The 57,671-nt window shown below is 38.8% G+C and carries 51 protein-coding genes and 1 riboswitch (2 of these 52 running past the window's edge); of the genes, 3 read left to right on the top strand and 48 right to left on the bottom strand.

Annotated features, from left to right (window positions below):
• On the bottom strand, positions 1–554 hold the 5' end (the start) of the coding sequence (locus B5X77_RS04180; protein ID WP_079505383.1) for a trans-sulfuration enzyme family protein. The gene continues 589 nt to the left of window position 1, outside the view; the window shows 554 of its 1,143 coding nt (coding positions 1–554); it begins with the start codon at positions 552–554; its stop codon lies off the left edge, out of view.
• A gap of 170 nt (positions 555–724) precedes the next feature.
• Positions 725–811, bottom strand: a riboswitch (SAM riboswitch).
• 96 nt (positions 812–907) lie between these two features.
• Positions 908–2,185, bottom strand: a complete 1,278-nt coding sequence (locus B5X77_RS23645) for a CBS domain-containing protein (protein ID WP_257391717.1) — start codon at positions 2,183–2,185, stop codon at positions 908–910.
• Positions 2,186–2,359: 174 nt separating this feature from the next.
• Between B5X77_RS23645 and B5X77_RS04170 the strand changes: the two genes are divergently transcribed.
• Together B5X77_RS04170 and B5X77_RS04165 are read left to right on the top strand one after the other, a co-directional pair.
• Complete coding sequence (locus tag B5X77_RS04170; protein WP_079505381.1) at positions 2,360–3,226, top strand: YitT family protein; 867 nt, start codon at positions 2,360–2,362, stop codon at positions 3,224–3,226.
• 342 nt (positions 3,227–3,568) lie between these two features.
• Positions 3,569–4,899 (top strand): IS3 family transposase gene (locus B5X77_RS04165; RefSeq protein WP_257391716.1). Its coding sequence is split into 2 segments (ribosomal slippage): positions 3,569–3,950 and positions 3,950–4,899, totalling 1,332 coding nucleotides; the frame shifts between segments, so codons are not numbered across the junction.
• Positions 4,900–4,963: 64 nt separating this feature from the next.
• On the opposite strand, the gene B5X77_RS23640 is transcribed toward B5X77_RS04165, so the two are convergent.
• From B5X77_RS23640 to B5X77_RS04145, 5 genes are all read right to left on the bottom strand, one after another.
• Complete coding sequence (locus B5X77_RS23640; protein ID WP_257391715.1) at positions 4,964–5,098, bottom strand: hypothetical protein; 135 nt, start codon at positions 5,096–5,098, stop codon at positions 4,964–4,966.
• Between the two features lie 24 nt (positions 5,099–5,122).
• Positions 5,123–6,610, bottom strand: coding sequence for an amidase family protein (locus tag B5X77_RS04160; protein WP_079505379.1), 1,488 nt, complete (start codon positions 6,608–6,610; stop codon positions 5,123–5,125).
• 112 nt (positions 6,611–6,722) lie between these two features.
• Complete coding sequence (locus tag B5X77_RS04155; RefSeq protein ID WP_079505377.1) at positions 6,723–7,865, bottom strand: DEAD/DEAH box helicase; 1,143 nt, start codon at positions 7,863–7,865, stop codon at positions 6,723–6,725.
• Positions 7,866–8,174: 309 nt separating this feature from the next.
• On the bottom strand, positions 8,175–10,562 hold the full coding sequence (locus B5X77_RS04150) for an immune inhibitor A domain-containing protein (protein ID WP_079505375.1): 2,388 nt from the start codon (positions 10,560–10,562) through the stop codon (positions 8,175–8,177).
• 342 nt (positions 10,563–10,904) lie between these two features.
• Entirely contained in the window at positions 10,905–14,384 is a 3,480-nt protein-coding gene (locus tag B5X77_RS04145; RefSeq protein ID WP_079505373.1) for a bifunctional 2',3'-cyclic-nucleotide 2'-phosphodiesterase/3'-nucleotidase, read from the bottom strand.
• A 282-nt stretch (positions 14,385–14,666) separates the two neighbouring features.
• Between B5X77_RS04145 and B5X77_RS04140 the strand changes: the two genes are divergently transcribed.
• Positions 14,667–15,719 (top strand): M20 family metallopeptidase, encoded by a 1,053-nt coding sequence (locus tag B5X77_RS04140; RefSeq protein WP_079505371.1) that lies wholly within the window; start codon positions 14,667–14,669, stop codon positions 15,717–15,719.
• A gap of 25 nt (positions 15,720–15,744) precedes the next feature.
• Here the strand turns inward: B5X77_RS04140 and B5X77_RS04135 are convergent, their stop codons facing one another.
• The 41 genes from B5X77_RS04135 to B5X77_RS03945 all read right to left on the bottom strand — a co-directional run.
• A complete protein-coding gene (locus B5X77_RS04135; protein WP_079505369.1) occupies positions 15,745–16,926 on the bottom strand; it encodes a zinc metalloprotease in 1,182 nt (393 codons plus the stop codon).
• Between the two features lie 128 nt (positions 16,927–17,054).
• Positions 17,055–18,257 carry an HD-GYP domain-containing protein gene (locus tag B5X77_RS04130; protein WP_079505367.1) on the bottom strand — a complete coding sequence of 401 codons (1,203 nt, stop codon included), beginning with the start codon at positions 18,255–18,257 and terminating at the stop codon, positions 17,055–17,057.
• Positions 18,258–18,482: 225 nt separating this feature from the next.
• Positions 18,483–19,709 carry an ATP-binding protein gene (locus tag B5X77_RS04125; RefSeq protein ID WP_079505365.1) on the bottom strand — a complete coding sequence of 409 codons (1,227 nt, stop codon included), beginning with the start codon at positions 19,707–19,709 and terminating at the stop codon, positions 18,483–18,485.
• Positions 19,710–19,883: 174 nt separating this feature from the next.
• Positions 19,884–20,240, bottom strand: coding sequence for an SCP2 sterol-binding domain-containing protein (locus tag B5X77_RS04120; protein WP_079505363.1), 357 nt, complete (start codon positions 20,238–20,240; stop codon positions 19,884–19,886).
• 110 nt (positions 20,241–20,350) lie between these two features.
• A complete protein-coding gene (locus tag B5X77_RS04115) occupies positions 20,351–21,142 on the bottom strand; it encodes an ABC transporter permease (RefSeq protein ID WP_079505361.1) in 792 nt (263 codons plus the stop codon).
• A gap of 11 nt (positions 21,143–21,153) precedes the next feature.
• Complete coding sequence (locus B5X77_RS04110; protein ID WP_079505359.1) at positions 21,154–21,942, bottom strand: ABC transporter permease; 789 nt, start codon at positions 21,940–21,942, stop codon at positions 21,154–21,156.
• The gene (locus B5X77_RS04105; protein WP_079505357.1) at positions 21,917–22,942 is read right to left on the bottom strand and encodes an ABC transporter ATP-binding protein; all 1,026 of its coding nucleotides are present in this window, start codon (positions 22,940–22,942) and stop codon (positions 21,917–21,919) included. Before B5X77_RS04105 ends, B5X77_RS04110 begins: the two co-directional genes overlap by 26 nt.
• A gap of 272 nt (positions 22,943–23,214) precedes the next feature.
• Positions 23,215–24,750 carry a SulP family inorganic anion transporter gene (locus B5X77_RS04100; RefSeq protein ID WP_079505355.1) on the bottom strand — a complete coding sequence of 512 codons (1,536 nt, stop codon included), beginning with the start codon at positions 24,748–24,750 and terminating at the stop codon, positions 23,215–23,217.
• Between the two features lie 121 nt (positions 24,751–24,871).
• Entirely contained in the window at positions 24,872–25,135 is a 264-nt protein-coding gene (locus tag B5X77_RS23970; RefSeq protein ID WP_373887798.1) for a DUF5658 family protein, read from the bottom strand.
• Between the two features lie 53 nt (positions 25,136–25,188).
• Positions 25,189–25,653 (bottom strand): VanZ family protein, encoded by a 465-nt coding sequence (locus B5X77_RS04090; RefSeq protein ID WP_079505351.1) that lies wholly within the window; start codon positions 25,651–25,653, stop codon positions 25,189–25,191.
• A 51-nt stretch (positions 25,654–25,704) separates the two neighbouring features.
• Positions 25,705–27,495, bottom strand: coding sequence for an ABC transporter ATP-binding protein (locus B5X77_RS04085; RefSeq protein WP_079505349.1), 1,791 nt, complete (start codon positions 27,493–27,495; stop codon positions 25,705–25,707).
• On the bottom strand, positions 27,495–28,673 hold the full coding sequence (locus B5X77_RS04080) for a nucleotidyltransferase domain-containing protein (RefSeq protein ID WP_079505347.1): 1,179 nt from the start codon (positions 28,671–28,673) through the stop codon (positions 27,495–27,497). The genes B5X77_RS04085 and B5X77_RS04080 overlap by 1 nt, the downstream gene beginning before the upstream one ends.
• Positions 28,666–29,145 carry a lasso peptide biosynthesis B2 protein gene (locus B5X77_RS04075; protein ID WP_079505345.1) on the bottom strand — a complete coding sequence of 160 codons (480 nt, stop codon included), beginning with the start codon at positions 29,143–29,145 and terminating at the stop codon, positions 28,666–28,668. Before B5X77_RS04075 ends, B5X77_RS04080 begins: the two co-directional genes overlap by 8 nt.
• Complete coding sequence (locus B5X77_RS04070) at positions 29,142–30,086, bottom strand: HPr kinase/phosphorylase (RefSeq protein ID WP_079505343.1); 945 nt, start codon at positions 30,084–30,086, stop codon at positions 29,142–29,144. The genes B5X77_RS04075 and B5X77_RS04070 overlap by 4 nt, the downstream gene beginning before the upstream one ends.
• Before the next feature lie 71 nt (positions 30,087–30,157).
• Positions 30,158–30,313 carry a paeninodin family lasso peptide gene (locus B5X77_RS22970; RefSeq protein WP_139378297.1) on the bottom strand — a complete coding sequence of 52 codons (156 nt, stop codon included), beginning with the start codon at positions 30,311–30,313 and terminating at the stop codon, positions 30,158–30,160.
• Positions 30,314–30,327: 14 nt separating this feature from the next.
• The gene (locus B5X77_RS04065) at positions 30,328–32,274 is read right to left on the bottom strand and encodes an asparagine synthase-related protein (protein WP_079505341.1); all 1,947 of its coding nucleotides are present in this window, start codon (positions 32,272–32,274) and stop codon (positions 30,328–30,330) included.
• Positions 32,275–32,564: 290 nt separating this feature from the next.
• Positions 32,565–33,281 carry a metallophosphoesterase family protein gene (locus B5X77_RS04060; protein WP_079505339.1) on the bottom strand — a complete coding sequence of 239 codons (717 nt, stop codon included), beginning with the start codon at positions 33,279–33,281 and terminating at the stop codon, positions 32,565–32,567.
• Between the two features lie 42 nt (positions 33,282–33,323).
• Positions 33,324–35,147: an LTA synthase family protein gene (locus tag B5X77_RS04055; RefSeq protein ID WP_079505337.1), complete on the bottom strand. Its 1,824-nt coding sequence runs from the start codon at positions 35,145–35,147 to the stop codon at positions 33,324–33,326.
• A gap of 350 nt (positions 35,148–35,497) precedes the next feature.
• On the bottom strand, positions 35,498–36,229 hold the full coding sequence (locus B5X77_RS04050) for a hypothetical protein (protein ID WP_079505335.1): 732 nt from the start codon (positions 36,227–36,229) through the stop codon (positions 35,498–35,500).
• Between the two features lie 18 nt (positions 36,230–36,247).
• Positions 36,248–37,432, bottom strand: coding sequence for a glycosyltransferase (locus B5X77_RS04045; RefSeq protein WP_079505333.1), 1,185 nt, complete (start codon positions 37,430–37,432; stop codon positions 36,248–36,250).
• A gap of 2 nt (positions 37,433–37,434) precedes the next feature.
• Complete coding sequence (locus tag B5X77_RS04040) at positions 37,435–39,216, bottom strand: ABC transporter ATP-binding protein (RefSeq protein WP_257391713.1); 1,782 nt, start codon at positions 39,214–39,216, stop codon at positions 37,435–37,437.
• A 32-nt stretch (positions 39,217–39,248) separates the two neighbouring features.
• On the bottom strand, positions 39,249–40,442 hold the full coding sequence (locus tag B5X77_RS04035; RefSeq protein WP_257391712.1) for a glycosyltransferase: 1,194 nt from the start codon (positions 40,440–40,442) through the stop codon (positions 39,249–39,251).
• Between the two features lie 17 nt (positions 40,443–40,459).
• Complete coding sequence (locus B5X77_RS04030; protein WP_079505329.1) at positions 40,460–41,650, bottom strand: glycosyltransferase; 1,191 nt, start codon at positions 41,648–41,650, stop codon at positions 40,460–40,462.
• On the bottom strand, positions 41,647–42,681 hold the full coding sequence (locus B5X77_RS04025) for a protein kinase family protein (protein ID WP_079505327.1): 1,035 nt from the start codon (positions 42,679–42,681) through the stop codon (positions 41,647–41,649). Before B5X77_RS04025 ends, B5X77_RS04030 begins: the two co-directional genes overlap by 4 nt.
• Before the next feature lie 18 nt (positions 42,682–42,699).
• Positions 42,700–43,116 (bottom strand): FAD synthase family protein, encoded by a 417-nt coding sequence (locus B5X77_RS04020; protein ID WP_079505325.1) that lies wholly within the window; start codon positions 43,114–43,116, stop codon positions 42,700–42,702.
• Positions 43,117–43,133: 17 nt separating this feature from the next.
• Positions 43,134–44,279 (bottom strand): CDP-glycerol glycerophosphotransferase family protein, encoded by a 1,146-nt coding sequence (locus B5X77_RS04015; protein ID WP_079505323.1) that lies wholly within the window; start codon positions 44,277–44,279, stop codon positions 43,134–43,136.
• Between the two features lie 54 nt (positions 44,280–44,333).
• Positions 44,334–45,383, bottom strand: coding sequence for a glycosyltransferase family 2 protein (locus tag B5X77_RS04010; protein WP_079505321.1), 1,050 nt, complete (start codon positions 45,381–45,383; stop codon positions 44,334–44,336).
• Positions 45,384–45,452: 69 nt separating this feature from the next.
• Positions 45,453–45,794 (bottom strand): helix-turn-helix domain-containing protein, encoded by a 342-nt coding sequence (locus tag B5X77_RS04005; RefSeq protein ID WP_079505319.1) that lies wholly within the window; start codon positions 45,792–45,794, stop codon positions 45,453–45,455.
• A 26-nt stretch (positions 45,795–45,820) separates the two neighbouring features.
• Positions 45,821–47,002: a DegT/DnrJ/EryC1/StrS family aminotransferase gene (locus B5X77_RS04000; RefSeq protein WP_079505317.1), complete on the bottom strand. Its 1,182-nt coding sequence runs from the start codon at positions 47,000–47,002 to the stop codon at positions 45,821–45,823.
• Entirely contained in the window at positions 47,003–47,647 is a 645-nt protein-coding gene (locus tag B5X77_RS03995) for an acetyltransferase (RefSeq protein ID WP_079505315.1), read from the bottom strand. It lies immediately after the preceding gene.
• On the bottom strand, positions 47,644–48,258 hold the full coding sequence (locus B5X77_RS03990; RefSeq protein ID WP_079505313.1) for a sugar transferase: 615 nt from the start codon (positions 48,256–48,258) through the stop codon (positions 47,644–47,646). Before B5X77_RS03990 ends, B5X77_RS03995 begins: the two co-directional genes overlap by 4 nt.
• A 27-nt stretch (positions 48,259–48,285) precedes the next feature.
• Positions 48,286–48,435, bottom strand: coding sequence for a hypothetical protein (locus B5X77_RS23200; RefSeq protein ID WP_176167228.1), 150 nt, complete (start codon positions 48,433–48,435; stop codon positions 48,286–48,288).
• A 15-nt stretch (positions 48,436–48,450) separates the two neighbouring features.
• A complete protein-coding gene (gene galE, locus B5X77_RS03985; protein ID WP_079505311.1) occupies positions 48,451–49,536 on the bottom strand; it encodes a UDP-glucose 4-epimerase GalE in 1,086 nt (361 codons plus the stop codon).
• Between the two features lie 14 nt (positions 49,537–49,550).
• Positions 49,551–50,750 (bottom strand): glycosyltransferase, encoded by a 1,200-nt coding sequence (locus tag B5X77_RS03980; protein ID WP_079505309.1) that lies wholly within the window; start codon positions 50,748–50,750, stop codon positions 49,551–49,553.
• A 22-nt stretch (positions 50,751–50,772) separates the two neighbouring features.
• Positions 50,773–51,861, bottom strand: a complete 1,089-nt coding sequence (locus tag B5X77_RS03975; RefSeq protein WP_079505885.1) for a glycosyltransferase family 1 protein — start codon at positions 51,859–51,861, stop codon at positions 50,773–50,775.
• A gap of 72 nt (positions 51,862–51,933) precedes the next feature.
• Positions 51,934–53,007: an EpsG family protein gene (locus B5X77_RS03970; protein WP_079505307.1), complete on the bottom strand. Its 1,074-nt coding sequence runs from the start codon at positions 53,005–53,007 to the stop codon at positions 51,934–51,936.
• A gap of 16 nt (positions 53,008–53,023) precedes the next feature.
• The gene (locus B5X77_RS03965) at positions 53,024–53,908 is read right to left on the bottom strand and encodes a glycosyltransferase family 2 protein (RefSeq protein ID WP_079505305.1); all 885 of its coding nucleotides are present in this window, start codon (positions 53,906–53,908) and stop codon (positions 53,024–53,026) included.
• Positions 53,871–55,028: a glycosyltransferase family 1 protein gene (locus tag B5X77_RS03960; RefSeq protein WP_079505303.1), complete on the bottom strand. Its 1,158-nt coding sequence runs from the start codon at positions 55,026–55,028 to the stop codon at positions 53,871–53,873. Before B5X77_RS03960 ends, B5X77_RS03965 begins: the two co-directional genes overlap by 38 nt.
• Positions 55,013–56,173, bottom strand: a complete 1,161-nt coding sequence (locus tag B5X77_RS03955) for a glycosyltransferase family 4 protein (RefSeq protein ID WP_079505301.1) — start codon at positions 56,171–56,173, stop codon at positions 55,013–55,015. Before B5X77_RS03955 ends, B5X77_RS03960 begins: the two co-directional genes overlap by 16 nt.
• Positions 56,174–56,177: 4 nt before the next feature.
• Complete coding sequence (gene galU, locus B5X77_RS03950) at positions 56,178–57,062, bottom strand: UTP--glucose-1-phosphate uridylyltransferase GalU (RefSeq protein WP_079505299.1); 885 nt, start codon at positions 57,060–57,062, stop codon at positions 56,178–56,180.
• A 12-nt stretch (positions 57,063–57,074) separates the two neighbouring features.
• Positions 57,075–57,671: the final stretch of a polysaccharide biosynthesis protein gene (locus tag B5X77_RS03945; protein WP_079505297.1), read on the bottom strand. 1,230 nt of this gene lie beyond the right edge of the window; the window shows 597 of its 1,827 coding nt (coding positions 1,231–1,827); the start codon falls outside the window, past its right edge — the gene reads right to left on this strand; it ends in the stop codon at positions 57,075–57,077.

The raw sequence follows: 57,671 nt of genomic DNA, 5'->3' as shown, positions 1-57,671 counted from the left end.
GTAGCAAATGTATTATCTACTAATAATACAAGATTTCTCTCTTTTGCCAGCGCGATAACTTCGTCCAGCTTTTCAACCCGAAGGAGCGGATTTGTGATCGACTCTGTATACAGGAGCTTCGTGTTTGGCTTTATGGCGTTTACGGCATTGTTCAAGTCGGAGAACGGCACAAATGTCGTTTCAATACCGAAGCGTTCTAGCTCTGCTTTTAACATATGGAAACTTCCTCCATATACATCATCCGCGGCAACTATATGGTCACCGCTTCTCACTACTGCAAGGACACCTGCCAAAATCGCAGCCAATCCCGAGGATGCTGCCACCCCGTCCTCTGCATGCTCAAGAGCCGCCACCGACTGTCCGAGCTCATCCGTATTTGGATTGCCAACCCTGGAGTATAAATAATTGCCTTCACCCTGGTAAAACCCTTCAAGTTCATCGAGATCATTGAAGGTAAAAGCCGAAGTCTGATAAATTGGCGTTGCTTTGCTTTTTATTCCCTTTTGCTTCGTATGTTTGGAATGAAGCACTTCCGTTTCAAACCTTTTCCTCATTTCGTCCACCTGCTTCTGAATAGTTTTGCTTATTGTTTGTTTGCACCGACAACTGGAATGAAACTCAGTCGCTTTTTATCTACTGATAGTCGAAGTGCTACAGTAAACTAGAAAAAGAAGCCAACAATAAAAACCTCTCCAAATAAGGAGAGGTTCCAAATGCTCAGCCTCACTTATCCTTCAGGAATTAGCACCTTTCTAATAAAGAAGGTTGCCGGGCTTCACAGGGCCTGTCCCTCCGCCGCTCTGGATAAGAGTTATTTTTTAAAATGAATGATATTAGCTGAAGTATATCAATATGGCCGTTACCTCGTCAATGAAGGATTTTCAAATGAATTAAGCGGTGTGAGAATTTAGTCATCCGGGTCACTGTCAAGCAAATCCCATGGCGTGATCACACCGATCGGTTTTCCATGACGATCGCCTGTTTCTGTGATGATAACCGCCTGAAGCTTCTTGCCTCTAGTGTGATAACGCTCGAATAATTCCTCAATATGATATAAGGAAGCCTCCTCATCCACAAAAGTCACGAAATAATTTTTTCCCTTCGTCAGCAATTCTTTTACCCGGACGTCTTCAAAATGGACAACATTGTCAGAAAAATGCTTCGCCATCCACTGGATGATTTCCGTTGACGTCAGCAGCGCCACATATTTGTCTTCCTTGTCATAGACAGGGAATCTTGTAAAATCAAACTTGTTGATCACCTTGAGCACATCTTTTAAATAAGCATCCTCATAATAGTAAAATACAGGACTTGTCGCAATTGATAAAGCTGTCTGCGGCTTCTCGAACTCTTTTGCGATTTCCTCAATCTGTTCAATTACCTCGATATGCGGTTCGGCAATATAATAGTCTGCATTCACCCTCTCATGGACAATGGCATTCCGCAGCTTTGCAAACTGATGCAGCTCACTCTTATATTTTCGGATCAATGAATGGTTTTTATAACCCGAGTACAGCAGCTCGACAAACGCATCGCTGTCCGTCCCCTTCACCATCTCTTTCAGCGCTTTATGGATCCTGTTGAACGCCGTCTCAAACTTGCCAGATTGCTCCTTATGCTTTACTTCTTCATTTGGTCCAGATTTAGAATCTATGTTTTTTGCAGATTTGGAATTTTTGTCTGGTGAAGTTTTCTCCTGATTTTTTGCTTGTGATGATTTTGATGACTCTCTAACTTTAGCTGAATTGCCGTTTTTATCCTGTGATGATTTCAATTCTTTATCCCCGGAAGTTTTAAAATTTTGATCCTGGGGCGATTTAGTGTTTTGATTTTTACCTGTACCATTCTCAGCGTTGGGGTCAGGAGCTTTTTTGGACTGACCTGCTTTCCTGCGGCTCCCTTTTTGTTTTGATTCTTGAGACGCTGATTCCTTTACATTCTGCGTTTTTTGTTTGCCGCTGTTCTGCTTTACTGCCTTTCCTGTGTTATGTTGGGGGCTTTTCTCCGCCTGATCCTCGTTCTCATCAACACGTTTTAGCCGGTGATTCTCAGTTACCGGGTTGGGGTTAGTTCTTAAATAAGAGTTGCTGCCCCGTTTTTCATTCGCTTTACGAGACTGTTGACTCTTCTGTTTTTTCGAAGATGTCCGATTCGATCTATGTTCAACCTGAGTATTCTTTGCCAAAATGGTCCCTCCGTTGTTTCGAGTAACTTCTCTACTCATTACCCCAATTTGTACTTTTACTAATCATGGATATATAATGTAAAAATTCCAGCTGTACTTAAAGTTTGTTACAATAAGTATAGTACATACACTGTAAATAGTTAGTAGATTTCATAGTAAAGGGTTTGATAATTAGTGGCAGCTACAAAGAAAAAAAGAGTGATCAAAGAGGTCACAAATATTATAACAATCACAATTGGGGCTATCATTGCGGCATTCGGGCTTGATATGTTCCTCGTGCCCAACGCAATCCTGGATGGCGGGGTCATAGGGCTTTCGATTATCGCAGCAGAATTGACCAACACCTCGATGAGTATATTCCTGATTGTGTTCAACCTGCCCTTTCTTTATATTGGGTACCGAAGGATGGGCTTGAAATTTACGCTGCGCACCTTATACGGAGTCATCATTTTATCCGGGGCAACGGCGTATTTCCATCACTTTGACCGTGTGACAGATGATTTATTCCTGGCAACCATCATTGGTGCCGTCATCCTTGGAACCGGTGTCGGCCTCGTTATCCGCGCTGGCGGAGCACTGGATGGCACCGAAATCATCGCCATTCTAGTCAGCAAAAAGCGCACCGTGTCGGTGGGACAGATTGTCATGATCATGAATTTTTTCATCTTTATTTTGGCCGCCCTGCTTGTGTTTAGCTGGGATACAGCCATGTACTCAATCATCACTTATTTTTTCGCGTTCAAGATGATTGACGTAGTCGTCGAAGGAATGGAAGAGTTAAAATCGGTGACCATCATTTCCGATGTCCCGGAAGAAGTCGCTGAAGCCCTGTTGAAACAACTAGGCCGCGGCTTGACCTATATCCAGGGCCAGGGCGTTTTTTCAAGCGAACCGAAGAAAATCATCTACACCATTGTCAGCCGGATTGAATTATCCACCCTGCGTTCAGTGGTCGATGATATCGATCCCAATGCGCTCATCGCGATTGAAAATGTAGCCGATGTCTCGGGAAGCAATTTCGATAAAGGGACCGGGCATTGATTGCAAGATTTATTTCGGTTGTTTTTCGTGGATGTGATCAATGTATTCTGACTGATTGACTAATTGTGAATGTGGTCGATATATTCGTGCATGTGGTCGATATATTCATGAATGTGGTCGATAAAATTTAAAATCGACTGATATGTCTTCTAATGTGGTCGATAAATCATCGTTTTAGCCAATATTGATAATTGGATTTAGGATAGAATAATACCTATTAGGAAAAAAAGTGCCCTGGCATTCTAAAGTGTACCCTATAGAGTAGACACCTAAAAAAAGTCTACCTATAGGGTACTTTTTTGTATAATTAAGCAATACAACATGAGGGACTGGAGAAGGGTTATGAGTAAAAAGACATTTACAGAGAAAGAGATCAAAAAGCTTTCAGCTAACAAATATGTTAAATCTGTATCTTCAAAAGGAATCACCTATACAGATGATTTTAAGAGTTTATTTATCGCAAAAAAAGAATCAGGCAAATTGGCGAGAGAAATATTTGAAGAGTGTGGGTTTGATGTAGAAATCTTGGGGACGGATAGAATTAGGTCAGCCAGTAAAAGATGGAAGAAAGCATACATGGAGAATGGTGTGGCTGGACTGCGTGATACCAGGCCTGGAAATTCAGGGCGTCCGAAAGACAGAGAACTGTCATTAGAAGAGAAAAATGCCCGCCTGGAGGCACAAATCAACTTACTAAAGGCGGAGAACGAGCTGCTAAAAAAGATCCGGTTCGCGGAAAGGGGGATGAAGAAGTAGCCCTCCCCCCTTGCCAAAAGTATATCCTTATTCGTTCAGTCATTGAGAAATATAAGCTGAAGAATATGGTCAGCTATCTATGTGCGGTATCAGGTGTTTCAAAAAGTGGTTATTATAATTACTTTTCAGTGGACTCACAAAAACGAAGAAAGCGAAAAGAGGAGAATGATCAGCTGGTTAAAGAAATCATTCTAAAAGCCTTCCAATTCAAAAAGCGTAAGAAAGGCGCACGCCAAATCAAAATGACATTGGCGGGTCAATTTAGTGTTGTCTACAATCTGAAGCGCATTCGCCGAATCATGAAGAAATACGGTATTATCTGCCCCATTAGAAAGGCCAACCCTTATAGGAGAATGATGAAGGCCACCCAAGAGCACCGGGTGATGCCAAACCTGTTAAACCGTAAATTTAAGCAAGGGATACCTGGAAAAGTTCTGCTTACTGATATTACTTATCTAACTTACTGGAATGGACAAAGAGCTTACTTATCCGTCATAAAGGATGGGTCGACAGGTCAAATCCTGGCTGAGTATTTATCTGACCGGATGACCATGGAACTCGCCATTAACACCCTGGACAAGCTGAAGAGGAATCGAAACTTCAAGAAGGCTAAGAATGCGTTAATTCACTCTGATCAGGGGACTCACTATACCCACCCTGATTTTCAGAAACTCGTCAAGAAGCTGGGCTTGCGTCAGTCAATGTCCAGACGTGGAAACTGTTGGGACAACGCCCCTATAGAATCCTTTTTTGGCCACCTTAAAGACGAGGTTGATATAAAAGCATGTAAGACTTTAGATGAACTGAGAAGTGAGATAAGCAAGTATATTACTTACTATAATAATCAGAGATATCAGTGGAATCTAAAGAAGATGACCCCTGTTCAATACAGAGATCATCTTCTTAAAACTGCATAGGTTTTTTTTAGAATGTCCTTTACAAAGGGTACACTTTATTCTGGTTGCCAGGGCACTTTACTGTTTAATCAATCGGATTGTTTAATTTCTTTTCTTTTTGGCCGGTTGTGAATTCAACTAGTTCTTCCGGCGTGTTATTGCCTTTTTTCTTATTGTTGTTGCGCTGGGCGTTTCCGTTGCCAAGCTTTTGTCTACCCATGCTTCCTCGCTCCTTTTAATGGATTCATGGAGTAGTATGGATTTTTTCCTTGGCATTTATTCCAAGCACAGGTGCCCGTCGGACCCTGGTTGCCTGCTCGTAGGCATAGGCAAATCTGATCAAATTCGGTTCACTGAAGGCGGTGCCTGAGAAGGTAATTCCAATTGGCTCCCCCTCTTGTGTATAATCAGTCGGGACTGTAACTGATGGGTATCCCGCCTTTGATCCTATTGTGGAGCCATCCATCGGGAAAAGCACCGCATCCGCTCCGTATTCCCTCAGGGCATAGTCAATCCCCTGCTCTCTTGCCATATAAAGATTATATTCAAGTTCTTCGAGGTACTCAGGTTCTGTCAAGGTCCCGCTGGTTGCTTCTGATTCAAGCAGAACTTCCTGGCCATACTTCAGCATTTTTTCGCCGTGCTGATAGTTGAAGGCAATCACATCAGCCAGGGTTTTAACAGGTGCATTAGGTCCTAATCCGTTCAAATAAGCATTGAGGTCAGCCTTAAACTCATAGCTCAATACCTTGTATCCCCAATTTGCTTTTGAAGCCGGGATAGATGCTTCCACTACCTCAGCGCCGAGCTCAGCCAGTTTATCAACCGCGTTTTGAAAAATAAGTTCCTGTTCCTCGGTCAATTTTCCACTATAGTCTTCCCTCACAACAGCAATCTTTGCTCCTTTAAATGCCTGGTCATCAAATAAGGAATCGTGGCTGAACTCTGGTAAAAGCGCCATGGTTGCCGGGTCCTGTGGATCCTTCCCAGCTATGGCTTCCAAAAGATAAACCGCATCCCTTACTGTCCTTGCCATCGGTCCCGCGGTGTCCTGGGTGTGGGCGATCGGTATGATGCCGCTGCGGCTGACCAGACCGACTGTCGGCTTGATGCCGACAAGTGAATTTTGCGAGGAAGGATTTAAAATTGAACCATCTGTTTCGGTACCGACCGCCGCTGCAGCCAGATTTGCTCCAATCGCTGCGCCAGACCCTGCGCTAGATCCACCGACTTCGAATTTTCCAGGTCCATATGGATTCAGCACCTGCCCGCCTCGTGAACTATAACCGCTCTTCATGCCATTTGCCATAAAATTGGCCCACTCAGTCATATTCGTTTTCCCCAGGATGACTGCACCAGCTTCCCTGAGCTTAGCGGCAACAAAGGAGTCCTTCCTGGCAATGGAATCTTTCAGCGCCAGCGAACCAGCACTTGTATGCATCTTATCGCCAGTATCGATATTGTCTTTTATTAAGACTGGTATGCCATGCAGCGGACCTCTTGAACCTTTTTGCTTTCTTTCAGCATCCAGTGCAGCAGCAATGTGAAGAGCATCCGGATTCAACTCAATTACAGATTTAATTGTTTTATCAAAAGCAGCAATCCGAGCCTGATACATCAGGACGAGATCATGCGAAGTCAACTCACCGTTCTTCATTTTTTCCTGCATTTCATCAATCGTTGCTTCCGGAAGCCACTCTTCCATCATTGTATTCAAACGTAGATTTTTCAAAATCAACAATTCCTTTCAAAATTAAACTATGGAATATATTCTTTCTCTATAAGGAAATCCCTTCATTCTGGACAAAAAAGCTATAGGCTGCAGCCTATAGCTTTAAATTCACTTATTCAGCATCCACAATTTTGCCACCGTGAAATTCTTTTTGCACTGGAGAAATATTGAGTGCCTTGCAGAATTTTTTTAAATCGCGTTCTTCTCTTTCATTTACAATCGAGATAACTGTGCCTTCCGCACCAAAACGGCCTGTCCTGCCGGAGCGGTGGACGTATTTGTCCTGCTCTCTCGGGAAATCGTAGTGGACCACATGTGTGACGCCTTTAATGTCCAGGCCGCGCGCCGCGATGTCGGTGACAAGCAGCATCTCACTGCTGCCTTCGCGGAACTTTTTCAGGTATTTCTGGCGGTCCTGCTTAGTAAGCTCGCTGTGCAGCTGACCAACTTGAATTCCTTTGAAGTTCAGTTTTTCAGCGGTGATGGTCAGGTTAGGGATATCTTTAATGAATACAAGTGACTTCGTTCCATCCAGACGGGCTATCTTCTCGAGGATTTTGATTTTGTCACGCTGTTCGCTGAAAAAGTAGATATGCTCGACTTTTGCCGCATCAATCGTTTCATCCTTCTTTACCTTGATGATTTCAGGATCGTTTCCCAGCCTGTTGATTGATTTTTCGACGGTCTCTGGCAGTGTTGCTGAAAATAATAAAAGTTGCCTTTGATCAGCAAGTGTTGATTTTACAATACTTTTGACCGTTTCATTATGTTCCGGTGTCAGCAGCTGGTCGCCTTCATCCAGTACAACTGTGTGGACTTTGTGCATCTTCAGCTTTTTCTGCTTGATCAGTTCATTTGTTCGGCCAGGCGTTCCGACTATAATATGCGGACTCTTTTTCAGCTTGTCCAGCTGGCGCTTTAAATTGGCACCGCCAATGAGGCTTGCGGACTTGATTCCGCTGCCTTCTCCCCACTTCTGGATTTCCGAAAGGATTTGCATGACCAGTTCCTGTGACGATGCAAGGATGACTGCTTGAGTATTCTGCATGCTGGCATCGATTTTATTGAGAACAGGCAGCAGGTACGCCAGGGTTTTACCAGTACCAGTCGGCGATTCAGCCGCAACATCTTTTCCTTCTATTATTAATGGGATTGTCGTCAATTGGACTGAAGTCATCGCCTCGAAGCCTGCCTTTTCCCAGGCCTGCTGGAGGAATGGCTTCAATTGAGCGATTATAGGTTGAGTTTCTGACATGATTTTCTCCTTCACGTAACATTCTAGTATTGATACTAGCTAAAACACGATTATAAGTCCAGTATTCCCCCGATAAATACCGTTTTTTCACACTTTTTAGTCAGGGAAAGTGACGATGAGTTATTTTATTGGCGGAGTTCACAATACTATTGCGATATCGACAACTTTCTTGCTAATAATTTAAGTGTTTCGGCGATTTCACAGTATTATTGGCGAAAATGCCATGGTTATTAGCGACTTGGAAAAAAGTCGTGTTTTTTTCCAGTTAAAACAAAAAAACCGGGCGAGAATTCGCCCGGCATAATATTATTATTTACGGATCCAAACTGCACCAGCAGAGTTGTCTTTCGCTTCGCCGATGACCTGGAACTTCAATCCGTAGTTAGGCAAGATTTTGCCTGCATCCGGAATCAGTGTGTTGATATACTTGTTAGAGTCATTAAAAGTTGTCACACCTGGCAGTCCTTCGTAAGTATATTCACCGCGTGATGGTGAGTTGATATACCACTCTGGTGCCTTATCAAGTGAGAATGCTGCGTCAGCGATCTGATAACGCGTGCTCTGTGAAACAGTAGGACTTCCATTTTTAGTACCTACGATTGCTTCTGGATGTGAATCAACTACTCCAATGAAACCTTCACCTGGGTGAACACCTACCCAGTTGTCTGTAAAGCTGTCGTCACCGTACCAAACAACCAAACCAGTGTTGTACTTAACGCCGCGGCCTTCAATCAAGCCTTTGTCAGCACCAGCGTAGTTTCTCCACTCAAGGTAGTAGTAGTGATCTTTATCAAACAAGCCGTTTGAAGAGATGAAGCCATCAAGAGTCACTTGCTGAGTGCCTTCTGCATCATCAGAAAAAGCAACTGCGCCGTCAACAGTCAGGCTCAGGTTGTCCATTGCAAATCCTTCTGGAGCAAGACCGCCATCTGTTACATATTCAAAAACAAGCTTCACTTTCTGTCCTGCGAATTGGCTTAAGTCATAAGACTTATCTACCCACTGGCCTTTTGATGATTCCATTCCGTCGGCAGTGTTTTCGTCACCAATTACATCTAATTTAACTGATTTGCCGTCAGCAGTAACTGCATTTACGTATACATAGTCATAATCAAATTCTACTTCGTACCATGCTTTGTAGTCGAACTTTGCTGCAGTTGCAGATGTCAGATCGAATACTGGTGTTTCCAATGCAGTGTGCAGGTCATCACCTTTTGTGCTGTAATAGTACTTTTCACCGAAACCAGGCTCAATGCCTTTAACCTTCTTCTTAGGAAGATTCACTTTAACAATCCCGTTATTTTTAGACTTTGTTACGCTTTGGTCGATGACCGCAGTCAAACCATTTTTATCGATTTCGTCATAGTTCACTTCAGTGATGTTTGCCCAGTTGCCGCCCATCACTTTTTGGAAGAACTCTTTGTTTTGTGGAGAGAAGCTTGTAGGCTCAGTTCCTGCTACTGCTCCATTCCAGCTGCCGCCGCTCATGATTGACCATGATGCAACCGGCTCGCCCTGGCCAGTGTACTGTGTGTCGTACTCATCCGGAAGACCTAAGTCATGTCCGAATTCGTGTGCGAAAACACCAACAGCTCCATCTTCAGGCTCGATTGTGTAATCATATGCAGCCATTGATCCGCCCCAGTAAGGAACTTGTGCTTTTCCTTCTGTTCCTGGAACCTTATAAACTCCATTTAATACCCAGCGGTGTGACCAGATTGCATCGTCACCTAGTGCTCCGCCGCCAGCTTCCTGGCCGACACCAGCGTGAAGGACCATCAAGTGGTCAACAAGTCCGTCCGGCTCGTTTTGGTTGCCGTCGCCATCCAGGTCGTAAAGGTCGAACTGGTCAAACTCAGAAAGGTCAAGACCGCCTTCAACGGCTGCTTTCAATGCATCTTTTACAAAATCGCGCGGTCCTTTTGGACTTAGGTTATCATGGCCGCCCTCTGGATTGTCATCACCGTAGTCAGCTGCATTGCCTGGTACCGTTACCCAGTCAGTTACAGTTCCATCGACAGTGTAGCTTCCGCCAGACTGTTCTTCGTAATATTGCTTGAATGTCTGGACCTTTTCACCATTAAATAGTGTAAACTCTTCGTCACCGAACAGCATTTTTTCATAATGTTCACGGCTAAAGTCGTCTGAATACATATAGCCTTCTTCCTCCTCGATATTGTTGTGCTTGAAGTCAGCAAATTCAGCTAAAAGAACAAGAACCTTATCCTCTCTTACTTCACCATTGTAAGTAGCCTGTTTTGCAGGATCTACTTTCGCATAACCTGTCGGCTTGCCCTTTTTATAGTTGTCATGCCCTTTTTCAAGCTGCTTGGTAAGCTTGTCCTTTTGCTTTGTTAAAAAGTCCTTGGACTTCTTGGATAAGGCATCTTCTGCAGTATGCTTGTCTGTCTTACCCGACTTAGCACCCTGCTTTTTCTTGATATATTCTGTTACTGCTTTGTTGATTTCTTCACTGGAAGCACCTTTGGCAATCAAGCCACGCTCCTGTAACGCTTTTGCCAGGCGATCCTGGTCAACGATGTTCAAATCGATAGGTGCTGATTCCGGAGCAGTTGCTGCTGCTACAGTCTTAGTTGCCGCTGGTGATCCAGCAAACGAACCAGCAAATAATGTGGAAGCAAAGACAGCGCTTGCCGCTACGCTGGAAAGGACCTTCAACGTACTTTTCTTCTTCAAAAAGATAACCCCCTGCTATTTTCCAAGTTTTGATTTTTCATATATTCTGAAGAATCTGATTGGATTGTAGCAAGGTTTTGAAATATTGTAAATTTTTATAATATAATAATATTTACCTATTAATTTTCGCTTTTGCCGCCCGATACACGGGATGAAAAAATATAACTGAGTACATTTTCCTGTTTTTGTTTCAAAAGCACGTGTCATTTTTGCTATTTTTACCAAGTATATTATTGGGAAATTTTCTTCGAGTTTCCAAATTTGATTCTATAGTACTAGTAGGTAAATACTGGTTTTTTGCATAAAAAAGGAGAGCGCATAATGCGCTCCCCTTCTAAAGTATTAGTTTAGTTTCGTTACACGGCCCTCGATTTGAGGATTAACTTCACCGTGTGCCTTAATATAATTCACCAAAGCATCCAAATCGACTACATCGATTTGCTTATCAGTAATGGTCGCAAGGATTGCGTACCCATCACCGCCTCCAGCCATATAATTATTGACTGTGATTGAGTATGTTTGATTCATTTCAACAGGTGTTCCATCATTCTTTGTGATGGATACGATACGATCTCCAGCTGCTCTTGAATCATCATATTTCACCTTCAGGCCGGATATAGGCATGATTCGGACTTTACTGCCCCACTGCTGCTCTAACAACGTCTTGATCACTTCACCTGTAACATTCATCGTTACAAGGTCATTTCCGAACGGCTGGACAGTAAAAGCTTCTTTCCAAGTAATTTGACCTGCATCAATATCAGCACGGACTCCGCCAGAGTTCATGAAGGCAAAATCAGTGCCCGTCTGCCAGCGCATGGAGTCAGCAACCAGGTTACCCATCGCTGATTCACCAGCAGCACTTGTATCACGGCTGATATAGGAAGGAGTTGTACCAATCACTTCATTCAAAATTGGTGCCACATCTGCTACATAGCGGTCAAGCATCGCTTTAATTTCAGCATCTGGCTGAATTTTGTCACGGAATGTTGATACGACTTCAGACTTTCCAACCATGACATCCTTCGTGACAGGGTTGATCAATAAGTCGACATCTGAAAAAGCTGTACCTGATGAATAAGACTGGACGACAATTTTACCGTCTACTTTTGTATTTGTGAAAGCATGGTTATGTCCGCCCAATAACACGTCCACTTCATCATCTACATTTTGAGCAATTTGGACAAGCTCTTCTCCTGCATCAGACCCATCTTGTTTTGAGAAAGATGGATTGTGTGCCAAAACAACAATTGTTTCAACACCCTTAGATTTTAATTCCTCTGTATAGCGGTTGATTGCTGCAGTTTCGTCCGTGAACTGGACCTTCTGAACAGCACTTGGAATTACGATGCTTGGAGTATCAGATAAAGCTACCCCGATTACCCCAACTGGAATTCCATTAACATCAATTACAGTGTATGGATCTAAAACATTTTCACCAGTCTCTTTGTATACAAGGTTAGCCGCAACATAAGGGAAGTTGGCGCCTTCAAATTCGCCATACTTTTCTACTGTTTTCGGATGGCTTCCACCATCGATTAAACGCATCATTTCTTCAATGCCTTCATCAAACTCGTGGTTCCCAACTGTACCTGCATCAAAACCTAATTCATTCAGGATTTTAATTGTTGGCTCGTCCTGCAGCAATGCTGATACCGGGGAGCTTGCTCCTACCGCATCGCCTGCATGAAGCATCAATGTGTTAGGATTTGTCGCTTCACGCTCTTTCAAGTATGCAGCAAGGTATTCTACTCCTCCTGCATTGATTTTAGAGTTGTAAGTGTCCAGCTGGCCGTGGAAGTCATTGATCCCCAATAGCTGAAGGCCGATTGGCAAGTGAAGATTGAACTTTGCAAATCCACTGTCCAAATCTCCTGCGTATTCAATTAAGCCACTCTCTGGAACAGCTGTTTTGGCTGCTGGCGTTGAGTTGAATGTAACATTCACCGGTTTACTTACGCCTGCGAAACTCCAGTTATTGTCCGCAGATGGATCGATCGTTCCAACTTCACGGATGTAATCGATAACTGCCTGGCGATTTTCATCCGGATACATTTCAACTGCAGTCTGATTTACCACACCAGGGAATGTACCAGTTGCACGGTAGTTGTTCGTAACAACCAGGAACTCTTGGTTAAGATCAATCGGCTGACCATTGTATTGCAGGTTCTTGATACGGTTTGCATTCTCGTTTACCTTGTTACCCTTTGGATCATATTTTGCCGGTTCGGTTACATCGATTTCATAAGTAACACCATCGATGACATCATAGTTGTATACTGCGAAGTTAGGATTGATGAGCGGCTGCTCTGCATTGCTATCTTCATCAATCTGGTTGAATTGGCCCGCAGACATTTCAAGCCATTCTTTTACATCGCTTCCTTTAATCTTAATTGTGGATACTGTATTAGGATACAGGTAAAGGTCCGCAACGTTTTTAATCGCAATTGTTCCTTTAGGGATATAAGTATAATCACTTGCTCCGCCTCTTCCTGATTTGAACGGTGCTCCGGCAGAAAGAATTGGAAGATTCTCATCAGGTGTTCCTTTTACCTGCTTTTCAACATACCATTTTTGTGCATTCGTCACGATCTGGATTGATGGATCGTCTTGAACCAAAGCGAAGTAACTGTGAATGTCAGCTTCCGTGTTTCCAACTGGCTGATTCACATATTTCACTGTGCCTTCATGATCTTCTTTTACTGCTGCTAAAACTTCCTCATCTGCTTCCACTAAAGGAGTTTTATTCTTCTTGTCATAAATTGCCCTAAGCTCGGATTTGGAATTTTTAACGCTCCACTTTCCTTTATTCTTGGCAATCGTCAAGTCCATTACGCCAAGCTGATTGCCCCAGTTTCCAGCCATGACAACAGGCACGCCGTTGATTGTTCCATTGGCAGCATCTACTCCAGGAAGGCCCTTGAAGTCTCCAGGAAAAGTTAAATGGTTGTGACCAGTGATAATCGCATCAATTCCCTCAACAAGTGAAAGGTCGTATGCAGCGTTTTCTTCCATCTCTACAACTTTCTCGTCACCAATCCCTGAGTGAGAGAGGGCGATAATGATATCAGCGCCTTCTTCCTTCATTTTTGGGATCTGCGCTTCAACAGATTTTACAATATCCTTCGTGATGACCTTGCCATCAAGATTTTCCTTGTCCCATTGCGTGATTTGCGGCGTTACTGCTCCGACTACACCAACCTTGATCACGTGGGTCTTGCCATTTTCATCTGTTACTTTTTTATTTAAAATACTGTATGGCTTAAAGTAATTTTCGTCATTATCAGGGTTATCGTCACCGTCATCCTTGAACACGTTTGCATTCACGTATGGCATTGGCGCGTCATCTAGTACTTCATCAAGGTAGTTTAGGCCATAGTTAAATTCATGGTTGCCGACTGTGGCCCCATCATAGTCTAGTAGTTCCATAGCTTCGAAAACTGGATGCTTTTCTCCGTCTTCCAGAACATCAACCTTTGCTTTATAATCACCAAGCGGATTTCCCTGAATCAGGTCTCCGTTGTCGAATAGGAGATTATTCTTTCCCTTTTCCTCTGCCCTTGCCTGCTTAATTAATGTAGCAGTTTTCGCCAGACCGAATTCATTCGTCTCAGCATCTTTATAATAATCATAGTTTGCTATATGTGTATGAATATCTGTAGTTCCCAAAATACGAAGCTGTACTTCAGCCTGGGCCGGCTTTACAGGCTTATCAGCCGCAAATGTTTTATATGAAACAGGTCCTGCTAATACCGATAATGCCATAGTTGTGGCAGCAACGGATTTTCCCAACTTGCGCAAAGGCTTTTTCAAGAGGTCCATCTCCTTAGTGATTAAATTGGTAGAACACGACTTTAATTATAGTAGGATTCATGTAAATGGAAATGGACTGATAGACCTGAATTTTTTAAATTTTTTATTAAGTTATTGGAAACTTATAGTACTATTTTCCTTATATATGATTAAACCCCTGAAAAAGATTCATATTTAACGAACAATATATCTATCATTATTCCTGATAAAGACCTACTATTTATTTATATGTGTTAAACCATTAAGAAGTGGTAAGTGTATTGTAGAACCTTTTTGAGGAGTGTTGAAGGAATGAAAGAATTGCTAAAAGAATTGATCCTGATTGACAGCTCCACAAGGGATGGGGCCAATCAGGCAGTAGAATTTTGCAGACAATGGCTGATTGAGCATCAATTGAAGCCAAGTTTGATTGAGAATAATGGATATAAAATGCTGGTCTGCGAGATTGGCGAGGGAGATAAAACAATCGTTTTCAATGGCCATGTCGATGTTGTCAGCGGTAAAAAGGAACAATTTGTCCCCGTTGAGAGGGATGGCAAAATCTATGCCCGCGGTGCAGCGGATATGAAGGCTGGCGTAGCTGCAATGATGGTCGCTATGAAGGAATTACGGAATCAAAAACCTGGTGTTAAAATCCAGCTGCAGATTGTATCTGATGAAGAAATTGGCGGCATGAATTGTACTGGCTATCTCGTTGAAAACGGCTATCGCGGAGACTTCGTCATTTGCTCTGAACCGACACAGCTTGGCATCGCCCTGCAGGCCAAAGGTGTCTTGAGACTTGAAGTAGAAGTGACTGGAAAATCGGCTCACGGCAGCCGCCCATGGGAAGGCGAGAACGCGATTGTGAAAGCATACAGAGTTTACGAAAAACTGCTGGAATTGCCTTTCACGAAAGAAAGTTCCGACTTTTATGAATCACCTTCTGTTAATCTAGCTATCATCTCAGGTGGTGAAGTATTTAATAAGGTACCGGATCGTTGCGAGATGTCATTAGATATACGCTATCTCCCTGGACAGAATCCCGATTCCATTATTCAGGAAATTGAAAGCATCGCTGAAGGCAAAGTTACCGTCGGCTTGAAGGGGATTCCGGTTGCCACCAAGCAGGATGACCCCTTCATCACCCAGCTGAAACCTGTATTGGAAAGGCATAACGATGGCGAAGCTGCCATCTTTGGCCAGCATGGAGCCGCTGACACTCAGTTTTTCGCGGTCCATGGAATTCCAGCAATCGAATTCGGCCCAATCGGTGCAAACTGGCACGGAGATGACGAATATGTCGAGCTGGAATCAATGGAAAAGTATAAAGATATTTTAATCGATTACATCAAAAGCTATTAAAAAAGACAGCCACCCGGCTGTCTTTTTAACTGCTGACACGATATTTCTTTATCCATGAATAAAGCAATAACCCCAAAACCAAAAGAATTTGCAGCAAAAAGACAACCGAATCCCAGAATCGAAGACTGCTTACCGGCTCAAGAAAGCCCGGCAGCATCATTTGATTCACCGCGAAAAACAATTGCGGGATGTAGTAGCAGGCGGTGATGGCGATGGTTAGGAAGATGCCTGCCAGATAGAAACCTGAGTATCTTCGGACAACCTTTTCTTCCCCTTCGAATGTTTCAGTTTCCGGCACTCTTAGGAATGGAAGCCATTGCGCGAGAAAGTTCCGGCCATTTTCCATTAAGTTATAACAGCCAGTTTTATTTTCTATTACATAGTAAAGATCGGTCTTCATAAAAACAGCAGCCTGATAAATGAGGCGGATGAAGGTATCTAGTACCACCAACTTTAATAATCCCATCATAAACGAAGATTCGGTTGTGAAATTTTGAGCCAATAAAGCCATGAATAGTACAACACTATCAAAGTAGATACCTGCCAGATAAAGCCTATTCCGCTTCTCAGGCGGCAATTTCCAAACCTGCGACATATCCGTTTCAAGCACCACAAGAAATAACCGATGGCCAATGCCAATCTTCGCGGGAAGTCCTTCTGACCTAGCTGCGAGCACATGGCCGAATTCGTGGAGCAGGACAAGAATGAAAGTTATAGCCATCCAAGCAACAATATTTTGAAGCATGAGATCAAAAGCGAATAAATCCGAATAGCGTGGGAATAGAGCTGGGTCGTAGAGTACCAGACCTACACTTCCGATAAGTAGACCCAGATACAGCTTTGAGCTTGTTGAATTGAAGAAGATACGGCCGAGACTTATAGGGATCCATGAATTACCCCATTGTTCTTTCTGTCGGCCTAAACGTTTTAATATTTTTTCGCCGTCCATCTCGCTAACTAAGTCAAGTTTAAGGAGTTGAGAGACAAAATCAAGTAGGACTATATCTTCATCAGGATATTTAGCAATCAATTCTTTTTCCACGTCATCAAGTGATTTTTTTTGATTTATCAAATCGATCGCAACAATACAAACTTCTGGCATTTCGTAAAATTCACCACTCATTACATCTTCAACAATATAATGTTTGTGATCTTTACGAATAGCCAGTTGTTTGAGTGAAACATGAGTTTCATAGGTAATATCCATGCCCATCACCTTATTAAAGTATTAAAAAGGGATGTTTGCAGAAAACTTAACATCCCTTTTTTTCATTTATTGTTTAACAAATGGACACCACCAACAGGTTGTTTTGATTTTTTTTAGTTTGCGAATCTTCATGCTCTTGCCTCCTCTATACTATTCTGTTTTTGAACAAAATGATCTACATTCCACTTGTATTTTGTATGGAATGCAACCCATTCTGGAAAAACCTCCTTAAACTTTTCAACTAATTCAGGGTCAAATTGGGTACCTTGACCTTCGATTATCCTGTTATATGCGACATCAAAAGGCATTGCAGAACGATATGACCGGGAGGATGTCATCGCATCGAAAGCATCCGCAATGGACACTATTCTTGCTGCATAAGGTATCTCGCTTCCCTTTAGTTGGTCTGGATACCCCTTGCCATCCCACCTTTCATGATGGGACTTTATAATATCAATACTGTCTCCTAGTCCATTCACCTTAATAATAGCTTCTGCTCCCACCTCGGGATGGGTTTTAATAATCTCGTATTCTTCTTTTGTCAGTTTTCCTGGCTTCATTAGTATTGGGTCAGGGATATTCACTTTCCCAATGTCATGTAGTAAACACGCATATGTAAAGGAACGCAATTGGTCTTTTGTGAATCTGCCAGTAGCTTCAGCGAGTGAATTTGCATAGTACGCTACCCTTTCGCTATGTCCCTTTGTATAAGGATCCTTTAATTCAAGTGTTGCAATTACTCCCTTAACAATTCCTGATAGTTGATTATCAAAAGATTCTTTAATAGCTTCTACATATCCTTGATATCTCTTTAAAATAATGAATCCTAACAAAGACAGAATTAAAATCACCGCTATTGGAAATAAAACTTCAGTTGTATTAAGTAATAGCCCTATAAAAGAATATTTAAAAATCGTTCCAAGTGAAACCGTCCAAAAAAAAGCTGTATTCACGAAAATTGGCGCAAAAAGAATTAGGAACACTTCAACGATATTTCCACCATCATAACCCGAATCATTACTTAGGTACGTTACTGAATCATTTAGTATTGTAATTACTATAAATCCTAGAAAAAAAATAAACTTAATTGCATACAGTTTTCCTTTTTTCAACAGAAGAAACACACCAGGTAATAACAGTAGGATTAAAAGGTGATAAAAATATCTATAGTTAGCAAAAATCAAAACATCCGAGTGTGTTACATATTTCGGAAATAAAAAATAGTAGAAAATTTCAAAGGAAATGAACAAAATATAAAATAAAGTTATAAACCACTTTAATGCTCTTTTTTCCTCATGATTCAAAGATGGCTGATCAAAAGAATTTTGCATGATATACCTCTTTTTCTGTCAACATACCTATGTATTTTCCCTTCATATCGCCATTATTCATTACATATTAATAGTTTTATTGAAATAAGAATAAAATAAGTATTATGACCTAGTCTAAATTGTCATCATTCGACATTTTTCTCCATTATAAACCAAAAGGACTATTCAATAAAATAGTCCTTTTGGTTTATTCGCAATTTTGTTTTTCGTTATTCAACAATAACTTTACCTTGAGATGGGTAAAGTTATAGTAACAATAGTTCCTTTTTCTAACTGACTTTCAATATTAAAAGTACCCTCATGTTCTTCGATTATTTTTTTCGTGACCATCAATCCTAGACCATTTCCGTTTTGCTTGGTTGTATAAAAGGGTTCTCCCAATTTCGCAAGTTTCTCAGGGGGTATTCCACATCCTTCATCTCTTACTGAAATGAATGCTCGATCACCTTTAACTTCGGAGTTTATTGATACCGTTCCTCCATCCGGCATTGATTCCATTCCATTTTTGATTAAATTGATAAAAACCTGCTTTAGTTGATTCTCATCACATAATAGTACAGTAGAATTATCAATATCATACTCAATATTAATTTCTTTTCTTTGAGCATGTGGGTCAATAACAGTTACAACATACTCTATCAGTTCAACTAGTTTTTTAGGAACTTTAACAGCCGTATTAGGTTTACCCAGAATCAACAAGTCGTTAACAATTGCATTAATCCTATCAATTTCATTTAACATAATAGGGTAATATTGTTCGTCACCCTTATCCTTTTCTTGCTGTAATTGAGTGAAACCCTTTAAGGATGATAACGGATTTTTTATTTCATGCGCTATCGCTGCGGCCATTTGTCCTATTACTGCCAGCTTTTCTTTCTGTCTCATATCTTCATATACAGAAGTTACCGCCTTAACATACGATTGGAAGCGATTCAGTAAAATCCAAGTTATTGTAGAGATGAAAATTATCAAGCCCATAGGTACAAGCACTTCTCCAGACTGAAAAACCAGCCCAGTTATGAGGTATTTAAAGAAAAATCCTAAAGTCATAGTCCAAAAGAAACTGCTGCTTACAAATATTGGCGAAAACAGAATAAAATAAATCTCAAGGACATGTCCGTTGCCAAACTGCCTAGATGTGCCCCAATATATCATCATGTTATTTACAACATCCAATAATATAAATACCAGAAAGTATATATATTTAATTTGTTCGGGGCGTCCCTTTTTAACTAAATACCTTGCAATGGGAATCAAAGCAAACAAGATTAAATGAAAGAAGAAACCCAATCCACCTGAAGGTAAACCTACTTCTCTATTATTAAAGTAAGGGACCAAATAATAATAAATAAAATCATAAGGTACAAGGATGATATAAAAAGTCCACAAAAAGAACTTTACTGCTTTTACTTCTTCATACACTAAAACGGAATTTTTTTTAGATGGTTCCATACGGAATCTCCTTAAATCTCAAACTTTTGTTAGCCTTATTATAACAGGATGTGTCATATCTTGTTATATTTTGTCTAATTATGCAGGGGTTTTTTATAAATATTTTTTATGGGGATAAAGAGGATGTTTATTGAATTAAAAATGGACCAGGCAATCTATACCTGGCCCACTGCTTTATGCGGTTTCGCTTAGATTGTATTCATTGAGGATTCCTTCAAGTTTCAATGCGAGCCCCATGCTGCCCTGGATTTTGAGTTTTCCTGTCATGAAGGCTGCTGTTCCATTTAGTTTGCCCATGATCATCTTCTTGAAGTTTATATCTGAAAGCTTTAGGGTGCAGTCTGGGGATGCTTCTGTTCCTTCAGTCACACGAGCTGTTCCATTGGTGATCAGCAACTGGAATGTTCCGCTATCGTCCCCTGTGATGTCATATTGATAAACGACACTCATTCCCTGAATGGGTTCTGGTTTTTCATTCATGACCTTTTCGATTTCCTGCCATACTTCTCTGACTGACTTGCTTTCCAACATCCTTGCCACCCCAATCATCCTATTTTATCTTCATCATACAGCCTAAAGTCCCGCCTTACAATCCGAAACTGGACGTGTAATCTGAATATTCCCTACATTTTTCGGGTTGCTTAACTGCCCGTACTGGCAAAGGCTTTTAGACCCCTATTCCAAAATGCATAAGCAATGACACAGCAAACAATTGCCGCTACTGGAGTCCAGAGCGCGAATTCCTTGTACCCTGATTTATCAATAAAATAAGCTGCCGGGAAAAAGGCTGTGAACCCGTATGGAATGATCCACGTAAGGAACATGCGAATCCCCTTGTGATAAATGGTCAGCGGATATCTCGCAAAGTCACTCAGGTTAAAGACAGCCCAGACAATCGGAAGACTGTCGATCATCCAGAAGCTGAATGTAGCGAAAAATAAGTTAATCGCTACAAAAATAAGCCCGGATGAGATGATCATGATGACCAGCATTGCGATTTCCGCTGCTCCCCAAACAAGGTCGAGCTGTGGAATCGCAGTTCCCAGAATAATCAACCCAATGATCAGTTGTCCGAACCCATCTTGATGCAGCCGGTCGGCAACAACATGGAACAGCGGATTTACCGGCCGGATCAGCAGACGGTCAAGCTTTCCTGGCCTGATGTACTGCCAGCCAAGCGTCCAAAGATTATCAAAGAAAATCTGGTGTATTGACCGGCCTGTTGCCGCGATTCCGTAAATGAACAATATCTCATAAAACGACCAGCCATTGATTTGCTCAATGTGGTCGAACACTACTTTTACAAAAAAGATGGAAGCGAACTGCTCGAGCATGACGGAAGCAACACCGATCAAAAAGTCGATTCGGTATTCCATCATCACCTTCATATGGCTCTTCGCAAACTCCCAATACAATCTAGTATAACGACGCATACAATCGCCTCCTATCCTCCGAAAATCGTAATCTGTTTAATGGCCTGCGACCAGACTACCCTCACCAACACATACAAAGACACAAGCCAGAATACTTGGATTCCAAGTGCCATATAAGCTTCCGTCCCGCTAATAAGACCGGAATAAATCGATACCGGGAGATATACCATCGCCTGGAACGGGAGGAATTCAGTGATCGTTCTCAACCAATCAGGGAAAAGCGTGATTGGCACAAGTGCACCTGAGAAAAATGTAATCAATGATTCCTTCAGCACTCGTACTCCCCAGACATTGACCGTCCAGAATGCCAGCACACCGACAAGGAAATCAAAGAATGTGCCAATCCAGATTCCAGCAAGCGTACTGAGGATAAACAGAATGATTGTCTCAGGCGATTTTGGAAAGCTTAAATCCATGAAGAAGTAAGCTATTAGCACCATCGGAATTGTTCCCTGAATTAAATACATGATTTTCGCGCCCATATCGACAGCGAATAATTTAAAAATCATATCGTAAGGGCGCATCAACTCGATTGCGACCTGTCCGTCCTTTATATTTTCCGCAAGCTCATTGCCGACACCGCCCACAAAGCCCTGCAGCAGCATTGCAACCACGATATACGTCAGCATCGTTTCTAGATTTATATTTTGAATTGTTGTCTGGTTTGAATAAACCGCCTGCCAGAAGAAGTAAATAATCAACAGCCTCATTACGGCAGAAAGAGTCCCCGCCCAGTACCATGCTGAATAGGCAGTATTCTCCTGCATCCGCCCTTTAGCTATTTGCCAATACTTTCTCATGCTCTCCCCCCTTTTCCTGCTTGTTGTACAGCTCCTCCACGATCGTTTCGATCTTAGGGTCTGCGATATTCAAATCGCCAATTTCATACATGCTCATCATTTCAGAAATGACGAAAGAACTTTTAACTGCTTCATGGTCAAAAGACAGGCTGACCTTCGTTTCTTCCTCGTTCGGTAAAATTTCTACCTGCCCTTTGAGTGACGGTGGCAGTTCAAATTTTTCTTTATCTGCCAATTCAAAATGAATAACTCGTTGTTGGCCGAATTGTTTTTTAATTTGTTCTAACCCGCCATCGTATAAAATTGTACCGCCATCAATGATGATGATCCGGTCGCAGATTTCCTCTATATCCTGCATGTCATGTGTAGTCAGCAGCACTGTTGTGCCCCACCGCTGGTTCATTTCTTTGATAAACTTTCGGATTTTTACTTTTACCGCAATATCAAGACCGATCGTCGGCTCATCCAGATAGACTACTTTTGGCCGGTGAAGGAAGGCTGCAGCCAATTCGCAGCGCATTTTTTGCCCAAGAGAAAGCTGTCTGACCGGAATGCCTAGCAAAGGTTCCAGGTTCAGCACCTCTGTAAACATTGCGATTGTTTCCTGATATACCTGTTCAGGAATTTCGTAAATATGTTTTAGAAGATTATAAGATTCACGAACCGGAATATCCCAGAACAATTGCGTCCGCTGCCCAAAGACAGCCCCGATATTGACCGCATTCTTCTGGCGGTTTTCATACGGCACCAGCCCGTTCACCGTCACTTTTCCGGATGTCGGAGTCAGGATCCCCGTCAGCATTTTAATCGTAGTCGACTTACCAGCACCATTCGCACCAATATAACCAACCGTCTCACCCTGCTCAATCGTAAAATTAATCCCCTTTACCGCATGCTTCGTCTCATACTTACGGTTAAATAGCGACTTGACCGCACCCTTAAGACCCGGGTCACGTTTCACCAATTTATATTCCTTTTTCAAATTTTCAACAGTAATCACATTATCACTCTCCAAGAACATACATTCGTTTTTTAGGCACAAAAAAACCACAGACATTCCAGTCTATGGTTAGGCAGTTATTTTTCATGACAAAAATAAGCGCTACTACACACAATACAGGCAGGCCGAAGGTAAAACATATAAAATTGTTTTAGATGCTCGGTTCAAATCAATCATTTCGACTGCCTCCTTAAGTTAATACTTTCATATTGTACCTGTTGAAGAAAAAAATGGCAATATTTTTATAAAAAATAAATAGTGCCTGATTTTACTCAGGCACCATGAACTAATTTGTTATTGAATTTTAGATAAGTGATTAATTCTTCCAGTGTTTCAAAATGTCCTGTTATGCCGAATTCATGGAATATATTCATCTTCCGAAGGATACCACCAAGATCAAGGTCATTGCCGACAAGATATAGATTCTGCCCACGCTCCTTCAACTGGTCTTTAAGCTGCACCAAGAGCAAGGCTCCAGAAGCATCCACTATAGTGACTTTTTCGATATCAATCACAATTTCCTGGCTGTTATCCGAACTTATTGTTTTGGCAATCAGTTCTGTCGCGCCAAAATACAGCGGTCCTTCTAGTGTATAAATCTTTAAGCCTTCTTGCATTTTACTGTTAATTTTAAATCCCTCATCGCTCATCCGCTTCATGAAAATCAGTGCACTCATCACAATGCCAACACCAACCGCTACCATTAGGTCAATGACTACTGTTAAGATCATAGTCACTAGCATCACTGCAGCGTCGGTTTTCGGTTCGTCTTTAAGAATTTTCAAGCTGTCGTAATCAAACATTGTGATTCCTGTCATGATCAATATTCCGGCAAGCACCGAGAGCGGAATGTCCTCAGCAAGCGGTCCGAACACTAGCATGAACAGCAGCAAGGCGACACTGTGGACCATCGCCGACAGAGCGGTTTGGCCTCCGCTTCGCAAATTGACCACGGAACGAACCGTTGCCCCAGCACCTGGCATCGCGCCAAATAACCCAGCAAGCGTGTTGCCAATCCCCTGTCCGATCAATTCCTTGTTGCTTTTGTGCTTCGTGCCTGTCATATTGTCCATTACGACAGAAGTCAGAAGGGAGTCAATCGACCCAAGGACAGCAATACTTAATGCTGAGGGAATCAACTGTATGAGGATACTAATGTCTGCAGCAGGCAGATGGAATTGAGGCAGACCTTTTGGAATTTCCCCAATTCTTTCAACATTATCAAAGAATACAAAATCGTTTACTAATGGCAATGTGAAATGAATCGCTGGCAAAACCTTCTCCAGCAGCACCACAGCAACAGCTCCTAAAATCAAAGCCATTAAGCTGGGCGGAATCGCCTTGACCCACTTCATTGAAACAAGCATAAAAATAATCGTCAAAACGACTACTAAAAAGCTGCCTGTTACATACTGTAGCTGCCCCATAATAATGATAATAGCAATTCCGTTCATAAAACCGCTGACCACGGGCAGTGGAATGAATTTTAAATAATTGCCCGCCTTTAGTAATCCGAAGACAATTTGAAAAAGCCCGCCCATGAATGCGGCAATGAACGCATACTCCAGCCCCTGTGACGCCACGATTCCTGTAAAAATGATCGTAATCGGCCCAGTCGGACCTGTGACCTGGCTCTTCGTCCCGCCGAATAAAGCCGCAAAGAACCCAGTGATGATGGCACCATACAAACCAATAATTGCACCATCAGAATTACCCGTCGCCTGCATCCCAAAAGCCAATGCCAGCGGCAGCGCAACAACCGAAACCGTAATCCCGGCCAAAAGCTCACGCTTGAGCGTCTGAAACATCTACAATACGCCTTCTTTCTTATACATTTATAAGGAAAATTATACGCCTGTTAAAATCGTTATTGAATATGAAAATAGTAAAAAGAAGTGAATTTTTTTGAGGGGGCATTACGAGGAGAATTTAAACCAACACAAGTATGATCCAACTTAAATGGACCGCTAGAGCTAAAGAATAAAATGCAGAAGCCAGAAGAATTAACCCCATTATCAAGGCTGAGCGCGGCACCTTTTTATATAATACAAACAAATACAATACGACAGAGAAGGAAAGTTTTATAAAAAGAAAGAAAAGAGGATTTGCATTATACACACCCTCCATTATAGGGTTCAACTCATTAATATAGGAATGCTTTAGACCAAAATGTGTTAAGAAGGCATCGACCATGTTTAAAATTGAAAGGTACAGAAATAAAAAATTCATTAGTCGACCTCCTTTTTTCAACCATTACCCGCTTCGGTAATTTGTGTAACTTTCCTCATCACCTGTGTTAACTTTGAATATGGCCTTCTAAAATAATTACGATGGATGAGCCACCAAAATACCACAATCCCAATTGTATTCTTTACTAAGTCCAAAATTGATGCCGACCGGAAAGGGATATACATTTGATGAATTTCATCTATAAAACCATAGGAAAATGCAAACAGGACTCCCAGGAGCTCCTTAAAATAAGTCAGCCTTCCGTAACTAAGAAATGCCATAATGAATAAAAGGTACAGAACCCCAAACTCGAATAAATGAGCAAGCTCCAATACGATTCCCAAAATTAAAATCACTTTAAAGCTTATTTCTGTAGAAAGCGTACTTAATGATTCCGGGTCAAAGTAGCTCGATTGTATCCAAATAAATGCCATATAGAATATTGGTAAAAGTGTGAGTGTCAGTCGGGTTAGTAATTTCATTTGAACCACCTTATTGAGAAAAAGCACCATAATGAGTCCGTTTATTGCTCATTATGGTGCCACTTCCATTTGATTTTTTAACAGCTTGCCAAAGACACTTTTCTTCTCCAGTGCCAGCTGGCCAAATCTGCCTTTTTGAATGATTTCCCCATCTTCTAATACAACGACCTGATCTGCGTTGCGAATGGTCGATAATCTATGCGCAATAACTATAATGGTCATTTTCCCTTTAAGCTTTTCCAGTGCTTCCTGAATTTTTGCTTCATTTTCCGTATCAAGAGCACTTGTTGCTTCATCAAGCACCAGTATTGATGGATTCCTGAGGATAGCTCTTGCCAACACAAGACGCTGACGTTCTCCTCCAGAAAGCCTGATGCCTCGATCGCCGATCAAAGTATCTAGACCATCCGGTATTTTCCTTACAAACTCTGCTGCTGATGAGAATTCTAATGCATTCCATAACTCCTGCTCAGTTGCATTAGGATATACAAGCAATAGATTTTCTCTAATACTGGCATTAAAAAGAAACGGGTCCTGCGGGACATAGCTAATTTCCTTTCTAAAAGGAATCAACATCTCCTTTGTTAAAGGTTTTCCATCCACCAATACTTCACCATGTGCCGGTTTATTCAATGCCATTAACAAATCTATCAATGTACTCTTTCCTGCTCCAGATTTTCCTACCACTGCGGTCATCTCTTTGACAGGAATGAAAAGATCAATATTTTTAAGAGCATATTTATTTTCGTTATATTGAAAGAAAACATTTCGGCATTCAATTCCATGTTCGATTTCAAGTATCCTTTTAGAGTCCATCTCATTATCTGCGAATTCCCTGGCGGCATGACATTCATTTTGCAAATTTATAACTGCCTGATAAGAAGGTATTCGCATTGCCATTTGTTCGAGTGAGGATTGAATCCCGGCAACTCTTGGCCATAACCTGGAAAAAATCACGATCACCAGCATCAGCTGCCCCGCATGGGCGTTGAACAAATTCACAGCCCCAAATAAAAACCCCGCAATCAAGATAGCGGATGCCGACTTATAGTAAAGCTGTGATTTGGTATTCAACTGGGCATATTCGATCTGCTCTGCTTGCATCTCTTTCGTCACGTTCTTAAACCATTGCATCCTCGATTCTTCAAGGCCATTGCTTTTTATATCCTTTATTCCATTAATCTGATCTGTAATCCCGGCCAAATACTTCTTGCCAGACACATAATTCCTGTTTCCGAGTGCCATCGACCTTTTTAAGAAACTTCTTGAAAAAAAGAGCAATGCCACACCGCTCAACAAAACAAAAAATGTAATATTGGCAGATAGCCAAAATGCAATCCCGATTTGAATAATCGTAAAAATAAGACCTGTAACAAATTGTAAAAAAGAATGCGTCCCTGCGCTTGCTGTGGCAATTTCGGAAGTCAGCGAATTAATAATGTCGGACTTTCGTTTTTTAATGAAAAAATTCCAATTAGAGTGCAGCAAGGCATCATAGGTCTCGATACGCAAATGGCGGAAGAATCCATGCTGGATTTTCGTATTACGGATAGTTATCTGTCTTTGCAGCACATTTTGCCCTATTACAAGCAAAACATAAATTGCAAGAATGATCGGCAGTCCTAAACTCTCTGGGAACCTATTGATAAATTCAAACAGTCCCTCAATGGGTGTTCCCTTTGTATCAACGTTGATCACTCCGCTCATGCTGATCATTGGAATTAAAAACAGTATGCCAATTCCCTCTAAAAGACTGACCGCAATCATCCCTGCCAGGTTGATATAAAGGATCTTTCCCGAATAGGTGTGCAATTTTTTTACAAAATATAAGATGGACTCCATTAGGAAATCCTCCTGTCCGCCACTTGTCTCCTAGTCCTTCTCCATCCCCATAAGAAGGGACGCAACGGAAAATATAAGAGATGGAACTGCTTAGGAAGCGGCAATGTCTCAGCATCCTCTGGATAGGGATATAAAAAACTAAGAATAAACAGGGCTTTTTGCTTTTTGGACATTAACGAAAATAAGTGCTCCTTGTGAAAAACCGCTACTTCTTCAGGGACAGGATCTGTATGTAGATTCACCATTTTTTCAATGTAAAAGATGGCGTCCTTAGCCAGGTGTTTGGCTTTTGATGACGTCATCAGCTGTTCTGTGCCCTTTGGCAGTCTGCATCCTAACAACTCTGATGCCAGGATAAGTGCCTGTCCGGCTACATCCCTGCTGCTATATTTTTCGAACATACTAAGAATCTGACGCCATTCCATCTCTTGCTCAACCATCTGGGATATATCCATCAGCCAGCGAAGACGGGACCAGCCATGCCGGGCACCATGGGAAACAAGAAAAGTGAACAAATCCTCTCTCCCCAGATAATAAACTGGTGAATTCGTTATTGAACTAACCCTTTTCCGAGCCCATAAGTCTTCAAAAGCAGGTTCCACACCTGGTCCTGGATTGAGTCGCCAATGAATTTCCAGCTTAATCAGCTTAGTCTCATGAAAAAAGGTCACATGATGATGGCGCCATTTCCAATCGCCAAGTACAGAATGGATATAATCATCCTTTCTGTATCCTTCCTGGAGAAGGAGTTCCTCTGCCCTTTTAAGGTCACTGATTGGAATCAGAACATCCAGGTCTCCGCATGTGCGCCTGGATAGATCCCCGTATAGATCGCTAGCCAGTACCGGCCCCTTAAGAACAATCAGATTTATTTCATTTTTTGCAAACAGATTACTGACCTGCTCCATCTCAGCGCATAATTGCAGCATTCGGAACGTGTTTTGTCTGTATTGCATTTCAAGTGTCTTCATGACATATTCAGGGATGGTTCCTTCTTGGAGCTGTTTCAATTTAGGATAAAGTACTGGAAAGGTTCTGTGATGCATAGCAAGATCGATAAAAAGATCCCAGTTCAGTCCTTCGAAACAAACTTCCTTAATATCTTTACTCAATAAACTAAGTTGGACTTTTAACTCCCTTGGAACTTCCGATAAATCAAGACCAGTTATCTTATCCATTGCTTTCTCCCAGCACTTTATTTTGTTGGATGACCTTCGCAAACTTCCCGACCACCGAAAAACGTTCCATCCCCTCAGAGCCGCTCATGTAATAGGTGCCGCTCCTCAGCCATGCATGAGCAATCAATTTTCCCTCTTCGTCTTTAGCTGTTCCCAGATATAATGTACTCTCGATTTTCCTTCTCTCAAGCATTTTCATACCTGCTATCGCCTTCACTAGACATTGGCTCTCCCAAAATGTATAGGCACTCATGATATGAATAGCTTGTGAGATTTGCTTCAGAATTTTAAGATCAGCATTCATAGCATAGTTAGTCTCTTCCATTTGAATCCCTAGAGAGGGAGCCACTTTTGCAAAGGGCAGGGCCTTTAAAATCCTGGCAAAAGCTAAAAAAGAGATGGCTTCAATTAATAGCCATTTCATCTCAAAGCTAAAGGATAAAAAGATGCTTACTTTCCGGAAAAGCTTCATCTTTCTGCCACCTTTTTTCGCGGTTCGTTATGAACTTCTGATAAAATCAATCTCGCAATTTCAGGAGCGGTAAAATGGGCGACTGGCCTGCGAATCTGGAATAATTCAATTTTATTAGCAAACCCTGCAGTCATATTAAAGTGCCATTCCATTAAGCCCATCGGCCCTATCAAAAAATTGCGGTAAGTGTGGTAGAACAAGGTGTGCAGACGTTGAAGGTTCGTAACAGGGAGGATTTCTAGATGATCGTTCTCTGTCTTTACTAATTCAAAAACACCAGCTAATGGCAGAGACTTCGTAACAAATTGGGACTGTACAGGAATAGCAAATTTCGTTTCACGGTCGATAATGGGCCTCAGTCCATCAGACCCCATCCCAAAATGGGTGAGACTTTCCAGCCAGAGCTTCTGCTGTGGATAGGCCGGCGTTACCATTGGCACACCGTCACAAATCGTAACAGGAATCACATCATCACTAATCAGCCGATAACCTTCCCTCAAAAAAGCAGAAGCAAGAGTCGATTTTCCCGCACCCGAATCACCGACAATCGCATAAGCCTTTCCATCAATCTCAATTGCACTGCCATGAAGCGGAAGAATTCTCCGCTGCATCAATAAAGCCCCCATACACGAACCAAGAAGATACAGACGATTCGCATCGTCACTGCTTCCTTCCACAGGAGTATAGATGATTTCCTTCCCATTCCTAATGGCATAAATAGCCGTCTCAGGAATATAGAACAACACCAAATCTTCGGAAACAGAAGTATAGCGATTCAGTTTCTCCGAATCTGCCCATAATTGAGAGACATCACCCGCTTGGATCGAAATATCAACCGTGTCGACTCCCTCACTAACTGCTTGAAGCTCAGGTAATGCTATGTCACTGGATATATGGAACCCGAAGGCCTTATAGGTCATTTTCGTCTTTGTATTTAACATGGAGAACCTCCGTATTTTTATAAAAACCCTTATACCTTTTTCAAGATATAAGGGTAGGGATGAACTAATTTTTAGCTACCTAAACAACTTGCGTTGGACCGCCCTGGATGAGTTTCCGTTTTACCATCCGAAACATCAAAGCAATCTGCATTGGCATTTCCCGGCCCATTAAATGTCATGCTAATGTCCAATGTCTCTAATGTTGGTTTTTGCCATTCTTTCTTCATTCTACCACCCCCCTTCAGAAGTATTTCTCAAGAAACTTATTTACTATCAAACTTCTAGTTAAAATCTTGAAATCATCCTTCCAAACGAGTTCGGGAGTCGGCTTCTCATCGATTCTAGAGATAGAATTTTTCAAGAAATCTGTATCAATAAACTCTGCTGCCGCTGAGTTTCGATCTAGCTTTTTTATCTCATCGAGGAAGCCTTTCCAATTCTTCGATAGACGATGAATGGTATCTGCTCCCTGGATGCCTCTTTTGTTGTGATTCATCCTTACCTTTTCTGGCAAAATATTTTCAGTGGATCTTCTAATTAACGAACGAATCATACCATGCTTAACATATTGCTCCTCAGGTACGGATAAGCAAAAACGAACTACTCGCAAATCGTTTGTTGGATCCCGATCCCATAAAGAGTATCTTAAAGAGAAATTTGTATTAGCCACACCGCTTTTGTTCCAAAAATAGGGTTGTTCATAATGATTTCTTCGATATTCACCCAAGTTGCCTGTAACATTCCCTCCGGAAAGATCAATGCCATAATGGTTTAACTTCTCGTAAACCTTTGTTTTTTGGGCAAATGATTGATTAATGAAGGATGGGAATTCGTATTGCGTGTTATTAGATTTTTTAAAAAAATTTGGGAAAGCTTCTTTTATAACAAGTGGAAGCATGATTGATTTACCCGTAATGAAATTTTCACAGTAATTATCTAACTCTTTATTTAACTCCACCCACCTAAATCTCTTCATCAATGAAGTATAATAGTTCATGTTTAGTGCATATGACCCCCAGGAAATTGAGTGGTTGCCTCTTGCTCCGTTTAACAAAACCTTAACTCCTTTACTTGCCGCTTCCTCGCTGATGCCCTTAAGCCAAAAAGAATTCTCAAAAAACTTATATGGCATCTCCATTATTTCTAAAAAATCATCAATCTCCTCTAATGGGCTTTTCCCGGGAAAGTTAAGGTAATGATCTTCAATGTTGCCTACATAGTTCACTGTTTCTTTTATGTAAGGCGTTTCGTCAGCAACATAATATCCAGGAGTCCAATCGTTAAAGGTTTCTTCGAGAATATAGCTAAAGGTTAACAATCGTTTATTTTCTTTTCTTAATGCTCTTGATGCAAAACTAACAACTGAACCAGAATCCAGGCCACCACTTAAATGTGAACCTACTTGACCAGAGCTGCGAACCTTTTCTGTCACAACCTTATTCCATACTTCACGAAAGGCTTCTTCATACTCATAATCAGATTTTAATTTCAGTGTGTCATCTGGAGGGATGCTTTGATACTTAGATATAGTTATTCTTCCATTTTTGATAGTAATGCTATGTGAGGGTGGCAGCTGTTCGATGTTCTGATAAACTGTGATGGAGGTGTCTGCTGCTTCAACTAAAGTTGGAATGACTAAAAATTGAGCCAGCCACTGTTCATTAAGCTTCTTCTCAACATAGGGCAATTTTAATAGCGGCTCGATAAGTGTTGAAAACGCAAATCGTGAGGTATCACGATAAAAATACAATGTCCTTGTACCTGAAAAATCTCTTGCTCCAAATAGCTTTTGCTGCTTCTCATCCCAAATCACAAAGGCAAAATCACCGACTAAGTACTTGGGAACGTCCTCTTTCCATTTGGAGTATGCAAGTAATATAAGTTGTGAATCAGGCAGCATACTTCGCAAACTCTGATTTATCTGTAACTTTTCAAATAGCTCTTCCCGATTATCAATAATTGCATCAGCTGTAATCAACAGGTTTCTCTCATGGTCATAACAGGGCAATCTCTCTCCAACAGATTCAGGAGTAATCCATTGAGCATGACAGCCAAAGAAAAGATGATCTTTTGTCCAGCTATCAACCTTGTCAGCCGGAAATTTTTGAAATGAGTTCATTAATCCTTCCATATGTTCTGGATTAATTGGATCATGGTTTAAATTTAGAATTCCAGCAATAGCACTCATGTTTCCTCCGAGTAGTAACGTTCATTATAATGAACGATAAAATCAAAAAAAATATAAAAACCTTTAATTTATAAACTATAGTTTAATAACTTTTCAGTATTAAACTAATGTTCTTTATTAAGAACTTTATATTTAAAATTTACCACCTATTTTTTAAGGTGTCAATATACATATTTTATTTTTTTGGGGGTCTTTGATAACTTTCCAACTTTATGATGTACAGAGATTACCCGTTTAAAAGTATATTGTTTAGGAAGATTTAGTTATTCATAGACCACAAGTTCTCTACTCTATACCGTTGCATCTTGTAACAATTTAATCAACCTTTCCTTATTTGGATGACTTGAAATTCTAAATTGATCAATTACAACTTTAACATCATATTCCACTCTTACGATTGAAGTTTGATAGCTATTGCCATTAATCTCAACCATTGCATAAGACGCTTTATTTAATCCATCAAAAGGAAGACCCACACTGCCTGTGTTGATAACACCCTTCCCATTTATATATCTAATATATGGCTTATGGATATGCGCATATACATACAGATCCGCCTCTTGGGCCATTTGAGTTTTTATCAGCGTTTCCTCAGGTTCATCGGGTGGTACAACATCAAACAAGCTATGTGGAGTAGCATGATATGCATGGATTCTCACACCTTCCAGTTCAACCTTTAAATCCGAAGGCAAGCTTTGAAGATAATCTATACTCTCCTTATCCAACTGAGAAAAAGTCCAGTTTCTTTCCTTATTCATCGATTCGAGTGCCTGAACAGGCACCTCTCCCTGTTGGACACCACGGACCACCCATTCATCTGCATTCCCTTTAATAACTTCTGTATTTAGCTCTCTCACCAAATCGAGTGAACGCTGGGGTTCTAGTCCTCTGTAACAAATATCACCTAACACAAAAACCTTATCAACTTTTCTTTTTTCAATGTCTTTTAGTACCGCCTCTAATGCATTGGCATTACCATGAATGTCAGCCAGGAAAACTAATTTCATGTTTAATTACTCCATTTCTAAGAATATCTTTTATTTTTCAGTTTACTGACTAAGCAATGCTCCCATATAATCACTTCTAATAATGAGATCAGAATAAATCAGTTGTTTCATCTGCTCCTTAGAAAGATTCTTCTGGATGTTGCGTTCATCAATGAAATATGGTTCTTTAGAGTAATCCCCTTTTGGCAGAATGGCATATCCATCATTATTCACAAGTAAATTTCTACCAATTGTATAACTATCCTCAGGTCCGTTTATCCCCATCAAATACTTAATTGTTGGCATTAAGTCAATTTGTCCACCGATTTTATCATTAACAGCACTTTTTAGTATTGGATTATAGATAATTAGCGGAATTGGAACATAATCTCTTAGCCATTGTTCGTCACTTATCTGTTTTTTTGTGAAATATTGTTCCACTACTTCTCGGTCCCTAATTCCATCATGATCTCCGTAAATAATTATTAGAGAATTTTGTAATAAACCATTTTCATTCAAATCACTTATGAACTCTCCAATCACTTTATCTGTATATGCTACGCTCTGTATATATCCGCCCATAATAGATTCATTTAGATCTTTATCAAGCTTAAGTATTTGATATTTTTCTGGCAGCTGAAAAGGGATATGATTAGTTAGCGTAATGAAAAATGCGTAAAATAGATTCTCGACCTCCTCTAACATGTCAATCGATTGTCTAAACATAGACCCATCACTTAAGCCCATTCCAATTTCTTCATCCAGTTTAAAGTCCGAGATTGTTTTAAATTCATCGAACCCTATACTAGGATACATTTCAGTCCTATTCCAGAAAGACCCCTCATCAGCGTGAAATGCTATATTATTGTATCCTTCCTCTTTCATCGTCTTCCCTAAAGAATTATATGTATTATGAGGATATCTAAAGAAAACAGACCCTTTAGAAACCGGGAATAAAGATGTCTGAGTTAAAAATTCGGCGTCTGAACTGTTACCATCAATTGTTTGGGGATAAATGTTAGGGAAGTACACAGAATGATCTAGCATTTTGTTGAGATTAGGCGTTATTTCTTGACCAGCAACACTTTTGTTTATAACAAAGTTTTGGAGAGATTCTACCTGAATTAAAATTAGGTTCTGATCCCTTCCAAATTCCTTAAGGTTATTATGAAGTGAGCTTTGACTAGTTACTTCTATAGCAGATTGCTTATTTACAAACCAGTCATGTATCTTAATCTTTTCCTCATCAGTTAGAACTAATTTTTCTTTCTCTCTTAAATAAGAGTAACTGTCCAAAATATGATGGCCTAAAATTCCAAAGTTAATAACTGTTTCATTAGCATCATATTTTGGTTTTATTATTTCAGGATTATATGAGTACATCCTAACTGGGTAATAAAATGTTAGTATTAGTCCAATAAAAATACTAAATAGAGACTTTTTTTTTGTTTTCTCTTTAACCTCTAATAAGTTATCCTTTAATAATATTCTAATTAGCGGGATTAGTAATAAATCCAAAAGTATTATTCCAAACTTCATCTCAAAAACCGAAAAAATACTCTCTTCAAGTCCATTCAAGTTATTAAATTGTAAAAAGAGATAATTTGTTATTGGCGAACCAAAATAACTTATGTATAAAACGTTTGCTAGTACGATAAGAGAATATATTAAGTTGATTAAGTAGAGGTACAAATTTCTTAACTTAATAGGGAAATATACAGCAGCAGTTATTAAACAAAATAAAAGACCAAGAGTAGTCACTAAACTAGTCCTGGTCATTGGAAGATCTATTATGTAATAAAAGTAAGTTGTCTTTAAAAATAAAATAAAAGTATATAAAGGTACTTGCGATATAGAATAATATTTACTATAAAAATTCTTTATCATTTAATTTCAACTCCGATACTTCTGATTAAATCACTTAGTTACTGAGAAATCATTTAATTTTCACTATATCTTTGCATTTTCTAACAATTTAATCATTTTATCCTTATATAGATAACCTTACATATCTCACTTTATGATTGAATTTTGATACCTATTGCTATTGCTATTACTTCAACTACTACATGATTATTATCCTCTCTCAGCAATTACTATTTATCTATGACTATTTCAATTATCTTTTTCTCCTTATATTTACTAGCTAGAAAATTGGGTAGTATAAGTTCTAAAGTCCAACTTAATAAAACAAAATTATAGTATATATTATTTTGCCACTTAGTTAAGCATATTTTTTAATGTGTATTTCCCTTACTATCTTTCAACAATGCTATCAATTCTTTAAAATAAAGTTTATTAATTCGTTCAGGGACAAAACCTTGGTAATTATAAAAACCTTCAATATCGACATTGATTATCGTTTTTGTTTCTTCTTCAAATACAAGATTATAAAGCATCCAATCACCTGGAATAAAGTTATTTTTATGATAAAATTCTCTAAGATTATCATAAAGTTTTTGGATTGCTTCCAAATAGTCATCTTTTTCAGTATTAGTTAATTTTATCTCATTAGATTCTAACTTTAATTTTAATATCTGTAAGTTTACTCCCTTAATTAATGGAGATTCATATCCCCCATCCTTATATACGTGTAATACTGGACATGAATGAATACTTATAAGGTCTAAAAGGGTCGCTGATGTGATAACTTTTGCATAGTGTTGATATTCTTTCTGATTCTTTAACTTTTTGTATAAAAGATTGCTAGCGTAGGTATCCCTCTTATTTACTTTAATGACTTTTTTCGTAGCCTCACAAACGAATACTTTAAACATCCCATTTGTAATTTTTTTTTCGAACTTCATTTCATTGTAACCTTTTATATAAACTAGATACTTAAAGTGACATTTGTTTATTAGATTTCTATATCTATTACTAACCTCATCTCTTAATTCAATAATCTTATACCATAGTTCATTTATTTTTTTACTCCTAAACAGAATTCGTTTTACTCTGACTTTATACATTGGCTCCCCCTCCTCCCCTTACACAAAGTAAATTAGTTTATCTGCCTCGTGAGTAGTATCTATTAGCGATGTTTTGAGGCTCTTGGACAATAACTCCCGTTGATATGGATAATCTATTAAATGTTTGACTCTCTTATAGACTTCATCTTCATTAGCCTCAACTATCCAACCGTTTATCCCGTTTTCAATTTGTTCATAAGCACCAATGAAATTTGTGGTTATTATGGGTTTATTTAGACATTTTGCTTCTGCTAATGTTAGGCAATACCCCTCATGTCTAGAAGTTTGCACATAAATATCCGCTTCAGAAATAAATGGATAGGGGTTAGTTTTAGATCCGAGCAAATGAAAATCCTCTTTCACATCTAAGTCTTCGATTAATTTCTCTAAATCCTCTCGGAAATTACCTTCTCCAATACAGTACCACCTAACCTTATAACCTTCTTTACGAAGTTTCGCTAAAGCCTTAATTGCAATATCCTGACCTTTTTCCTTTGATAACCGACCTACAGTAACAATTTTCACTCCATCATATTCTTGATCAAGATTTATTTTGACACTTCCCATTTTTGATACCAACTGACTTGATACCACATTTAAAAAAACTTCTGCCTTCCTCTCAATAGATGGGATACGCTCAATCAATCGTGATTTAGCTTCATTTGAAACAATAAACAACTTATCAAACTTTTTATATAACTTTTTATATAGCTTTTTATTCATACCGAACTTTGACACATCAAAATGCACCCAGGAAATTTTCTTTTTTGCAGAAACTTTATTAGCTATATAATAATCAATAATGTCATTGGGACCCTGATATGAGACAGCAATATCAAATCTCCCTTTGTGTTTAGGAATTGATTTAAGAATATATTTATAATAAAGGTATCTATTTTTCAGATATTTTGATGTTAGATAATTTAAGATAAAAGGAAGAATTCTAAAAAACTTTTTTTTAACATATAATTCTTTTATTGTTAATCGAGGAGGCTGTAGAATTATAGGCTTAATTTCTTTATACCAAGTTGCCTCCTCAATCTTTACCCACTCTGGTATTTGGTCAAGAAAACCACCCTTTTTTTCAAGCATTAAAATTGTCACGTCTAACTCTTCTTTAGGTAAAACAGAAAGTAGTGAAAGAAGTGATTTCTCAACTCCTCCAATATTCATCATACCAACCATAAACAGTATTTTTTTCATCTTTACCCCAACCCTTTAATTTTCCTATGAGATGTTTGCTCTAATTTGTTATTGATAGATAAAAGATTACCATTTGTAATCTTATAAACTATATCGCAATTCTCAATTGTGCTTAACCTATGAGCAATTATAATTAAAGTTTTTTCTCCTCTTAATCCATCAATCGCCTTCATTATCTCCGTTTCAGTGTCGTTATCGAGAGCGGAAGTTGCTTCATCCATAAATAAAATTTCCGGATCATTATACAAGGCTCGCGCAATTCCAATACGTTGGCGTTGTCCTCCAGAAAGCCTTACTCCTCTTTCCCCCACAGTTGTATTTAATTGCTCCGGCAGAGATTCAACGAATTCTTTTAACTGGGCTTGCTCTAGTGCTCGCCATACTTGTTTATCATCTATTTGTGTTTCTTCAATACAAAAAGCAACATTTCCTCTGATGGTATCATCTGATAAATAAATTGTTTGGGGGATGTATCCGATTTTCCTTTGCCATGTTTGTTTTTGTTCATGTAAGTCAATCCCATCAACTAATATACGACCTTTTTCTGGTTTAAATAGTCCTAAGATTATATCAACAATTGTTGTTTTGCCGGCACCTGATTCTCCAATGAATGCTACTGATTTACCAATAGGTATAGTTAGGGAAACATCTTTAATGGCATATTCTTTTTGATTAGGATACTTAAAGCTAATGGCATTTAATTTGATTTCATTTTTATAAACACGCTCCCCATTTATTGGAGGCTTTACATTAGAAATCACTCTCTGTCTGTTGGAATCAACATTCATAAATAAATCATCATAAACAACTGAAAGAGCAGGTTGATTATATTTCATAGCTGTTATTAGGGAAACTACTCTGTTTATAGATGGCATTATTCTAAAGGCAGCCATCGCAAATAATGCCATAGTTGAAACGACTTTCTCAGTTTCTGTTCCAGCAAAAATAATAATCATCATTACAATTAACACAATTGTAACTACAAGAGTTTCTATGAATAATCTAGGTACATGATCCAACATCTTCATATACATACTATTGTTGGCTTTAATCTGGTTTTGTTTAGTGTAAGCTTCTACAAAGAAAGCCTCTTTTCCCAATACCTTTACTTCCTTGCTTGCCCCTAGTCCTTGGTTTACCCATTTTATAAGACTAGCGCTCACTTCCCGTTGCTCTTTTCCTAATTTGGTTATTTTTTTTCTAAAGTATTTAAAGAATATTAGTACGCTTCCTCCTAATAAAACCGTTGCGGTAATCGTAGCTTCAGGTGCGGTAATAAGAAGTAAAACTAGTATAGAAGATATTACGAGCGCCTCAGTCAATAAATTGAAACCAGCCATGATAATACCTTGAAATACTTTGGATACTTCAACATTCAAATTTCGTAGTAGAGTTGCAGAATTTCTTTCTAAATGAAATGTATAAGGCTTTGTTAAATATTCATTAAATAGCCTTTTAGACAATTTTACTTGTTGATTCAATATCACTCGGTTTTGCGCATATTGGAACAATAGTAGATATAAATTTTTTATCAAAAATACTAGCAATAAGAATATCACCGCAAAAATTAAAAATGCCTCTGCTGATTTAAAACTAAATAAATTAAACAAATATGATAAGATTTTTTGCTGCTGAATCATTTCAGGATTTGTAACTATACCAACAAAAGGGACAATCATTCCTATACCAATAGTTTCAAATACAGCAGCAGCAATCATCATCATAAATAAAATAGCTATTTTTCTTTTATCGTCTTTACTAAGTAGTCTCATTAATTTATTCATAGAGTCTCGCAAATTTCTCACACCCTGCTTCTTTAATTACTAAAAATAGCCCTAACATAACTCTTTTCTTTATTTGAATTAAGCGAAAGCGATTTAGAGTTTTCAATAAGTTCTTCTCTTAACTTTTTATCAACAATTATCCTCTTAATTTCTTGATATAATTGTTCTTCATTAAAATTAACCACTATACCGTTGATATTGTGCTTAATTTGTTCTTTTGCTCCAGTAAAATCGGTACATATTATTGGTATATTTAAACTCCTTGCTTCTCCTAAAGTAATACAATATCCCTCATGTCTTGAGGGCTGAACATATAAATCACATTCTTTCATAAAAGGATAGGGGTTTGGGTTTGTCCCCATGAGTATATAGTCATTTTGAACATTGAAATCACTGATCAATTTTTCATATTCTTTCCTTGCTTTTCCTTCCCCAATGCAATACCATCTCACGTCATACCCTTCATTCCTGAGTTTTGCTAAGACCGGAATGGTTATATCCTGGCCTTTTTCTATACTAAGACGCCCAACAGTTAAAATTCTTATACCGTTATAGTTATCTTGAAAACCTTGGCCTTGATCAGCCATGCGTTGAATTTCTTCTTTTACAAGAACATTATAAAAAGTTTCAGTTTTGTTCTTTAGGTTAGGTATAGACATAAGCAACTTATTCTGACCTTCTTTTGAAACTACGAAGATATTATTAAAATTCCGATATATTTTTCTTGCAAAGTATGGATTAAAGCCTACTTTAGTAATATCAAAATGAATCCATTGGTATTTAAGTTTTGCCTTAATTTTTTTTACAACAAAAAAGCTTATGAAGTCCATCGGACCTGCATAAGCTACTGCAACATCATATTCCTCTTTTAACCTAATATCTCTTAATAGATATTCAAATAAGATACCTCTATCTTTAGTTAAGTGAGTTAAAAAGTAAATAATTAACATTATTAATGCAGTTAATAACTTCCTTTTTTGAATTAAACTCTTTAAAACCTGAGACGGTGGTGCATTTAGGATTTCTTTCATTTTTTTATATTCATCGAGAGTTTTTATTTCTACCCAGTCTGGTATGGAATTGATAAATTCGCCCTTTTTCTCTAGCATAAGAATTGTTATACTAAATTCTTTTTTGGACATCATAGAAATCAAATTTAGCAAAGCCTTTTCAGTTCCACCTACATTCATGCTAATTACCATGAACAGCACTTTTTTCTTTTCCATGGTCATTTCACCAACTATCAGCATATTAATTGATAAAACTTTTCTATTTCTTCCACATTTCCCTTTTTTTCATGACTTAAGAATTGAATTATGGTTTGCTTTAATGAAGGGTCATTTATTAACCTTAAAATTCCCTTGCTTACCGATTCGGGGTTCATTTCAACAACCAGTCCATTTTTTTCTTGGATCATTTGATTAAAAACTGCGTCAAAACGTGTTGTAACAACTGGAATATTTAACATCCGGGCCTCTGCAATTGCTAGGCCAAACCCTTCGAACCTTGATGTTTGAACATATATATCAGCATTTTTTATATATGGATAGGGATTTGATTTTACACCTAGTAATTTAAATTGTTCATTTAATCCATTTTTTCTAATCATCTCTTTTATATCCTTTTCTAAAGGACCCTTACCAAGGGAATACCAACGAAAATTAACACCTTTATCTTTAAGCCGCTTACACGCACCTATTGCTAGATCATACCCTTTTTGATTCGCGAGTCTGCCGATGGTTAAAATCCTTAGACCGTCAAAACCATCCTCATACCCAGGTCCAATTTTGGACATTTCGTCAATTAACTCTGCATTATTAATGTCATAAATTACTTCAGTTTTTCCTTCATAACAGGGAAAAGTATCTAGAAATACTTCCTCTGTTGATTCTGACACATTCACTATTCTATTAAATTGATCATAATATTTTTTCTGAAATTGCCTTTCATTCTCATCTAATCTATAACTAACATTTACCCAGGCGAATTTTTTAGCAGCAGTTACTTTTTCCGCAACATAAAATGTAGGAACTCCCTGCGCATAACTTATCGCTATATCATAATTTTTTGGGTTTTTTTCGATTACTTTTGAAACACTTTGCCAATAAAGCCGTGCCTTCTGGGAATTTTTATAATTTTTTATTCGTAAGTTAAGAGTATATTTAATTCTGGAAGTTAGCATTTTATAATTTAAACTCTTAGCAGAATATAAGAATGCATCTTTAAAATTTAAACTTGAGAACTCAGTATAAGGTAGCGGCTTTAGTACGTTAACTTCCTTTGGTACTAAACTTTGTAACGCACCTCCGTGACCAAAAAGCATTAAATCAATCTCATAACTGGAATAATCGAGTAAAGATAAAAGAGTAACGAGACTTTTTTCTGCACCGGCACATTCCAAAGAATCGATTACAAATAAGACACTTTTTTTCATGAGTTAACCCTCTTCAATTCGTTTTGATTTCTTATAATTGCCTTTATCAGATGAGTTGAAAAATTTGCTGCAAAACTTCTACTCTCATATTGTTTTAATCTCAAGTAAACATCCTCCAATAAGAATAAATCTAAGTAGACTTTTACTGTTTGTTGAAAATAATCCTTATGCTCGGAATTCGATACTTTACGGACTTTTCCAAGATTCAAAAATACCTTTTCATAAAACTCCTTACCATACTTAGGAAATCTTGATTGAAATTTATATATATCGAAGGATGGACTTCTAAAATCACAAAACTCCCAATCAATGGGTATAAGCTTGTTTTTTACTTCTATAAGATTATCCTGTTTAAGATCCCCGTGACTCAATGTAAGCTTTATCTTATCTAAAGGTAAAGCGTTGATGATCTTTTGAGATAACTCCTCAATAACACCAATAACAAATTTACTTTCTTGCTCTTCTATTTTATGGGCGTCCCGACGTAAAATCCTTCTACAATTTGTTACCAAGAAATTTACATACTCTTTAAGATTCACCTCTTTTATACTTGAACTAATAATTAAACTAATGAATAACTCATTAATCATTTCATCGGTTAATGTGTTTCTTTTTAACAAGTTGGGATGATGTCCATTATAATAGACTCCTTTAATAATCCCCTTTTTTCTGTCAACATTCAAAATGCCTTCATAAAGTTTACTTGAATTTTTCGACTTTAGAATTTGCAACATCTTCTTATGATCGGCTTTCGTATTGCTATAGATTGTATAGATAACTTTTTCTTTCAATCTAATCACTTTGAAGTTTTTCTCACCAATACTAATAGCAATATCACCGTTAACAGGCAGTTCTTTTTCATATCGATGACTTTTTACGCAATTAAAAATATATTTACCGACTACCTTTATTCTCTTCAAAGGATTTTTCGGCATCAAAGGTTTACATGTGTATAACAGAATTGGAATCTTAAAGAAATTTGTATCTTTTCTTACACTTATTGATTTGGTTAGAGATAAAAATTTCGTCATATTATTTTCCTTTAATCACTATAATTTTATTTTCTCTTTAACAAGAGTTGACGAAACCCCTTTTGTATAAGGGAAGTAAACAATCTCGACGCCTACTTGCTTGAATCTTTTCTCTACCTCACTGAACAATGGGCTTCCCTTCCAGTCATCCCCCACAAACATGGCATCAAATTTAAGGTTTCCCCAAGCCGAAAATTTGTCGCGATTTACTTGGGGAACCACCATGTCTACATATTTAATTCCTTCTATAATTTCAGAACGGTCTGCATATGGAATTACAGGCATCTTATTCTTGTATTCCATTACCAGTTCATCTGTACTGACACCAACTATTAAGAATTCGCATTGTTCCTTTGCTTTCCTTAAAATGTTTAAATGACCTACATGAAATAGGTCGAAAACACCTGTTGTATAACCGATTTTATGCTGCTTCATTTATTACTCTCCTTTCTTTACCTAAAACAGATTTCTTCTAGGCGGGCAGACAGGTTCTTTGCTGCATAGCCATTTTCATAGGATCCTATTTCTGATAAGAAGCTCTCAAGCTCTTTTCTATAAACTGTCTCGTCATAATTTTGAATTTTCCACATAAGTTCTTCGTTGGATAAAACTTTAATAAAAGGCAATTCCTCCAAATCAAAATATAAACCTCGTTCATTTTGAGTGTAATCTTCCAAGTCAGGGACATATAAGAAGCAAGGCTTTTTAGTGACTGAATAATCGAATACCAAAGAAGAATAATCTGAAATCAGGAAATCGGTGATACATAATAGTTCTTGGATGTCATCATATTGGGTAACATCTATGACTTGAGCAGTTGCTGTTATTTGATTTGACATTGCCATTAGGTGAGGGTGCAGCTTTACCAAGAATATCCACTCTCCACCAAACTTTTTCGCTAGTGCTTCCTTTACTTTTGCAAAATCGATGTTGTAAACATCAAGGTTTTTATCTTTTCTAAACGTTGGTGCATAGAGGGTAACTTTACAGGATGATGGAATATTAAGTTTAGAAAGTGTGGATGTTCTCAGGTCGTTATTTGAATGGATAAGAATATCATTTCTTGGTGTACCATTCTTGAAAATCTCCCCATCATACCAAAAGGCCCGCTTAAATATTTCTGTACTGTACTCACAGCCAGATAGTAATAGATCACATTTTTCCGAATCCTTTTTTGCCATTTGTACATAACTGGTAGGAAGATTTTCTTCAGCATCTTTTTCTATCTGCTTTAAACGCAGTGAACTATGCCAGGTCTGTATGTAGTATTGCTCTTTCCTTTTTATAAACAAGTCAGTAGTTCTGAAATTTGTTATTAATACCTTGGATGTACAAAGCTCATAAAAATAGTGAAGGGACATTGTTTTTACACTTCTTATCCCATCAATATCCAACTTAGAATCCGGGTCATTAAATGCCCAAACCAGGTCGAAGTAATCTTTTGGATAAGCTTTCAGAATATGTTCAGTAATATATTTCGGATTGCAGCCATATTGGCTTCCGTAGTAACTGAACAGGAAAATTTTATTCTTTTTAATAGGTAAACAGTTAAAAAGATAGATAATGACCAGTGAGATATACTTTTTAAGGACTTCCATAAAAATCTCCTAATTAAGCATAGTAAAAAAACTTCTTCAAATTTGGAGAAGTTTTTAGGTTGAAAATTCTTTTTGGGTTATTGATACTTTATGTAGTCCCGACGGTTCAGAAATGATTTCCAGTTGTCTAAGGACTTTCTTTACTGCAGAAAAAACAATATTCAACACGGGGTGCACAAGAAACATTGTTAACTGTATTTTAAGGAATTTATCATCATCTACAGCCTTTTTTAATTTTGTTGAATTTTTTCTGATATAATCTCTTATCCCTTTCCTATACGTTCCTCTTTTATCTTTCCTCCAGTTCATAATCAACAAGTTATAGTGAATTAAACTAGTTCTAAATATAACTATATAAGATTCATTAACCAGATCTTGATACTTTTCTTCAATAAATATGTGCCTTTCCTTTAAACCTGCCAGCATATCCAGGTTTCTTGGTGTATATGCAGCAACAATACTATCGCTTCTTTGAAAATAGAAATACAGTGGCTGATTTATAAGGATGAATTTCTTGACACGGTCCATCACATGATGAGCCCAAAATACATCTTCAAACAAAACACCCTTTTTAAAAGGAATGTCTTGCAGAATACTTGTTTTATAGAGCTTCCCCCAGGCAAAATTCTTAATTCGTTCGTTTTTCACTAATTCATACATTAATGACTCCCTATTTAGTATGACCGGCTTACTTTTCGGACTATAGTGCTTGTGGTCAAAGAGCAAATAATCTTCATAGGCATAATAAAAAGCAGATTGAACCACATCTGCTTTATACCTTTTACAGGTGGTTATTAGTATGTCAATTGCACTGAGTCCTAACCAATCATCACTATCCACAAACATCGTATAAATGCCAGTAACATGTTGCATTCCTGCATTCCTTGCATCTGATAAACCGCCATTTTTTTTATGGATTACTTTGACTCGCGGGTCAGAAGCAGCATATTCTTCTGCAATACTTCCGCAGCGATCTGGGGAACCATCATTAACCAAAATAATTTCAATATTTTTATAGGTTTGATTCAAAATACTATTAATACATCTATGCAGATATTTTTCTACTTTATAAATAGGAACAACTACACTTACTTTATCAGGCATTCTCTTTACGCCTACCTTCGCTTTTTTTATAGGAGATGGACGAAAGTTGGCTGATTGACCACTCCTTATTTATTTGGATACTTTCTCATTCTGCCACTTGATAAATTCTATAAGCTGTTTATATTCTTGGATATTATCCTTTTCAATGCCTGTTTTTTTCAGTTCTTCAGCAAATTCGTAAAGTTCTTTATCATGGCGAACCTTTTCTGTACTATGACCGTTTATCAACAATGCTTTAAGGTCTACATCTAAAACATCCGATATCTTCTCCAGAATTTGTATGGAGGGATTTTTATGTACATCCCGTTCTATATTGCTTAAATATGACTTGGAAATCCCGGATCGATCAGCTAACTCAGAAAGGCTGAGCCCCTTTCTTCTTCTAAGTTCAGATAAATTTTTTCCAATCATGTAGGCTACCTCATTATCCTTGGATATTAAACTATTTTTCTTTCAACCTCTTTTACGTTAATAAAGTTTTTAATACAATTAATGACTCTTGATTGGTCTAGTTCCTCCATATTGGATCCTGACGGCAGGCAAATTCCGTTGGCGAATAATTGTTCTGAGACACTTTCTTTTTCGTCATGTGTAAAATACTTGGCACCTTTGAACAATGGCTGCATATGAAGAGGCTTCCATACAGGTCTTGCTTCAATGTTTTCTGCAGCTAATCCCTCTATTAGTTCACTTACTGTAACACCTGCTTCTTTTTTCTCAATCGTCATGGCTGTCAGCCAGCGATTTGAATAGGATCCGTTTAACTCCGGCATGAACTGAATGCCCGGTAATGTTGATAACTCTTGTTGATACCTTTCAAAAACAGATCTTCTTGCTTCGACTCTTTCCTCTAAGACCTCCAGCTGTGCTCTGCCAATTCCAGCTAAAATATTACTCATTCGATAGTTATAGCCGATTTTGCTGTGCTGATAATGAGGTGCTGGATCTCTTGCCTGTGTCGCCAGGAAGCGTGCGTTATGGATTGCTTCGGTATCGTTGGACACAAGCATGCCGCCACCAGAAGTGGTAATGATTTTATTGCCGTTAAAAGAAAAAATCCCAAAGAGTCCGAACGATCCGCTTGGCTTTCCTTTATAGGAAGAACCAAGGGATTCTGCAGCATCTTCAATCATTGGCACTTCATACTGTTCGCACAACTCAGTCAGCTCATCCATCTTGGCACTCTGTCCATATAGATTCACAACAATCACTGCTTTAGGAAGCAGACCCCTTAAAGCAGCATCTCTAAATGCTTTTTCTAACGCTTTCGGGGACATATTCCATGTCTCTGGTTCAGAGTCGATAAATACCGGCTCAGCACCCAAGTACAAAATTGGATTCGCACTAGCTACAAAGGTTAGTGTTGAACAAAAAACAGTATCTCCTTTTTCCACTCCCAATAAAGAAAGAGCCAAATGAATCGCTGCCGTTCCAGAACTGACAGCTGCTGCTTCAGTGACTCCTGTATATGCGGCTATATCCTTTTCAAATGCGTCTACATTTGGTCCCAGAGGGGCAATCCAATTTGTTCTAAAAGCTTCTTTTATATATTTTTGTTCATTCCCGCTCATATGCGGTGAGGAGAGATAGATTCTTTTTTGAACTCTAGTATCAATCATTTATACACCCCCAGTTACTTCTCTTATTTTCACTATCGCCGGCACACCAACTGCGGTGCTGTTTGCTGGAATATGATGAATCACTGTCGCACCTGCTCCGACCATTGCCCATTTCCCAACTTCCATACCTGGGATAACAGTAGCGCTCGCCCCAATCTGCGCTCCTTCTCTGACTGTGACATTTCCGGTCACAGTGGCGTTCGGAGAGATATGGACGAAATTCTCAATTTTGCTATCATGCTCGACAACTGCGCATGTATTAATGATCGTGTGTGCTCCAAGCTGAGCATCCGAGTTTACAACTGCACATGGCATCACGACACTCCCGGGCCCGACAATAGCATCTGAGCTTATTTGAGCAGTCGGATGAATCAAAGTTGCATAGAACTCTTCGGGAAATCCCAATCGCTCTACAATTTTCTTTCTCACTGTGTTATTTCCAATTGCAACAAAAAATTTCACCTCTGGAAAATCCTCAGCGATATTTTTGGCAGAATTCACCGGCCCATACATGATCTGTTCATGGAAAAATTCAGCATTAAATTTATCATCAAAGCAGCACACTATTTCTGCACCTTCCTTGGCTTTAATGACATCTCGAACGACTTTGCTATGTCCTCCCTGACCAATAATGGCAATTTTCATCCATGCCCCTCTTTTACAATAGATTTCGATCCTTTAAACGGCTCCATTGTCACATTGCCAGGCTGTGTGACTCCTTCTGATTGGATGACTTTATAAATCGTTCTCCACAATATTTTAAGGTCTATAAGTAGCGAATGATTTTCAGCATACCAAACATCTAATTTAAACTTTTCTTCCCAGGATAAGGTGTTTCGGCCGCTGATTTGAGCTAACCCGGTAATCCCGGGTTTAACAAGATGGCGTTTTGCCTGCACCTGAGTATAAAGCGGAAGATAATCCATCAATAACGGCCTAGGCCCAACCAGACTAAGATCCCCTTTTATTACATTGATGAGTTGTGGCAATTCGTCAAGGCTGTATTTCCTTAAAAATTGGCCAGCTGGGGTCACACGTATCTTGTCTGAAAGCAGCCTTCCGTTTCGGTCTCGCTCATCTGTCATAGTCCTAAACTTATAAAGATAAAAGGGCTTTTCATTTAATCCTGGCCTCTTCTGTTTAAAAATGACTGGTGTTCCCAGTTTTACTTTTACAAATACAGCAGTTAACAAGATGATGGGTGATAATACAATAAGAAGGGAAATTGAACTACTTAAATCTAAGAGCCTTTTCATTTTTGCAACCCCTAGCCACGGTTAAGATTAATGTTTATTTTCTAAAACTAATGTGAGCATCTCTTGGATTTCTAAAATCAATTCTTCCGTTTTGATGTCCTTAATTAATTGACCCCTAATATAAACTTCCTGCAACAATTCCTTGAAGCGTTGTTGCTGCGTTTCCTGTACACTCATTCCTTAGTCCTCTTCTCATTCTTTTTTCGCATATAAAAAATCCCCACTTTTTGATAAGTGCGGATTGCTTGGTACTGTTTGTATTAAGTTTTCCTCATATCCATTTGGATTTTTAGATTGCCATCTCCATGAATCTTCACACATTTCATTCAGACCTTTTTCGGCTGCCCAATCCAGTTCTTGCCTCGCTTTCATTGGATCAGCAAAACAGACAGCAGCATCGCCTGCTCTTGGTTCGACAATTTTATAAGGAATAGGAATCCCAGCGGAAGCTTCAAAAGCTTCTACCATTTCAAGTACACTGTATCCTTTTCCAGTTCCTAGATTGAATGATTCAATCCCATTACTTGTTCCTACTTTTTCAAGTGCCTTCAAATGGCCTTTTGCAAGATCGACTACATGAATGTAATCCCTAACCCCAGTTCCATCAGCTGTTGGATACCCATTGCCGAATACACTGAGTTCTGGCAGTTTACCGATAGCAACTTGTGTGATAAATGGCATTAAGTTATTGGGAATTCCATTTGGATCTTCTCCAATCATTCCAGATTCATGGGCTCCGATTGGGTTGAAATACCGCAATAGGGCGATGCTCCAGTTAGGGTCAGAATGATAAAGATCCGTTAATATTTCCTCAATCATTAACTTCGTTCGTCCATAGGGGTTAAGTGCACTTAAAGGGAAGTCTTCTGATATCGGAACCCTTTCCGGCATGCCATATACAGTTGCAGAGGAACTGAAAACCAGTCTATTAACATCGTATTTTTTCATGATGTTTAATAGATTGATTGTACCGCTAATATTATTATGGTAATACTTGAGCGGTAATCGTACAGATTCTCCAACAGCTTTAAGACCGGCGAAGTGAATGACAGCATCAATCTCATTTTCTATAAAGATCTTTTCAAGTTCTTGCTCATTCAGTAAATCAACCTGGTAGAACGGAATGCTCTTTCCGGTAATTTCACTAATTCTATTTAATGATTCTTTTTTGCTATTCATAAGGTTATCAACAACGATGATTTCATAGCCTGCATTTAGCAACTCAACACAAGTATGGCTGCCTATGTAGCCTGCACCGCCTGTTACAAGAACTGGCATAAATCCACCTCCGTTTATGCATTTATTAAGCTGTAAATCTTCTGGACTTCATTTTTATTTCCATAATCCATTGACCTTGTATTTTTGATTAACTCTTCTTTTAAAGCAGGATTATCAAGTAACTTTTGGAGTCCTTCAACAATGCCTTCAATTTTCATTGGAGTAATAAGTCCATCTACCCCATCTTTCACCTGACTTTTTGCCGTTGGAAAGTTGGTAATGATAACTGGTTTTCCAAGTATCTGCGCTTCTCGAATGGTTACTGCTTTCCCCTCATATCTTGAAGGCTGAACATAGATATCGCATGCTTTTATGTAAGGATAGGGATTCATTTTTTTACCGAGAAGGAAAAAATGATTTTCTACCCCTAACTCAGCTATAAGTTTACGCAGCTCATATTCCAGAGGGCCATATCCTACAACATACCAGGCAATATCATATCCTTTATTTATCAATTGCCTGCATGCCTGTATTGCATTGTCAAACCCTTTCGCATGAGAAAGCCGGCCAACTGACATAATAATGTTTTTACCTGGTTCTTTTTTGATCTCCTGCGCAATCTGGACTTCAGCTTGCTGTCTTACAAAATCCTGAGAGAGGATATTTTCTATGACGATTGTCTTTTCTTTTAATTGTGGAAACTGGTTTACAAAGGCGTTCGAACATTCCTCTGAAACTGCGACTATTTGGTCCAAATTTTTCCACATTTTCATTTCCGTCTTTTTATCAATAAAAATATTGGAATAATCCGTATGGACCCAACCGACTTTTCTTTTCGCCTTTACTTTTTCCCCGATGAAATGATGCGGCCATAAGAAACCAATCGCAAGATCATACTCCTTTGATAATTCAGGCAAAAAAGGACGTGTAAGCTCCCAGCCATATTGGATCGTTAAATATCCATGTTCCTCAACCTTCATCATTTTTCCTTTGATGCTGCTTTTATACCTAGCTAATAACCTAGAAACGGCAATAGGATATCGGCCATCTCGGATAATCTGTGATACCGATTTCCTGAATGTACTGTAAGCTGGATTCTCCGGGAGCAAATACGGTCCTTCAGGCAATAACGAAAAGAACTCTCCTTCATGCTTAAAGAGCATTAAATCAACCTCATATTTTTGATAGTCAATGCTATTCAACAACCCAATCAGACTTCGTTCAACACCGCCGATGGCTAAATCAAATGAAGCGATCAATACTTTCTTCTTCATTTATCACTTCTCCCCAAAATTACTATCCAACCCTGTAAAGTTTCATCCATTCATCGATGTTTTGTTGGATGCTAAAACCTTTTTCAGACAGCGCTTTAACTAAAGCTTCTTTTTCTGGCTTCTGAATATTGATTGCCTTTCCTACTTCTTCTCCCCATTTCTCAGGATCCTCTTCCAGACTTAAATACCTTACTAAGCCAAGCCCCATATCTGTACTAATGGGAACCGAATCCGACATAATACATGGAGTTCCGCTAATCTGAGCTTCAACTGTAACAATCCCGAAACCCTCAAATATTGAAGGGAAAAGAAAAACATCGAAAGCCTTCATCAATCTCGGAATATCAGAGCGTACTCCTAAAAAACAAACATGTTTTGAAAGCCCCAAATTCTCAGCTTCTTGTTCAATCTTCTTTTTTATAGGACCATCCCCTACCAGAAGAGCCACATACCTTTTATCTTTATTCACCAGTTGTTTGAGAACTTTCAGAATAAACGCCTGGTTTTTAGACTTTGAAAACTTTCCAACATGACCGATGATTTTGGCATCCTGGTTTAGTCCCACTTCTTTTATCACACTCGTTTTGGTAATGGTTTCATCAAGATACTGGCTTAAATCAATACCATTTTTCAGGATAGTGACTCTATTGTTATCAACTGCCTTTTGACCAAATAAAAAAGCTCCAGCCTCTTGGCTGCAGCTGCAATATTGAGTCGCTGAGATTTTAATTATTGACTGCAAACCCTTTAGTAGTAGCTTTTGTTTAAAGCTGTCATTTATTGGCCAGTTATTGCTGTGAGAGTGGCAAATGCGATGCGGAATTCCTGCAATTTTTGCTGCAAGGGCGGGAAATCCACTTTGGTAATCGGTATGGGAGTGAATGGCAATATAAGAATTTGACGACATAATTTCACTTAGTTTCTTAACATAAGAAATAGGACCAGCAATTCCTAAGCTGGGAACATTATAAATCTTTCCGCCTAATTCTCGAATCTCATTATCGTAAGCTCCTTGATCATCACGGTGAACAATAAAATCAAACTGAAGTTTGCTTCTATCCAGATTCCGATAAACATTCATAAGTAATGTTTCCGCCCCACCTCGATCCATCGCGCTGACAATATGCAAGACCCTGCCGATATATTTTTCTACCACATGTTATCCCCCCTATCAATAAATAGCTTAAAAGATGATATAGTCGCTTTTATAGTGAATGTTTAAGCTAATTACACTTTCGTAATAGTAATAAAGAAAATAACAAACTATTATTCCTAAATAAACCAATCGCTGTTCTTTTTCATGAAAAAGCTTTACAATCCATCCTACTAAAATAAGCTGATATAGTTCAAAATAAATATTAAATCTAGCAAATATCCAATTCTGTGTTGATACAATCATAAAAACTAAACCAATCAGTGCCATGTTGACTATGTAATCACTTTCAGGAAATATCTCCCTTAACCTTTCTCTTCCGAAGAAGGCAATTATAAGAGGAGTCCCGAAAACTGCAACACGGATTACATTCGCTCCTCCTTCCTTGAAATCTTTATAATGACCATATTGTGTATCTTCTAAGGTGGAGAAAAGGATTGAGGAGAATTGATCAAACCCTATGACAATAACAACTGCAATAACCAATAACATTAACGTTGCTCTGGACCATGCTTTGTACCGAACCAAGAAATATATTGGCAGAAGGATAAGTGCACTCTCATGAAAAGTAGAAGCAAATAAGACGATCAAAGTGTATGCGAAGAAGTTTCCGCTAATGATAAACCGTGTAGCCATAAAAATAATTGCAGCGGTAAGGCTTTGACGAATTCCGTTCATTGTAACTAAGTATAGTCCGCCTGTGATATACACAAACGTACTTAACTCAAAGTGCCTTGAATACTTCGAAAACACTAAAATAATGAGTATATTTGTAATAATTGCAGCAGTAAAAATCAAAATCTGTGGATTGTCAGAGAATTTTTTCAAAAACATTTGAAAGATCCAAAAGCCGATATTCTCTTGATTCTTCACTTGTTCCCATGTAAAATCATTTACTTCAAATGCATGCTTATAAAAGTAAGTATCACCTATGTTGGAGCGTAAACCTGATACTAGTGCTAGTGATAAAAGTGATCCTATAACATATATCTTTTGCAATGAAATCGTAGTCATTGAAGCAGTATTAATATTAGGTATAGCAAAATACCTTGCCAATAACGAGAAACAAAAGACAATAAAAAGATTTAACCAAAGAATTTCCATTTTCTATTCCTTTCAATTAAACCGTTCTTGTTTTTGTCTTAATAAAAAGAAACAACATAATTCCTAGTGGCACTGCTATTGTGGTTAAGAGCTTATTTGGGGCTTCTTTAATAAATTGAAAATTGTTATCTAGGAGACAACTGGACACATAATGAACAGCCTGCCGAAACTTAAACTTGCCACTTACGAAAGGCAACTTCATAAGTTCTTTCCTGTAGAATGTAAATCCTTTTGGATTTTTCCGGTATTGTCTCAACATATTAAGTGACGAGCCATCTGGCAGGTATTCCACACAACATAATACCTCGTTCATTAATAGCATTTTATATTGTTGGTCCAGCTTATAATATTTGTAGGCAAGGCCTACATATTTCTCATTTTCAAAAATCGGATACGGGAATTCTTTGGTTAAATCCGTTCTATAAACTAACTTTTTATCCCCCGATACTCCAAATTTATAATACAAATCAAACAGTGTAGAGGTCTTTAGGTTAGTAGGCAGCATTGAACCGATTACTTTTCCATCAAAGTTAGAATCCAACCCTATTATTCCGCTGACATTTTTACTGCCGTTAGCTTCCCACATCATTATAATTTTTTCTACTGCATCATCAGGCATATAATCATCAGAATCTATACAGACATTCAATTCAGTCTCAATAAGTTCATATGCCGTATTATGCGCTCCATGCATACCCTGGTTTTCTTGCCAAATATATTGTATATCTATTAAGCTTTCAGTCTTCCAATTACTAACTAAGTCCTTCGTATGATCAGTAGACCCATCATCAATGATCAACCAAATGAAGTCTTTATTGGTTTGTCTTTTTAACGATTCATAACAATTGCCCAGACAATATGCTCTATTGTATGTTGGCGTGAATACCGTTAACTTCTTCATTCATCACATCCCCTGTAACAGTAGAATAAAATTCTCTAAGATAATCGGAAGAATTCTTTATATCAAAGCCATTTTTTGAAATCAGTAAATTTAAATTACTATTTCTAATAGAGTGTAGACCTGCTATTTCTTGCATCTTGTCAATCCATAGTTTTTTATTGTTGAGAGATAGAGACTGAACTAAGCCTATCCCCATATCTATTTCTTTGGTTATAGTATCAGAGATAAGGCAAGGAAGCCCTGAAGCCTGAGCCTCAATTACTGAGAGTGGAAATCCTTCAAAGACAGAAGGGAAAAGAAAAATGTCAAAAGCCTGGAGAAGCTGGTCAACATCTGATCTGCTTCCAAGGAACTTAACCTTTTTAGTTAGTTGCATCTCTTCGACTTTCCGCTTAATCTCCGGGAGCAGCGGACCGTCTCCAACAAACAAAAGTATGGCCTCTTCTCTATAAGACAGAAATTCTTTAAACACCTCTAATAAATAGGAATGATTCTTCGGCATTGAAAATCTGCCCACGTGACCGACTATGAACTGATCTTCCTTTATTTTTAATTCTGACCTAATCGATTCCCTTACCTTCTGAGAATATTTAAAGTGTTCTAAGTCAATTCCATTTTTTAATAAAATCGTTCTATCAGCTTTTTTCCCAAATAGCCATTCGGCAGCTTCCCCAGAACATGAAACAAAATAAGTAGCATACTTTGGAATCATTATTCCGGCATACCATTTGTATATTCTAGCCGCTGCCCCGCCTTCACTCCTGGTACTATGGCTGTGAGCGATTCTTACAGAAACTCCTGCTTTTTTTGCGGCACGTAATACAAATCCACTCATTTTATCCATATGTGAATGAACGATCTGGTATTGCGGAGTATTCATAAAAAAACCGTTCAATGCTTTGAGATAATTCGAGTGACCGACATCCGTAATATAAGGAATCCTATATATCCTCCCTCCTAATTCATTTATCTCCTTATCAAACACTCCTTCTTTACAAGTCAAAAAATCAAACTGGATTTTAGAGCGATCAATATTTCGATATAGATTCATCAGCAGTGTTTCTGCTCCGCCACGGTTCATGTTGACGACTACATGTAAAACTCTTAAAGGGCTGCCCACTTCGACTCCTCCGTTTCTGCCATATATGGTTTGTAGATTGCACTCTTTTCTTGGAGTATTTTGTTTGTACTGAAGTTATTAATTATCAGCCTTCGTCCATTGGACCCCATTACTGCCCTTTGTGCTGGATCCTTTGCCAACAGCTTCATCTTTTTAGCAAACATCCGTGGGTTAGACTCTTTGATTAACCAGCCTTCTTGCTGGTTTGTAATTAGTTCTCGATGCCCTCTGTTTACTGTTGCGATTACCGGCAAGCCGCATGCCATGGCTTCCATAATATTCACAGGGAGACCTTCTCGAAAACTCGATCCAACAGCAACATCAGATATTTGCAGTAACTGTTCAATGTCCTTCCTAAATCCTAAAAAATGAACCTGATTTTCAACAGCTAGTTTTTTTGCCAATTTACGACACTCCTCCAATGAAGGTCCTTCTCCAGCAAATAACAGCTTAGCTTTTGGAACATCATCTACTATTTGTGCTAGGGCTCGAATTAACAATTGCTGGTTCTTGTTTTTATTGAATTCCGCAGCATAAAACATTAAAAAATCGCCAACGTTGTAGCCGTAGGCGATTCTTAGTTCCTTTTTATACTCTTTTTCAGCGGGCCTGAATTTTTCTGTGTTTACTCCAACTCCATGAACATGTTCAATACGGTCTGCCTTGAAATGATGCCGTTTTGCTCTGTTGAAATCCTCTTCATTAATGGTAATCAGGCAGTCGGTATACCTGGCCAGCCATTTTTCAATAGGATAGTAGATTAGCCAGTTTATTGCCGGTGAACCTATACAGAAATGAAAACCATGAGCTGTGTACAATACTTTCGTTCCTTTTTCTCTGGCTGCCATGGAAGCTAGTCTGGCTAGCACTCCGCCAACTGGCGTATGACTATGAATGATTTGATAATCATTTTGGTCGATGATTGATTTTAATTGTTGATATGCCTTCATATTTTGCAGGCTGAATGGCGACCTTTGTATTGGCAAATCGTATTTTTTATCAACAAAAGGGAGCTCCATATTGCCTTTAGCAGCAACATGTACCTCCCACCCTTGCTCTTTGAACCATTTCATATATGGTAAATGAAAGGCACTGAAATGGTAATCAACTGTTGCACAAAGTAAAATCCGTTTTTTTGTACCCATAAGTTTAACTCTGCCTTGCTTTTTCAAGGTTTAGAATCGAAGAAAAGTAGTCTAGCAGGTCAGAGCGCAAATCATCCCGTTGCAAAGCGAAATCAATCGTAGTTTTAATAAAACCCATTTTTTCACCAACATCATATCTGGTGCCTTCAAAGTCGTATGCATAAACAGCTTCATATTCGTTCAATCCAGCGATTGCATCAGTTAACTGGATTTCTCCGCCAGCACCGGGTTCTTGCTGATTAAGAATATCAAATATTCTGGGATTCAGGATATATCGGCCCATGATTGCCAGATTTGATGGAGCTTCTTCAATCGCTGGTTTCTCTACTAAACTGCTGACACTGTAAAATCGGTCGCCAATACAGTTTCCATCTACAATCCCATATCTTGATACTTCAGTTGGATTCACTTTTTGCACTCCAAGAATCGAAGCATTATATCTTTCATACTGCTCCATCATTTGTTGGAGGCAAGGTTTTTCCGCCTGGACAATATCATCACCTAATAGAACGGCAAAGGGTTCATTCCCGACAAATTTTCTGGCACACCAGATGGCATGGCCAAGACCTTTTGGCTCTTTTTGACGGATATAATGGATATCAACAAGTTTTGAAGACTTTTGGACCTCAGTTAGTAACTCGAATTTTCCTTTTTCTAACAGGTTTTGTTCCAGTTCAAAGGAGTGGTCAAAATGGTCTTCAATCGCTCTTTTTCCTTTCCCAGTAACAATGATGATATCCTCAATTCCTGACTCAATTGCTTCTTCAACGATATATTGAATAGTTGGTTTATCTACAATCGGTAGCATTTCTTTCGGCATTGCTTTTGTTGCCGGCAAGAACCTTGTTCCCAGGCCTGCAGCTGGGATAATTGCTTTTTTTACTTTCATCTACTTCCACCCCTAAACTGAAATTGACATAATCGGAGACTCGGAAAACCTATTATTAGCTAATGCTAACAAACGATCTCTCAATTCTTCCTTTTCCATACTTGAGAAGGTACCGATAATCTCTTCTATCTCGGATATATATAATGCTGATGTTTTTCCTACATATATTTTTGGGTGTACTTGATGATCTCCCACTTCTTCATCTTTCAAAAGCTCTTCATACAGCTTTTCACCTGGTCTTGTTCCTGTATATTCTATTCCGATTTCATCAACAGAATAACCTGATAGCTTAATCAAGTTTTTGGCCAGGTCTACTATTTTTACAGGTTCCCCCATATCAAGGACGAAGATTTCTCCTCCCTGCGCCAGGGCTCCTGCTTGGATCACGAGCCTTGATGCCTCAGGAATCGTCATGAAATAACGTACCATTTCTGGATGCGTTACCGTGACAGGACCGCCTTTCTCGATTTGCCTTTTGAAAAGAGGAATCACACTTCCACGGCTGCCGAGAACATTACCAAACCTGACCGCAACGAACTTCGTGTTACTGCTTTCATCCATATGCTGAACAATCATCTCCGCAAGTCTCTTTGTTGCGCCCATCACACT

The sequence above is a fragment of the Mesobacillus jeotgali genome (assembly GCF_900166585.1).
In the GTDB taxonomy this organism is placed as follows: domain Bacteria; phylum Bacillota; class Bacilli; order Bacillales; family Cytobacillaceae; genus Mesobacillus; species Mesobacillus jeotgali_A.
This window is presented reverse-complemented; position numbering and strand designations above follow the sequence as displayed.

What these genes read in the sequence shown, in the direction of transcription:
- B5X77_RS23640 (WP_257391715.1), bottom strand. Translation starts at nt 5,098, where the DNA reads ATGGGTAGACAAAAGCTTGGCAACGGAAACGCCCAGCGCAACAACAAT.
- B5X77_RS04155 (WP_079505377.1), bottom strand. Translation starts at nt 7,865, where the DNA reads ATGTCAGAAACTCAACCTATAATCGCTCAATTGAAGCCATTCCTCCAG.
- B5X77_RS04145 (WP_079505373.1), bottom strand. Translation starts at nt 14,384, where the DNA reads ATGGACCTCTTGAAAAAGCCTTTGCGCAAGTTGGGAAAATCCGTTGCT.
- B5X77_RS04140 (WP_079505371.1), top strand. Translation starts at nt 14,667, where the DNA reads ATGAAAGAATTGCTAAAAGAATTGATCCTGATTGACAGCTCCACAAGG.
- B5X77_RS04135 (WP_079505369.1), bottom strand. Translation starts at nt 16,926, where the DNA reads ATGGATATTACCTATGAAACTCATGTTTCACTCAAACAACTGGCTATT.
- B5X77_RS04130 (WP_079505367.1), bottom strand. Translation starts at nt 18,257, where the DNA reads ATGCAAAATTCTTTTGATCAGCCATCTTTGAATCATGAGGAAAAAAGA.
- B5X77_RS04125 (WP_079505365.1), bottom strand. Translation starts at nt 19,709, where the DNA reads ATGGAACCATCTAAAAAAAATTCCGTTTTAGTGTATGAAGAAGTAAAA.
- B5X77_RS04120 (WP_079505363.1), bottom strand. Translation starts at nt 20,240, where the DNA reads ATGTTGGAAAGCAAGTCAGTCAGAGAAGTATGGCAGGAAATCGAAAAG.
- B5X77_RS04115 (WP_079505361.1), bottom strand. Translation starts at nt 21,142, where the DNA reads ATGCGTCGTTATACTAGATTGTATTGGGAGTTTGCGAAGAGCCATATG.
- B5X77_RS04110 (WP_079505359.1), bottom strand. Translation starts at nt 21,942, where the DNA reads ATGAGAAAGTATTGGCAAATAGCTAAAGGGCGGATGCAGGAGAATACT.
- B5X77_RS04100 (WP_079505355.1), bottom strand. Translation starts at nt 24,750, where the DNA reads ATGTTTCAGACGCTCAAGCGTGAGCTTTTGGCCGGGATTACGGTTTCG.
- B5X77_RS23970 (WP_373887798.1), bottom strand. Translation starts at nt 25,135, where the DNA reads ATGGTCGATGCCTTCTTAACACATTTTGGTCTAAAGCATTCCTATATT.
- B5X77_RS04090 (WP_079505351.1), bottom strand. Translation starts at nt 25,653, where the DNA reads ATGAAATTACTAACCCGACTGACACTCACACTTTTACCAATATTCTAT.
- B5X77_RS04085 (WP_079505349.1), bottom strand. Translation starts at nt 27,495, where the DNA reads ATGGAGTCCATCTTATATTTTGTAAAAAAATTGCACACCTATTCGGGA.
- B5X77_RS04080 (WP_079505347.1), bottom strand. Translation starts at nt 28,673, where the DNA reads ATGGATAAGATAACTGGTCTTGATTTATCGGAAGTTCCAAGGGAGTTA.
- B5X77_RS04075 (WP_079505345.1), bottom strand. Translation starts at nt 29,145, where the DNA reads ATGAAGCTTTTCCGGAAAGTAAGCATCTTTTTATCCTTTAGCTTTGAG.
- B5X77_RS04070 (WP_079505343.1), bottom strand. Translation starts at nt 30,086, where the DNA reads ATGTTAAATACAAAGACGAAAATGACCTATAAGGCCTTCGGGTTCCAT.
- B5X77_RS22970 (WP_139378297.1), bottom strand. Translation starts at nt 30,313, where the DNA reads ATGAAGAAAGAATGGCAAAAACCAACATTAGAGACATTGGACATTAGC.
- B5X77_RS04065 (WP_079505341.1), bottom strand. Translation starts at nt 32,274, where the DNA reads ATGAGTGCTATTGCTGGAATTCTAAATTTAAACCATGATCCAATTAAT.
- B5X77_RS04060 (WP_079505339.1), bottom strand. Translation starts at nt 33,281, where the DNA reads ATGAAATTAGTTTTCCTGGCTGACATTCATGGTAATGCCAATGCATTA.
- B5X77_RS04055 (WP_079505337.1), bottom strand. Translation starts at nt 35,147, where the DNA reads ATGATAAAGAATTTTTATAGTAAATATTATTCTATATCGCAAGTACCT.
- B5X77_RS04050 (WP_079505335.1), bottom strand. Translation starts at nt 36,229, where the DNA reads ATGTATAAAGTCAGAGTAAAACGAATTCTGTTTAGGAGTAAAAAAATA.
- B5X77_RS04045 (WP_079505333.1), bottom strand. Translation starts at nt 37,432, where the DNA reads ATGAAAAAAATACTGTTTATGGTTGGTATGATGAATATTGGAGGAGTT.
- B5X77_RS04040 (WP_257391713.1), bottom strand. Translation starts at nt 39,216, where the DNA reads ATGAATAAATTAATGAGACTACTTAGTAAAGACGATAAAAGAAAAATA.
- B5X77_RS04035 (WP_257391712.1), bottom strand. Translation starts at nt 40,442, where the DNA reads ATGGAAAAGAAAAAAGTGCTGTTCATGGTAATTAGCATGAATGTAGGT.
- B5X77_RS04030 (WP_079505329.1), bottom strand. Translation starts at nt 41,650, where the DNA reads ATGAAAAAAAGTGTCTTATTTGTAATCGATTCTTTGGAATGTGCCGGT.
- B5X77_RS04025 (WP_079505327.1), bottom strand. Translation starts at nt 42,681, where the DNA reads ATGACGAAATTTTTATCTCTAACCAAATCAATAAGTGTAAGAAAAGAT.
- B5X77_RS04020 (WP_079505325.1), bottom strand. Translation starts at nt 43,116, where the DNA reads ATGAAGCAGCATAAAATCGGTTATACAACAGGTGTTTTCGACCTATTT.
- B5X77_RS04015 (WP_079505323.1), bottom strand. Translation starts at nt 44,279, where the DNA reads ATGGAAGTCCTTAAAAAGTATATCTCACTGGTCATTATCTATCTTTTT.
- B5X77_RS04010 (WP_079505321.1), bottom strand. Translation starts at nt 45,383, where the DNA reads ATGCCTGATAAAGTAAGTGTAGTTGTTCCTATTTATAAAGTAGAAAAA.
- B5X77_RS04005 (WP_079505319.1), bottom strand. Translation starts at nt 45,794, where the DNA reads ATGATTGGAAAAAATTTATCTGAACTTAGAAGAAGAAAGGGGCTCAGC.
- B5X77_RS04000 (WP_079505317.1), bottom strand. Translation starts at nt 47,002, where the DNA reads ATGATTGATACTAGAGTTCAAAAAAGAATCTATCTCTCCTCACCGCAT.
- B5X77_RS03995 (WP_079505315.1), bottom strand. Translation starts at nt 47,647, where the DNA reads ATGAAAATTGCCATTATTGGTCAGGGAGGACATAGCAAAGTCGTTCGA.
- B5X77_RS03990 (WP_079505313.1), bottom strand. Translation starts at nt 48,258, where the DNA reads ATGAAAAGGCTCTTAGATTTAAGTAGTTCAATTTCCCTTCTTATTGTA.
- B5X77_RS23200 (WP_176167228.1), bottom strand. Translation starts at nt 48,435, where the DNA reads ATGAGTGTACAGGAAACGCAGCAACAACGCTTCAAGGAATTGTTGCAG.
- galE (WP_079505311.1), bottom strand. Translation starts at nt 49,536, where the DNA reads ATGCCAGTTCTTGTAACAGGCGGTGCAGGCTACATAGGCAGCCATACT.
- B5X77_RS03980 (WP_079505309.1), bottom strand. Translation starts at nt 50,750, where the DNA reads ATGAAGAAGAAAGTATTGATCGCTTCATTTGATTTAGCCATCGGCGGT.
- B5X77_RS03975 (WP_079505885.1), bottom strand. Translation starts at nt 51,861, where the DNA reads ATGGATCGAGGTGGGGCGGAAACATTACTTATGAATGTTTATCGGAAT.
- B5X77_RS03970 (WP_079505307.1), bottom strand. Translation starts at nt 53,007, where the DNA reads ATGGAAATTCTTTGGTTAAATCTTTTTATTGTCTTTTGTTTCTCGTTA.
- B5X77_RS03965 (WP_079505305.1), bottom strand. Translation starts at nt 53,908, where the DNA reads ATGAAGAAGTTAACGGTATTCACGCCAACATACAATAGAGCATATTGT.
- B5X77_RS03955 (WP_079505301.1), bottom strand. Translation starts at nt 56,173, where the DNA reads ATGGGTACAAAAAAACGGATTTTACTTTGTGCAACAGTTGATTACCAT.
- galU (WP_079505299.1), bottom strand. Translation starts at nt 57,062, where the DNA reads ATGAAAGTAAAAAAAGCAATTATCCCAGCTGCAGGCCTGGGAACAAGG.